This is a genomic window from Micromonospora sp. L31 (assembly GCF_052068075.1).
Lineage (GTDB): Bacteria > Actinomycetota > Actinomycetes > Mycobacteriales > Micromonosporaceae > Micromonospora > Micromonospora purpureochromogenes.
In genome coordinates this window covers 1-57063 of sequence record NZ_JBQHDC010000016.1, presented here as the reverse complement: position 1 = coordinate 57063, position 57063 = coordinate 1, and the positions used below count along the sequence as shown (strand labels likewise).

The window sequence follows — 57063 nt, the reverse complement described above, 5'->3', positions numbered from 1 at the left end:
TTGCTCGGCATCGAGTCACGAGCAGTGCCACGGCGCGGCTTCCCGCCCACCGACGGCCCGGACACCTACACGGCGGGAACGCTGTTCCCACGGTCGTCGAAGAAGGCGGCGCGGGCGATCAACGCGGCCAGCGGCAACCGGCCGCTGGTGGTGCTGGCGAACCTGTCGGGCTTCGACGGCTCACCGGAGTCGATGCGCAAGCTGCAGTTGGAGTACGGTGCCGAGATCGGCCGGGCGATCGTAAACTTCCGCGGTCCCATCGTCTTCTGCGTGATCTCGCGGTACCACGGCGGCGCGTTCGTGGTGTTCTCGAAGGCGCTGAACCCGAACATGACCGTCCTCGCGCTGGAAGGCTCGTACGCCTCGGTCCTCGGCGGCGCCCCCGCCGCCGCAGTGGTGTTCTCCGCCGACGTCAACGCCCGCACGGCGGCCGATTCCCGGGTGCGGGACCTGGAGGCCCGCGCTGCGGCCGCGGCCGGCACCGCACGCGCCGCCCTGACCGCGGAACTCGACGAGCTGCGCTCCTCGGTGCGCGCGGAGAAGCTCGGCGAAGTTGCCACGGAGTTCGACCGCGTGCACAACATCCAGCGCGCCGTCGAGGTCGGCTCGGTGGACGCCGTCATCCGCGCCGCCGAGCTGCGTCCGCGCATCATCGACGCCATCGAGTCGCGCCTGCTTTGATCCCTGCCCGGCCGGGGACTTCCACCAGGGAGTCCCCGGTCTCCCGCCGGGGTGACGCCTCCGCCGCCCGCGGTTGACCGCCTGCAGCAGGGAGGTGGAGGACGATCTCTGCCACGGCAGCAAGTTCTCCATCGTCGACGGCTCGGTCAACACGCCCCCGGCCACGCGGCCGCTCCCGCCTAGGGAGATCAAGCTCACCGGCGACCAGATCTCCCTGGCCTGACCCGCGCTGCACGTCTCGGCCCCGGACTTCCTGGCACTGTAGTGGCCCGCCGTGACGGGGCGCGATACCTCGAGTCGGGGGCGCCCGTTGCCCCCTTCGCAGCGGTGTCCACTTTGCGCTGGAAGTGGCTGACTGCGCGGTCTAGGCTGTCAGGCGGCCACCCCGGAGTCCAGGATTTGCGTTTTCGCCACCAGGCGGGCCTGCTACCGGCGCCCTCCCGGCCGTCGATTGGGAGGGCGGCCCCGGTCAGCCCTGTGTACGCCGGCGTAGCTCTTGGGCCCGCTTCGTGAGCGCGGCGAGCACGCGTTGGGCCGTGGCGAGGTCGTCATCGTCGAAGCCGGTGTAGAGGTCCGCGGTCACGGGGGCCAGCCTGGCCGTCAGCCGGGCGTGTGTGTTGGCTCCGGCGGCGGTGAGCGCCACCGTCTGGTCAGTGGTGATCAGGCCGTGTTCCCGGAGTCCGTCGACGAGCCGTGCGGCCGCGGTGGCGCTGAGGTTGAGCTGGGGTTGGTCGGCGAGGAAGGCGGCCAGCGCGTCCGGGCCGTCCCACGGTCCACGCAGCGCCACGGCACGCATCGTCACGTATTCGGTGGGGCTGATTCCGGATCCGTCGAGGACCGCGGCCATCAGCGCGGCGAGGGCGCCCTGCGCTTCGGCGACGGCTTGGCCGGTCAGCGGCGGCGGGGCGGTCGAGGGCTGGACCATCGTGGTACTCCCTTCAGCGGTGCCGAGCGGCGCCGAGCAGGGTGGTGAGGGTGGCGACGAGTTCTCGGTTGCGGGCGCTGTGCGGCCCGCCGATGGGTGCGGTGAGTTCGGCCTGTAGCGCATGCACGATGCCGATGGCCTGCTGAACAACGGCTTGGCCGTGCTCGGTGAGCGATAGCTGGAAGGCGCGTGGGTCGTCGGCATGGTCGGTGCGAGCGATGAGGCCGGCGGCGCTGAGCGCCTTGGCGAGTTTGGACACGAAGACGGGGTCGAGTCCCGCGTAGTCGGCTAGCTCGCGCTGGCTGGGCTGCCGCCCCTGGCGGTTGAGGCCGTAGAGGGAGCCGAGCAGGGAGTATTGCGCGTGGGTCAGGCCCAGCGGGCCGACGGCCCGGTCCACGGCCGCCCGCCAGAGGGTGGTTACCTGCCACAGTAGACGGCCTGTCGCAACGTCCGGTGAGCTCACGTCTCTCAATGTCCATGGAAGGTATGTCATTCGCGTTCCATTGCCCGGCTGTGCAGTCGCGTGAGTCGGCGAAATTCGCCGTGGCCGTCACGGGAGGTGCCGCGCTGTGGAGTGCGATTGCGGCTCCGTCCATCGCCACGTGGAGAGCCTTCGCAACGCTGGTCGGTGCCACGGCCGGAAGGCTGAACCAGAACTTTCGGCGTGCTCGCCCGCGGCTCGCCGGTATGTGCCGAGATATATCGATCTGTTCCTCAATCTCAGGTACCGCTTCGGTCAAACTTGCGGAGTTGGCGGGTGAGACCTCTTGACGATCCAACACGATCGGGCGTAAACACAGAGGAAGTCACATCGAAACGGCGGTGAAACCAAGCGATGTACGCCGAGGAACGGCAGCAGGAGATCCTCCGCAGAGCCCGGGCCCAGGGCCGGGTCGACGTCATGGTGCTGGCCGAGGAACTGGCGGTGACCAGCGAGACCATCCGGCGGGACCTGACCGCGTTGGAGCGTGCGGGGGTGCTGCGCCGCGTACACGGCGGCGCGATCCCGGTCGAACGCCTCGGTTTCGAGCCCGCGCTCGCCGCCCGGGACGCGGTGCTGACCGCCGAGAAGGAGCGCATCGCCAAGGCCGCGCTCGCCGAGGTCCCGGAGGACGGGGCGATCATCATCGACGCCGGCTCGACCACCGGGCGGCTGGCCCAGGTGCTGAACACGGAGCGCGAGCTGACCGTGATCGTCAACGCCCCGCCACTGGCCACCCTGCTGGCCGCCCGACCGAACCTCAACGTGATCATGCTCGGCGGCCGGGTCCGGAGCCGAACCATGGCGACGGTCGACGACTGGGCCATGCAGGCGCTCTCCCAGATCTACGTCGACGTGGCCTTCATGGCGACCAACGGCTGCTCGGTCGAGCGCGGGCTCACCACGCCGGATCCGGCCGAGGCCGCCGTCAAGCGGGCGATGATCGCCTCGGCCCGGCGTACGGTTCTGCTCGCCGACCACACCAAGTTCGGCGACGACTACCTCGCGCGCTTCGGCCAACTCGCGGACGTCGACCTCATCATCACCGACACCGGGCTGAGCGCCGCCGCCGCAGGCGAGCTGCAGCACGCCGGTCCGGAGGTGATCCGGGCATGATCCTCACCGTCACCCTCAACCCGAGCCTGGACCGGGCCGTCGCCATCGAGTCCCTGGTGCGGGGCGAGGTGCTGCGCGCCGCACCCGCACACCTCGACCCGGGCGGTAAGGGAGTCAACGTCTCCCGGGCCCTGCTCGCCAACGGCGTGCCGTCGCGGGCGGTCATCCCGTGCGGCGGCCCCGAGGGGGAGCAGCTGGTGCGGCTGCTGGCGGCGGAGGGCGTACCCATGATCGCCGTACCGATTGCCGGCCGGACCAGGTCCAACATCACGCTGGCCGAGCCGGACGGCACGATCACGAAGATCAACGAGCCCGGTCCAGCGCTCTCCGGCGCCGAGCTGAAGGCGGTCGTCGAGGTGGTGCTCTCCGCCGCCGGCTCGGCCGACTGGGCGGTGGTCTGCGGGAGCATCCCGCCGTCCCTGCCGGTGGAGGAGTTCAGCGAGCTCTGCTCCCGACTGATCGAAGCAGGCGTCCGGCTCGCAGTCGACACCAGCGGCCCGGCGTTGGTCGCCGCCGCGGCCGCGGGAGCGGCGCTGATCAAGCCCAACCGGGAGGAACTCGCCCAGGCCACCGGGCGGGCCGTCAACTCGACCGAAGACGTCGTCGCCGCCGCCCAGCAGTTGCGCGCCCTGGGTGCCCAGGCGGTGCTGGCCAGCCTCGGCGCCGAGGGCGCCGTGCTGGTCGACGAGGACGGCGTCATCACCGGAATCTCACCTGTCGCCGAGCCCCGCAGCAACGTCGGGGCCGGGGATGCCCTGCTCGCCGGCTTCCTGGCCGGCGGTACCGCCGGGGCAGAGGCGCTCGCCGAGGGCCTCGCGTGGGCCGCGGCGGCGGTCAGCCTGCCGGGCAGCCGGATGCCCCGGCCCGACGACCTGCGTCGCGACCACGTCCACATCCACCACCGGCCGGACCTGGTCCGGCAACTGCTCGCCCGGGACTGACTGACCCAACCCCCAACCCCCCCACCACCGGCAATTCAGCCGGCAGTCGAACAGGAGGCCTCCCATGGCCACGGATTACACCCCCGCCGTCACGGGTACCGGCATCAAGGCCGGCATTCAGCGGGTCGGCGGCTACCTCGCCGGCATGGTCATGCCCAACATCGGCGCGTTCATCGCCTGGGGCCTGATCACCGCGCTCTTCATCCCCACCGGCTGGATACCCAACGCCCACCTCGCCCAGCTCGTCGGCCCGATGATCACCGTCCTGCTTCCGGTGCTGATCGGCTACACCGGTGGCCGGCTGGTGCACGGCCAGCGCGGCGCCGTCGTCGGTGCCGTCGCCACGATGGGCATCGTGGTCGGCAGCACCGTGCCGATGTTCCTCGGCGCCATGATGATCGGCCCGCTCGCCGCGTACCTGGTCAAGCTCTTCGACAACGCCTTCGAGCACCGCATCAAGGCCGGCTTCGAGATGCTGGTCAACAACTTCTCGGCGGGCATCATCGGCGGTGGCATGGCGCTGGTCGGGGTCTGGGTGATCGGCCCGGTCGTCCGTTCCATCACCACCCTCGCCGGTAACGGTGTCGACTGGCTCGTCGGGCACAACCTGCTGCCGGTCGCCTCGGTCCTGGTCGAGCCGGCGAAGGTGCTCTTCCTCAACAACGCCATCAACCACGGCGTTCTCGGCCCGCTGGGTGTCGCGCAGGCGACCGAGACGGGCAAGTCTATCCTCTTCATGATCGAGTCCAACCCCGGCCCGGGCCTGGGGCTGCTTCTGGCCTTCCTGTTCTTCGGGCCCCGCGCGCTGCGCCCCAGCGTCCCGGCCGCGATCATCATCCACTTCCTCGGCGGCATCCACGAGATCTACTTCCCGTACGTGCTGATGAAGCCGCGGCTCATCCTCGCGATGATCGCCGGTGGCGCCGCTGGGGTCGGCACCTTCATGATCACCGGTGCCGGCCTGGTCGCCACCCCGTCACCGGGAAGCGTCTTCGCCTACGCCGCCGTCACGCCTCGTGGCGGCTGGTTCGGAGTCGTCCTCGGCATCCTGATCGCGGCGGCGGTCACCTTCTTCGTGGCGGCGGCGTTGCTCGGCTTCGGTCGACTCAACGGCGACGCCCAGGCAGAACAGCCGGGCACCGGGGACGCCGAGGCCACGGTCCCGCCGGGCGGCGAGGCGCCGCGCCAGACCGCCGGGGCGGCCGCAACCGCAAACTCCACCGCAGCTTCGGAGGCGTGAACCAGATGAGCACAATTCAGGGAAGCGACATCCACAAGATCGTGGTGGCCTGCGACGCCGGGATGGGCAGCAGCGTGATGCTCGCCAGCCAGCTGCGCAAACAGCTCAGCAAGCACTCGGTGGCCGTGGAGCACACCCAGGTCGATCACATCCCCGCCGACGCCGATCTGGTCGTCGTGCACACCGGGCTGGCCGCACGTGCCCGGGCGAACGCGCCCGAGAAGGTCATCGTGCCGTTCCAGGTGTTCATCGGCGATCCGGCGGTGGCGAAGGTGGTCGCCGCGGTCAAGAACGGCGGCGCGGTCGATGGCTGAGGTGGCAAGCGGGGACCTTGCCGCGCTGCTCGACCACCGGGCGATCCGGCTCGACGAGACCGCCGCCAACCGGGAGGACGCGATCCAGCGCAGCGGTGCGGTGCTGGTCGAGATCGGGGCCGTCGACCCGTCCTACGTCGAGGCGATGCTGGCGCGGGAGCGGTCGGTCTCGACGTACATGGGGGAGGGGGTGGCGATCCCGCACGGCACGCTCGCCGGCAAGGACGCCGTACACCGTGACGCGCTCGCGGTGCTCCGCTTCCCCGCCGGCGTGGACTGGGGCGGCGAGCAGGCCGTGCTCTGCGTGGCGATCGCCGCCCGCGGCGACGGTCACGTCGCGATCCTGGCCCAGCTGGCCGAGGTCCTGCTGGATCCGGAGCGGGCCCAGGCGTTGCGCGAGGCCACCGAGGCCGACGAGATTCTCCGGCTGCTCACGCCGGTCGACGAGGAGACAGACTGATGAAGGTTGTTCGCTTCCACGCTCCGGGTGATGTGCGGATCGAGGACGCACCCGAACCGACCCCGGGACCGGGCGCGGTCAAGATCCGGGTACGCAACTGCTCCACCTGCGGCACGGACGTGAAGATCTGGCGATTCGGCCATCACCACATCGACCCGCCACGGGTGATGGGCCACGAGGTCGCGGGCGAGGTCATCGAGGTCGGCGCCGAGGTGACCGGCTGGCAACCCGGTGACCGAGTCCAGGTCATCGCCGCGATCCCGTGCGGGCGCTGCGACCAGTGCCGCCGCGGCCGGATGACCGTCTGCCCCAACCAGGAGTCGATCGGCTACCACTACGACGGCGGCTTCGCCCAGTGCATGGTAGTCCCGGCCAAGGTGCTCGCCGTCGACGGCCTGAACCGGATCCCGGACGGAGTCAGCTTCGCCGAGGCGTCGGTGACCGAGCCGCTGGCCTGCGTCCTCAACGGCCAGGAACTCGCCCGGGTCGGCGAGGGTGACGACGTCGTCGTCATCGGCTCCGGCCCGATCGGCTGCCTGCACGTACGGCTCGCCCGGGCCCGCGGTGCCGCCCGGGTCACCCTGGTCGACCTCAACCGGGACCGGCTGGACATGGCGGCGGCGCTCGTCTCGCCCGACGCCACGATCTGCGCTGCGGAGACCGACCCGGTCGACGCGGTCCTCAAGCTGACCGACGGCGCCGGAGCCGATGTCGTCATCACCGCGGCGGCCTCCGGGGCGGCGCAGGAGCAGGCACTGCAGATGGTCGGCCGTCAGGGCCGGATCAGCTTCTTCGGCGGCCTGCCCAAGGACAAGCCGGTCATCGCCCTCGACGCCAACCTGGTGCACTACCGCGAGGTCACCATCGTTGGCGCCAACGGGTCCAGCCCGGCGCACAACAAGGCGGCGCTGCAGCTGATCGCCAGCGGTGCGGTGCCGGTCGCGGATCTGATCACGGACCGGCTGCCGCTGGAGAACGCCCTCGAGGCATTCGACATCGTCTCCCGCGGCGCCGGCATCAAAGTCACTATCGAACCCTGATCGGCTCGGATCCACCCGGATCCATCCACCCCTAGGAGTCGTCATGCCCGAACGTACCGTCTCCGTCGGGTCGACCAGCGGGCTGCACGCCCGCCCCGCCGCCCTCTTCGTCGCGGCCGCCGCCGCCCAGCCGGTCGCGGTCAGCGTCCGGCGGCCGGGCGGCCGGCCGGTTCCCGCCCGCAGCATGCTCTCGGTGCTGTCACTCGGTGCCACCTTCGGCACCGAGCTGATCCTCGCCGCCGAGGGCGACGGGGCGGAGGCCGCCCTGGGCGCGCTCGCCGACCTGCTGCGCCGCAACCTCGACGAGGAGCCGGTCGATGCCTGAGCGGCTGACCGGCATCGGGGTCAGCCCCGGCGTGACCGCCGGTCCGCTGCTGCGGGTGGCCCCGGCGCCCCGGCTGCCGGAGCCGACCGCCGTCGCCGACGTCGAGGCGGAGCTGGCGCGGGCCGACTCGGCCCTCGCCGCGGTCGCCGCCGAGCTGCGCCGCCGCGCCGATGCGGCGGGGCGGCCGGAGGCGGCCGAGATCCTCCGGGCCCAGGCGATGATGGCCGAAGACCCGGTCCTGCGCGAGACGATCGCCGACGTGATCCGGGGCGGTCGGGACGCCGCGCACGCGATCACCGACGCCTTCGCCGAACACCGCCGGGCGTTCCAGGCGGCCGGCGGCTACCTCGCCGAGCGGGTCACCGACCTGGACGACGTCCGGGACCGCGCGGTCGCCGCGAGCCTCGGGCGGCCGATGCCCGGCGTCCCGGCCCCGGGTCACCCGTACGTGCTGGCCGCGCGCGATCTCGCGCCGGCCGACACTGCGGACCTCGACCCGGAGCAGGTGCTCGCACTGGTCACCGAGGCGGGCGGCCCGACCAGCCACACCGCCATCCTGGCCCGGTCACTCGGCCTGCCCGCGGTGGTCTCCTGCGCCGGCGCGCTGAGCGTGCCCGAGGGAACGGTGGTCCGGGTGGACGGCGGTTCCGGCGAGGTCCTCACCGATGTCGATGAGGCGCTCGTGGCGGCCACTCGCGCCGCCGTGGCCGCTCGGCGCGATCGAGCCACCCCGAGCCGGGGACCCGGCCGCACCGCCGACGGGCGCGCGGTGAAGCTGCTGGTGAACATCGGCTCGGCGGCCCAGTTGCGCGGCGACGAGGCCGCCGGGGCCGAGGGCGTCGGGCTTTTCCGTACCGAGCTGCTCTTCCTCGACCGCAGCACGCTGCCCGGCCTGGACGAGCAGGTTCGGGCGTACGCCGAGGTCTTCGCGGCGATGGCGGGCCGCCCGGTGGTGATCCGGACGCTGGACGCCGGCGCCGACAAGCCGCTGCCCTTCCTCGACCAGGCCGGCGAGCCCAACCCGGCCCTCGGCGTCCGTGGTCTGCGGGTCGCCCGACGCCGACCCGAGGTGCTCCGGGTCCAGCTCGAAGCGATCGACCTGGCCGCCCAGCGGACCGGCGCCGACGTCCGGGTGATGGCGCCGATGGTGGCCACCGCCGCCGAGGCCCGCCAGTTCGCCATGATCACGCGCACCGCCGGAATCAGCAACGTCGGCGTCATGGTGGAGGTGCCGGCGGCGGCGCTGCGCGCCCCGCAACTGCTCGACGAGGTCGACTTCCTCAGCATCGGCACCAATGACCTGAGCCAGTACGTCTTCGCCGCCGACCGGCAGTGCGGCGACCTGGCTGAGCTGCTCGATCCGTGGCAGCCGGCGCTGCTGCAGCTGATCGCCGCCTGCGCGACCGCCGGGGGCGCAGCCGGGAAGCCGATCGGCGTCTGCGGTGAGGCGGCCGCCGATCCGCTGCTCGCGGTGGTGCTCGCCGGCCTCGGCGTGACCAGCCTGTCGATGTCACCGCGGGCCCTGGCGCCCGTGCGGGCGGCGCTGGCCGCGCACACCCTTGCCGACTGCGCCCGACTGGCCAAGCTCGCGCTGGCCGCCGAGGATGCCGAGCAGGCACGGGCCACCGTCCGGAGCGAGGCCAGGCCAATGTCGGACTGATCCGGCAGCGCGCCGGAAGCCGTCGGAGATCTCCCGTGTGACACGATCTCCGACGGCTGTCTTGGCCGGCAAACCTGCAACGCCCGACCGCGCACCGGGCGCGCCCTGCCGGCGTTCGTCACTGTCCCCGACGCTGTCCGGGTGCCTCCTCGGCGGTGACATGGCTGGCGTCGAGGCGGACGGTGTTGGCGATGTTGGTCATCGTGGGGCTGCTATCCGAAGGGGTGGGCGGTCGTGTGAACGCATGGTCGCGGGGAGTCAGGCGGTGGCGTGGTCCGGCAGCGCGAAGCACCACGTCGAGGACGTGGTCGGGGTTGGCGGCGTAGCTTGTGCTGAACCAGGCCATGTTCGCCTCCACCACGGCCCAGTGTTCGTCGCCGCGGTCGGCGTTGCTGGCCAGACCGACGTCGACGACGACGGCGCTGGGCAGGCTGTCAGCGCAGGCGTCGAGCAGGTTGGCGGCGAATTCGAGCACGGCGGCGCGGTGTGGGCAGGCGTCGAGTGGGGCCGGGTCGAGCCGACCGTTGATGGCGTAACGGCTAGCGGCGTGCACTGTGGCGTCGAGGACGAACAGCCGGTACTCCACCAGGAACGTCACGATCTCGCTGACCAACACTGGAGTGTCGGCGGGGTAGCGCTCGGCACGGGGCAGGCGGGAGCCTTCGCCGTAGACGCCGGCCGTCAGGGTCTTGTCTCGGGGCGGCTTGACGAACATCGGCGTGCGGGACCAGCGTGCGTCGCCGAGGGTGGTGAGGGTGATGTCGCGGCGGGTGTACTCGTACGGCAGCTGCACCAGCCAGTCGTCGGCCGGTTCGAGCATCGCCAGGCCGAGGTCCGGGGCGACCGCAGCAGCGAAGGTCGGTCCGCCATAGAGGTGCCCACCCCGGGCCCGCCGCAGCTGGACTGGTACTGACGGGCTGGGCAGGTGCTCCACTGCCAGGCCTCGTCGCCGGGCGGACTCAGCAAGCAGCTCGGCGGTGCTGTCGAGGCGCGGCGGCAGCACCAGGAAGTCAGCGGCCGGGACGGCGGTGGTCATGACTGACGATTCTGAGGATCCGCTACGTTGCCGTCGCCTGATTATCCTCTCCGCACCCGATGGGAGGGGCGCGTTGCCACCCTCGCACCGCCCACCGAGCGAGCGTCTTGAGGCGTCGCGGCACACGACGCTCCTGGGCACCAGTTGCATCCTCATGCCGCTGACAAAACGCGGTGTCCGCGAGCGCGCTCGTCACCGTCCGTTCCCACTGTCGTCGGGTCGCTCGTCTCGTACCCCCGGGGGGGCCTGCGTTAGGCAGACTGTCCCGGCTGACCGAATGAGGCGGGAATCGGGGGAGCAGGTTGGGAGCAGCCGGGTGCACTGAACGGCGTTGAACTGCACTCAACGGCACCGAATGGCGCCCAACGGCGTACGCCGCGACCTGCGGTCTTCCGTTTTCGCAGGTCAGAGCGGGCGGAGCGTCCTGCTTCACACCGAAGAGGTCACTGGTTCGATCCCAGTATCGCCCACCATAGATGTATGCAGGTCAGAAGCCCGTCGCCGGAACCACCGGTAACGGGCTTCCGCCGTCTTGCCCCTTGGATTGGGAGCAGATTGGGAGCAATGGCGATTGGCTCGTGATCCTGACCTGGGGAAACGCGACGCTCCTCCATGGACTGCCGACCTGCCCGTCGATCCCGTCGCCGACGTCATGGGGGCGCAACCGGTCGAACACGAGCTCATCCAGACGGCCCGGTTCGCAACCTGGTGGGATTACTGGAAGATCACTTACCGCGGCCGGTGGTGGATGGGCTGGCGGCGGTGGTCGGTGCGGCAGCTCGTCGACGAGCACGAGTTCGAGGGACCGCGGTGGTGCGCCTTCAGCGTTGCTACTGGACGTACCCGCGTGCCGCGCTCCCCGTGCCGCAGCTCGGTGATGCGGTCCGGGTGACGCTGCACGAGCCGGCGGACGAGCGTAGCTCGATCACGGTGCCCGCTCGGCGGGCGCAGAGCCGGTCGCCGGGCAGGCCGGGCGGCCAGCCGACCTCCAACTCCGTGACGTGCCACTCCGACACGCCCTGACCTGATCGAAGCGAGGTCGGATCACGCTCGGTTGACGCCTGTACGCGGAGCATTACGCTCAGCGAGGTGAGCCTCGATGACGCGATCAATGCGATCCACCGGCAGAACGAGTACGAAGAGCGAGAGGCCGCGAGGAAGCGGCAGCAGCTGCGGGAGGAGGACGAGAAGGTCCGTGACCTGTGCCTGGAGGCAGCGGAACGGCTGGCCGAACTCGGCAACGAGGAGTTCGTGCGCGTCGAGCCGAAGCGCAGGATGCTCTGGCCGCCGTACCGTGATCCGCAGGGCGGCCGGTACGCCGTGGTGTCCCGCCGCCGCTGCTGGGTGATCGTGGACATGAGCGGCATCCGGGACTCGGACCGAGAGGCACGCGGCCCGGTCCGGAAGTCGCCGGTGCTGCTGCTCAGCGATGGCACGTTGGGCCGGTTCTGGCCGGAGCCGCTCGGCCTGCGGGCGACGTCGTGGGACGACGATCAGGCGTTCGAGTACGTGTCGTCCGTGGATCTGGATCCGGCCGGCCGGGACAACTTCTCACTCGGCAGCCACAACTCGGACTGGCTGTTACTGGCTAAAAACCGGCTCGCCCATGCCGTCGTCTCCTACGAGCGGCGGGCCCGCGGGTGAGCGGCAGCGGCTAGAAGGCGAGATCGGACCGCTGTTGGCGAGGCCCGCTACCTCCCCACGAACAGCCCAGACAGCGGAGACCAGGCCCGCCGGCTACTCACCGAAGGGGTCAACTGGACCGGCGACATCTACGAACCCGAAACCCACGCGTTCGGCGGCCACGACGCCATGACCACCGCGCACACGCTTTTCCACCACGACAGCCGCCACCTCCTCACCCACCTCCACCAGCACCCCACCACCCGGCGCGAACACTCACTCATCTTGTGCACCGCCCTGAATGCGCGCAGCAGCACTGGACCTCAACGAGCAAGGCGACGTATGGGCACAAGTCGTCGAGCAGCGCGCAGCACACCTCAACCAGGCACCCGCAACCGATGCCCCCACGTGGGAGAGCTTCACCGGAGACGTTCGGCGCCTGCTGCTCGGCGCGCCTCGCACCACCGGCGACTGGCACGCCGCATTCGAGACCGCCGGCGCAGCCCTACACCGCCAACGGGAAAGGGGCAACCTCACCCGTGGCCTACGGGCAGTAATCGCATTGCACGTGATCTTCCACTGGAACAGGCTCGGCCTACCCGCCACCACCCAAGCCACCCTCGCCCAAGCGGCCCGGGAAGCCATCTTCGGCCTGCCCGATCCGCACTGGTCAGGCCGAGCCGGTAGCGGACGGTTTTGCCGGATGAGGCGGGGATGGGTGCGGTGCCGGCGGGCATGGCGAAGGCGGCGTCGTTGCGGCAGCGTCCGGGGTGGGACCAGGCGGTGAGCACGGTGGCGGCGACGATCGGGCCGACCCCGGGTTCTGCCAGCATGGACATGCGTTCTCTCCTCACCGTGGGGACGCGAGGCCCGGTCCGGTGCGGAGATGGCAGGACTGTGATGAGACACGCCAGCCGCTAACTGGCGTCAAGCTCCTGATCAGGCCAAACGTCAAAAGCGGCGTGAGGTAGGACACGAAAGCCTCCTGGTTGGCGGAGTGGTTCTCGACAGCTCCACTCCACACCGGAGGCCTTCGTCATCGCGCAGATTCAAACCGTGTCGTCACACGGCCTCAACCAATCTCCCTAGGAGTACATCTAGGGCGAGGAGACCTTCGCCCACCCCAGATAGTTCGCATGCGAGTAGATGTCGTATCGGGCGACGGGCTTCCATTGGCCATCCAGCCCTTGGGTACCGACCGCCGTTGTGCCGCCGATGTAAATCGCGGTGTGGCCCCACTGGGTTTCATTCCACCAGACTGGGTCACCGTAGCGCGGGATTCCCGAGCGGGTGAGTCCGGCGTTGGCGTAGTAGTTCCACTGGTTGATGGCATTTGCCAGGTAGTAGTTCACGCCTGCATTGCGGTAGGCGATTGTGGGAAGCTTCGCGCAGTCGCCGGACCACTCACCAAGCTCGCCGGGCCTCCAATCGTATGGCGAGTACCAGTAAGCCTCTGATGCCCGGGTTTGACCGATCTGTGCGATCGCCCAGTCGGCGGCGCGGACTCGGGGCAGGTCGTTGCAGTTCGGTACGGCGGTTTGGCTTCCTACATACGAACTGTGCACGAACCCTTCGCGCGTGTCGCTCAGCTCTAGCAAGAACCAGCGATTGGAATAGTAGGCGCCGGTTGCCCAGGAACCGTCTCGCCAGCATTCCATCTTCGCGGTGGTGGAGCTTCCGGTCGTACCTACGGGGCTGCAGTTACCGTTGTTGGTGTCGACGCAAGGCCGCAGGTTCACGCCGGACACTACCGTGGATGAGTAGTAGGCGGCCTGCGCTGGTGCGGCGGAGGCCACCATGCCGATCATTGCTGCTGTCAGGCTAACCACCGCCGTTGCGAGGCGCCGGCCAAGTGTACTTCCGACGTTCATGTGACCCTCCCACATCCTGAATTTCTTTCTCGACGCCGTCTAGGTCGGCGACGAAACAGCTGGTCAGCTGTTCTCGCAGCCAATGATGGGGTGGCAACGTGGCATGAGATGGGTCAGTTGCACCGATCATCGCGCGTGCAACAAATCAACATCTGACGTCAGATGGTGAGCTGAGCCCGCCATGTGATGGACTCGAAGAAGCTGGGGATGCCCTGCTGGCCGACATGATGCGACACCATGCCGGCGTACGACCAACTTGCGTCTAGTGCTCTGACCACAAACGTTGGCGGTGTTGGTGACACGCCGGCCTGAGTGAAGGGCTGGGCCGGCGTGGGGCCGTCAGGCTGTCGGGGTGGCAGAGCCGGTTCGGGTACGTCGATTAAGTGATCAAGAGGGTCAGCGGCTGCAACGTCTGGTGCGTCGGGGCACCGGCTCCGTCGTGCGGCTGCGGCGGGCGATGGTCGTGCTCGCCTCAGCTGGCGGCAACAGTGTGCCGGTCATCGCCCGGCTCGTGCAGGCCGACGAAGACTCCGTTCGGCAGGTGATCCACCGGTTCAACGAGATGGGCATGGCCAGCCTGGACCCTCAGTGGGCGGGTGGCCGTCCCCGCCGGATCAGTAGCGACGACGAGGCGCTCATCGTCGCGACGGCCAACACCCGTCCCGTCAAGCTGGGACGGCCGTTCACCTGCTGGAGCGTGCGCAAGCTCGCCGAATACCTCGCTGACAACCCCGATCGGAGGGTGATCATCGGGCGGGAACGACTACGGCAGGTGCTGCGCCGCCACCAGATCACCTTCCAACGCATGAAGACGTGGAAGGAGTCCACGGACCCCCAGCGGGAGCAGAAGCTGGCCCGTATCGAGCACGTGATCGAGCACTTCCCGCACCGCACGTTCGCGTTCGATGAGTTCGGGCCGCTGACGATCCGCCCGCACGGCGGCGTCGGCTGGCAGCCCAAGAGCCGCCCACGCAGGCTCCCGGCGAACTACCACAAGCTGCACGGCGTGCGGCAGTTCCACGGCTGCTACTCGATCGGCGACGACACCCTCTGGGGTGTGGTCCGCACACAGAAATCGGCGGCGAACACCCTCGCCGCACTCAAGTCGATCCGGACCGCCCGCCCTGACGGCGCCCCGATCTACATCATCTTGGACAACCTGTCCGCGCATAAGGGCTTCGCGATCAGGCAGTGGGCGGCCCGGAACAAGGTCGAGTTGTGTTTCACCCCGACCTACGCCTCCTGGGCCAACCCGATCGAGGCGCACTTCGGGCCGCTACGCACCTTCGTCATCGCCGGCTCGGACCACCCCAACCACACCGTCCTGGCCCGCGGCCTGCACGCCTACCTGCGCTGGCGCAACGCCAACGCCCGCCACCCCGACGTCCTGGCCGCCCAACGCCGCCACCGCGCCCGCGTCCGCAGCGAACGACACCGCCGCTGGGGTCAACCCGCCAGCCGAGCCGCATGACCAACCCGGCCAACGTTTGTGGTCAAGGCACTAGCGGGCGAGGACGGCGACGGTTTCCCCGAGCAGCAGCGGCGCCCCGTCGGGGCCCTTGATGTATGAGTGGATCCAGATCCGGTACGCCTGGCCGTCGGCGCTGACCAGGCGCCGCCAGTGCCCGCGCACCACGAACCGCACCCGGTAGTGCCACTTCGCTTCCCCTGCTGTGGGTGCGGCGACGGGGTGGGTGCGTCGGAGCATGACCACGCGGGTGTCGTGGCGGAGGCTGGCGCGCAGGGCACGTCGGCGGGCGGGCCGGTCCAGGGGTGGGGCGGCGACGGTGGCGATGGGTTGTTCCTGGATGCGCCAGAAGGCGTAGAGCACCGCCGCGACTGCCCTCATCCGCAGCGTGGACTCGTCGATGCAGAACCGGCCGTCCGGCGCGGTCTCCCAGTCACCGTCGACCGGCGCAAGGTTTCCCTGCACGGCGGTGATGGGGGTGCCGATGGGGATCTCGGCGAAGGAGTTCAACACGTACGGGCCGAGCTGCGCGGCAAGCTGCGGTGCTTCGGCGAGCTGGTGGCGGCGGCGTGCGGCGGCGGGGTCGAGGGGGTCGTCGCGGTCGGCCCACCCGGTGATCCACCAGCCGGTGCGCCCGCTGTTCGGCGTGTGGAACTTGGCCCAGGTGATCGCGCCGATGGAGGTGACCTGCCCGTGGACGCCGCGTTCGTAGATGGGTTCGGGTAGGAACAGCACCCCTGCGTCGCTGGGGGCGACGTCATTGCTCACGACGTCGCCGGTCAGGTCGAGGGCTTGCGCGGCGGCGGCGATGATCGCGGTCATGGCCGGGACGAGGACGTAGGGTTCGCCGTCCTGCCACGGCTGATGCGCGACGCGGCTGAACACGCCGAGAACGTCGTCCTGCTGGTCGGGGTGATCGGCCTGCTGTTCGAGTTGGGGTTCGAGGAACGCCTTGAGGTACTGCTGGGCGAACCGGCCCCGGCAGTACTCGGCCATGCGCAGGCGCAGATCGACTGCCGCGCGGGCGTAGCCGGCGAGGGTTGACTCGATACGGAAACTCACGGTCCCTCCATGGGCGTGCGGAGGCCGGCGACTGGTACGCCGCCGGCCACGGGAAGCGGTGCCGCGACGGCGGCGATGCGCGGGCCGTCGTCAGGCGGCCCGCGCCAGCGGCGTCGGCTGTGCCGGGGTAGGCCGGAACCAGCCGGCGAACCGTGCGACGGATGCGGCGACTCGGGCCCGGCCCCGGGCGGGCAGGGTGGGTCGGGTCGAGGCCTGGCGGGCGCGGTGGGCGTCACGGGCCGGCGGGCAGGGGTACGCCTGGCCGGTGCAGCGCAGGTTGGCGCAGCGGCCGGGTGCGTCGGGCTGGGGTTGGTGGGCGGCGGCGACATCGGTGGCGAGCAGCCACAGCAGGACGTCGTGACGGTGCGCGGTATGGCGCGACGGTGCGGCTCGGTCAACGCGTGTTGCCCCTTCGGTCGGGTCGGGCCAGCTCGGGTGGCCGCCACCCCCCGGCCAGCGGTTGTGGGGATGCCGCTGTCGGGTCCGCCAGGGGTGGCGACCGGGTGCAGTGACGCTCGACTTTCCGCACCGATCAAGTCGTCGCCTCGCCTGCCCGGGATGCCGAGCGGGTTGCCGCTGGGTTAGTCGTCTTGCTGGATAGGAAGCAGTCCGACGCGGTGGGGTCGTCGTGGCGGTAGTCGGCGAGGCCGCGGTCGTAGTGGGCGGGCTGGCCGCAGTGCCGGCAGCGCACGGCAGCGTCTACAACAACCCCAAGAGCAGCTGAAAAAGGAGATCGACCGCGCGCACCGGCGTCGTCGGGCCCTCCCGGAACCGACCGGCGATCATCGGCATCGTCGGCGCCGTCCTAGCCGAGCAGACCGACGAGTGGACGGAAAGACGCCGCTACATGAGCCTGGAACTTCCGCCAAAGCCCGACTCGTCCTCGTTCAGTCACACCAAAACAACGCTGGCCAGGCCAACCGGACCCCGACCGCCGCATTACATCAAACCGGATCCCGCGATGGTCGTCTCCTACACCATCACCATCACCGTCAGTGCCGTGACCCGCTCCCGCGATGGGATTGCATCCCCCGATTTCGCTGCAACCAGTGCCCTACCCGCCCGCCCCAATCCTTAGCCTGTGTCAGTGATGAAGGCACGGGCGCCGCCGGCGAGATAGGAGGGGCCGTGACTGGCACCTCGGCAGACCGTACAAGCGCCTCCTGCTCACCACGGGCGCCTCCCGCATGCGAGAAGTTCCAAAAATGAGAACAACGCATGACTCTGGCCCTTTGCGCTAGCTTCCGTCAACCGATGATGGCAAGCGCCCCAAGCAAATCCCACATTGAAAGGATCCCACATGTTGAATTTCTCAATGCGGCGTGCTCTGAGCGTCCTGACGATCGCCGCCGCGACGACGGCCACCTCTGTACTCGGGCTCGGCTCGGCCGCGGAAGCGAAGGTGGTCTGCTCTGCGGGTACGTGGGGCGGCAACCACGGCTGGGGTGACTGCACGGAGAACTCGGTTCCCGGCCCCCGGAAGTGGCAGTTGAAGACCGCGTGCTCGTGGGGAAGCACCGCTTCCAGTGGGATCATCACCGGGCCGGGTCACGTCGACACGACCTGCCCCTGGCCGCAGTCCGCGAGCTACTCGTACATCGTGTACTACAACTGACAGGTCCGGCGGAGCCCAGGCGAATCCCTTACCGCTGAGCCGACGGCTGTTTCCACGGATTGGCGCAGCGCCAAGGGCTCAGAACGCCCTCGGACCTCCTTCGCGATCGCCGAACCCGCAGGGATAGCCGCTTTCCAACGAGCCAACCGGTGGGCTGTCACGAGGAAATGACAGCCCACCGGAGCAGCTCCGAACGGTCGGACCTGGAGATGATCGAAGCGCTCACCCAGCTCGATTTCGACCATCGGGTTAAGTGTCAGGATCGAAATGAGCGATGTCTCCTGTAGAGAAATAAGCAAAAGGTTGATTCGATCAATGCCATCGTGCACCGTGTGGGCGTGTCTCCCACCAACGGATCGCGCCACGTGGGCTGGTTGTTGCGGACCAACCGGCGGCTCGCTAGGAACTCCGACTTTCAGGTGGCACGAAACTTCGCTCGCGCTTTCCGCACGGATGCAGAGCCCGGACTTGCGCCGTCACAGATCACCCGGTGGGAGCAGGGCACCACGACAGCCAGCCGGGAAGTAGTCCGCCGATACGAGCAGCTCCTGGGAGCGTCCCCCCAGTCCCTCGTCGTTCTTGGTGACACGATACGCCGCAGCGAAGCAACCAGGCCCCTCGAAGTCACGCCCGGCCGGTCCGACGACCAGCGGTTGCTCTACCAATACCTCGACCGAGTCCTTGCTCCCGGTGAGATGGCGGGAGCCGACTGGGCGATGCTGACGGAGCTGATCGCCGGGCAACCGGCCCTGGTGCTCTATCCACCGCGGTTGTGGTGTGCGATCGCCGAGCAGGTGCTGAGCGAACTCGTGGTCTCGGAGAACAATGCATGGCTGCAACGGCAGGAGGCACTCAGCCGCCTGTTGGAGCACCCGATCGCTCGTCCCCACGTTGTAGCGGCATGCGTTGCCCTGGCTGAAGACCGCTCTTCGCCGGCTGTCATCGAGCCCGTTTCGCTCCTCGACGTGGTAGCGCACGGGGACGGAAACAGGTACGTCCTCCGACAGATCGAGAATCCGAGCAGCGATCGCGCTCGCTACGCCGGCCTGCTGGCCGCGGTGCGGAAGGTACGCCATGGCCACTTCACCGGCGACGAACAGGCCCGGCTCGCCCGCGTCGTCCAACAGGCAGTGTCCGACCCAATGCTCGATGCGGCGACAGCGCCGCTGCTCAGCCAGGTGGCGACGTTACTCGACCGCCGCATGGCTGGGCAGTCAGCGATTCCGCGACGCCGCTGGGTGCCGCAGTCAGACGCATTGACCGCCGCCGGGACGGCGGAATATCCGCCGGGTGCGTACTCGGTGAGTCAGCGCATCGCCGACCTGGCACAGTGCCGCCTGGACGACGATCGCCACGGTCGAGACGCCGTGCTGGCGGAACTCGTCGGGAAGGCGCTGTTCGACGCCAATCCAGATGTGCGTCTGATTGCCACCATGCTCATCGCCGCGACCCCATACCGTGACGCCGTGGCGGCCGCACTGCTGGCCCAGCTCCAAAGCGACCTGTCCCGCCGGGTCGAGGAGATGGCTGCGTCGGCGTTGGGCATGTTGACCACGTTCGGTGTCGACATCCACCGGCCGCTCATGCGGACGATACTGGTCCATGACGGTTCCAGCGCGGGCCTCCGCCATGCCGCAGCCTGGGCCACACCCCATTGCGCTGGAACGTATCCGCTCCGCGTCTGGCGTCAGATACTCGCCGAGCAACAGGGGGCGTGGTTGCGGAGGCCCTCGGCCATGGGCGAATCCATCCTGCACGGCATCGCCTACGGCATCGGCACAGACCGACATCACGAACTGCTGGCAGAACTACGGCAACGCGGCGACCTGCCCGATGCCGTCCGGCGGACCGCGCACTGGCTGTTGTCCTCACCGCCACACTCACCGGCCTGACGGGCCTGCCTGACCACACGCTCACGGTGACCGAAGCGTCCGAGCCAACCAGACCCGGGGCCGACCCGACGAAAAAAAAGCCTACGGCGGCTCCGGCTTGCTGGATCTGATCGTCGCCGTGGGCGCGGTGGGCCGTGGGCATGTCACAGGGATCTGTCCCGGGAGTTCATGCCGGCGGAAGCCAGTGGTTGTGGATGTCCTCGTAGCGCAGCGCGTCGACGGCGGCCGGGTCGTCCAGGAGGGTGACCAGCAGGGCGCCGTTGGGAAGTCGACGCGTGTGGGTGGCGACCTCGGGCAGCGGTGGTGGTGGCAGACGGTGGCCGGGACCGAGGTAGGTCCACCAGCCGAGTTCAGCCGGCCAACCACCGGCGGGGTGCACGGCGTCGTGGATGCCCCGGTGCCATATCTGATCACTGGACCATTCGTCGAGGACTCGGCCGACGTGGGCGTTGAGACGCTGCGCGACATCGAGCCACAAGCTGGTCAGGCGGCCGTGCAGGTCGCGGAAGGTGTCCGCCTCGGGTGTCGGGCGGCGGTAGGAGAAGCATGCGTCCAGTGCCCAGACGAGGCGCCCGTCTTCCCAGTTGACGAAGATGTCGGTGTCGCCGTTCGTCCAGAACTGACCGTGCTCGGTGCCCGTCGCCATCGCGGCAAGCGCCGTGTTGGGGTCCTCGACCGTGCGATGGTCGGCGTCGGGATTGGTGAACAGGTTGATGCGCCCATCAGGTCGCTGTGGGTACAGGTTCCGCTCGGCCGCGAGGGCATACAATTGAGGCAGAGCCGATTCGGCTGCCACGGGTACCCACAGTTCCCAGATCCAGTCCGACCCCACGACCGCACAGTGTGCCGATACGTCTCCAGCCCGAGCAAGCCGATCACAAGATCTGCTCGTGCCGGCACCAATTTGTCGCTCGGCCTATTCTCGCTTACTCATCCAGATGGCCGACCGCTGCGGACCCGGATGCGATCCGGACGGGTAGCCCCAACGTTGCAGCGCCTGAACTATCAGGCGGCGCTCGGCGCCGGAACACTCCGCCTGGTCGTGAGCGGGAAGGCGCGTGCCAGCAGCCCAGCGAGCCCTCGCGGATGGAAGACGGTCACCACAAGCACGGCACAGGCAAGCAGTCCAGGCAGCACGCCGAGGGTGCGCAGCGCGACCGTGGCGACGGCGGCCGTACCGAGTCCGAGGCTGAAGGGGACGACCAGCAGCAGTGCGCCCACCCGCGCCCGGGCGAGCCCGTCGCCGGCCCACCACCCCGCTTGCAGCCACAGCATCGTCGGGATCAGGACCACGCCCATCCCGTACAGGGTGAGCGCCACCGGGCTGGTGAGGAACCCGAGCGGATCGAACTCGCCGGCCCGCCATGCTGCCGTGGTGGGCGCGAAGAACCGCCGGTACCCGGTGCCGTCCCAGCCGTACGCCAGCACAAAGAACATCGCGAAGTAGCCCAACGGCATCTGCAGCCACGAGAGGTACCGGTGCCCGCTACGCCACAGGTGCCGGGCCACGCAGTACCCGACGATCCCCTGGGTCACGTTGGTCATCGCGAAGGTGGCGACCAACCAGGCTGGCAGGTCGGCGGTCGTCGGCGCGGCGTGCATGGTCTCCCAGCCGGTGAACTGCCACACCAGCCACAGCCCGCTCGGGGCGAAAACACACGACAGGAACAGCACTGTCGTGGTGAACCGGCGGTCGGACAACAGCGGGCGGACCGGTTCGGCGACGGCCGCGCGGGCGGCCGCCGTGCCGAACCCCGCGCCGATCGCGTACGACCAGAAGACGTCTACCTGGACCATGCCGCTCCTCCTAGGCTCTCCCTAACGGGCGATTCCGTCGAACATCAGCGCGACGACGGCACGAATCCACCGGTCGCGCAGCCGCTGCGGATCATCGGTATGCGTAACCTGGGCGGCACCCTCGAAGATCATGCCGTTGATCACTCGCGCGGTCGTGTCCACGTCCAGGTCGGGGCGCAGGAATCCCTTGGCCACCCCGTTTCGGAGGTACGACGCGGTGTACTCGGCGAACATCTCGTGGGCGGCGCGCAAGCGCTCCCGCAGTTCGTCGTCGACGGCGCCGAGGTCGTAGAAGACCAGCCGGCCGAGTGCCCGGTCGGCGACGAACAGCTCGTACAGCCGGTGGCCGAGGCGCTCCACCTGTGCCCGGTACTCGGCCAGGGACTCCGTGGCCGTCGCGTCCTCCGCCATGACCACCGCAGCGATTCGCTCGAGCGCCCGGTTCAGCACCGCAGCGGCGACGTCGCGCTTGTTCTCGAAGTACCGGTACACGGTGCCGTGCGCGATGCCCAACTCCCCGGCGACGTCGGCGATGCCGGCGGCGGCGTAGCCCTTGCGGGCAAAGATCGAGTGGGCCGCGTCGAGGATGGACTCCCGGCGGTTAGGGTCAGCGGTACGGGCCATAAATGAATGACACGTCATTCCCTTAACCCGCGCAACCCCCTGCGATGGTGCGTGGCAACGGATGTCGCGGGGTTGGCCTGGGTCGATGGATGCGAGAAGCCGCCACGGCTGACGCCATCCGCCAAAAGTCCCACCCAAGCCCGAGCGCGGCATCATCCATGTGCTCTCCAACGCGCCGGACGGCCCGCTCAACCCTGTCCCTGTGCCGGGCAGGATGAGCGGGCCGGATCCGGCTCAGGCGAAGTCGAACACGAGCGGGAGGGCGAGGAGAGTCCAGGCCCAGACGGCATACACGATCACGTAACGGGTCTGCCAGTGTTCCAGGCGGGCGAAGGGCAGGCGGCCACGCACGAACCCGAGGAACAGCCATGCCGACCACGCCAGGTTGGTGAGCAGGATGACGTTTCTCACCCAATGCCGCGGTCTTGTTGGGACGTTCAGCCGCACGTACCGGCTGCTCGCCGACACCGGGTGGTTGCTGACGTCGGCGGTGTTGCCCCGGGCCGGCACCACGGTCGTCCAGGTCGAACCGTCCGTCGACACCTGCAGGTCGAAGTCGCGGGTGTTTCCAGGCGCTGTCCTCGCCGCCGGCGCCGGCGTGGCGCAGGGTGAACGACTGGATGCTGTGGCTGGCGCCGAGATCGGCGCGGAGGAACTTGGTGCCGCCGAGCGAGCACCACTTGTCGGTGCGCCCCCCGGACGCGCTGCCGTTGACAGCCTTCTCCGGCCCTCCATCACGGCCCCGTGCTTGGGTAGCTGACCCAAGGGGCGGAGTTACTGGATAGTCACTTCTCTTGCTGGCTCAGCGCCGGTCTCGGCGGTGGTGCTCGTTGATGCGGGCGGAGGTCTCCTCGCCGAGCCGGACGTAGATACCGAGGGTGGTCAGGTGCCGGTGGCGGGATTTCGCCTGTAGTTCGGCGGCGCTGCGGCCCTTGGCGGCCAGATGGGTCAGCCCGCTGTGGCGCAGCTGGTGCAGGGTGTACCCGACACCGTGCGGGTCATGGAGCTTGGATGCCTGCTTGAACAGGTACTCGGCGCGCGGGTAGGACAGTCCGCCCCGGCCGGTGTCGGGGCAGATGTCACCCAGGGCCGGCGCGCGGCGGCCGGCGGCGGGAGCGCACCGGTCGGCGAGGAACACCGGTCCGGCGGTACGCCCGGTCAGCAGGCGGGGTAGGAGCCGTGCGGTCGGGGTTTCCCAGTGGACGTAGGCGCGGTCGCCGCCTTTCTCGGTGACCAGGGCGCGGCGGAACTCCATGTCGAGGTCGGGCACGTCGAGGCCGAGGATCTCCTCGGCGCGGGCGCAGGTCTCGTAGAGCATCCGCCACAGCACCCGCTCGCGCAGCGGGTTGCGGTCGTCGCTGAACAGCCGGTCGAGGCGGGTGATACCACTACTGGGCAGGGCCGAGCGGGCGTGGAAGGCCGCCAAACTTCTCGCCGACCTCGGCCTGCCCGACGAAGAGGTGATCGGTGCACTGACCGCAGCACTCAACCGGCTTGACGGACCAGACCAGCTGTGGACGGCTCGGGCACTAGCCCGGCTCGGCCGGCTGGATCTGATACTCGACCACGCAGACCGACTTCCCCAAGAAGCGGTGGTCACAGCTGTCGCCGCCCCTTACACGAGCTTCCGTGATCAGGGGCGGACCCCGCTCGCCTTGAACTACCGTCCCCTCGAAGACGTCCTCACGAGCCGACCAGAGTATGCAACAGCCCTGGCCGAGGAATTGAAACCAGGCACCCCGCCGTGCCGCATCAACACCGACGAGGTCGACGAAGCCCTTCGCGGCCTGCAGTCAGAACACGTCCTCGTCCGCCGACACGCCGTGGACGTCCTCGGCGAGCGCCAACTCGGCCGTGCAGTCGGCCGACGGATATTGCCCGCGCTCAGCAACGCGATGGTGCACGATCCGGATCCGACCGTGCGTCGGCTGGCGGTTCTGTCCCTGCGGTGGTGGCAACGCGACGCCCACCCCTACGTGGACGTCGTCCGGTCAGTACTGGACGACACCGTCGGCGAGGTGCGCGCCGCTGCCGCTGATTGGATCCGCGAACGCGATGACCTTCTCGAGACCGCACGTGACATCAGCCGCTGACGCACCTTCGCCGCTGGCCGCGGATCAACAAGGTCAGGTGTGCGCATCTGCCGCTGACAAAGCGCGGGGTCCGCGAGCGCGCTCGTCACCGTCCGTTCCCACTGTCGTCGGGTGGCTCGCCTCGTACCCGCGGGGCGGACCTGCGTTAGGCAGACTGTCCCGGCTGACCGAATGAGGCGGGAATCGGGGGAGCAGGTTGGGAGCAGCCGGGTGCACTGAACGGCGTTGAACTGCATTCAACGGCACCGAATGGCGCCCAACGGCGTACGCCGCGACCTGCGGTCTTGCGTTTTCGCAGGTCAGAGCGGGCGGAGCGTCCTGCTTCACACGGAGTGCTCCACGGTTTTGGGCAGCAATCGACCGCATTCTATGTTGCCTGGTGGGGGAGTGTGCGGAGGTCAAGGCGGTAAGGAGCTGCTGGATGCCTTGGCCTTGCGATTGGGAGCAGGTTGGGTGCAGGTCGGCGAAGTGGTCAGCGCCCCGAAGTGCTCACCGAGTTCGGACAGAGCAGAGGGCTCCAACCTGCGGTGATGCAGTCGAGCGGTCTGGCGTGACCTCCCAGAGAACACCGAGGAGGTCAGGCTTTGTGGCTCCCCGCTTGGCTGGTGTCGTTGTCGTCTGGATCCCGCTGACGCCGGCCACCAGGGTTTCGTTGCATCGACGTGTGACTCTGGGTGGCCCCGTACAGCCTAACCACCGCGCCGCTCCGCCCTCGGCCCGCAACAGCAAGACGACCCGCCGGAAGTGACGGCGCCACCTGCGGACCGCGCAGAATCAGCAGGATTCATCTGCCGACGAAGCGAAGATCTCGCAAGCCCTCAGCGATTGTCTCCAGCAGGGACAGTTCCCTTCCGGTGGAGGCATCGGGTCGTGGCGTGACCAACGGTCCCCGCAACCTCGCCGAGAACCGCGACGTCTGTGACCAACACCGGCGGCGGGCTGGAGGCGGCGGAGGATGGCATGAGGGAGTGGCAAAGATCGCACCAGCCATACATCGATTTCATTGTCATGCCGTCGTCGGCCACTACGATCGATACAGTGTCGCGTTACAGACTGTCACCCCGCGGATCGACGCCGCCGCGCCTCCGCACGGCCTTGAACGGCACCTCGCCTCTCGGCACGTCCACTGTGGGGCAGGTCCTCGAAGCTCCCGCCGAGCTGCCGCCGCTGCGGGGGCGTGACCACGAGCTCACCGCGGTGGCCGAATTCCTCGACGCCCTCTCGATGCGCCACGGTGCGGCCATGCTCGCCGAGGGCGAGGCCGGGATCGGGCGCAGCGCGCTGCTGGCACGTGCGGCGGAGCTGGCGACCTCGCGGGGATACGCCGTGGCACGGGTGGCGGCGGACGTGCTCGAACAGCGCATCCCGCTGGGTGCCGCGCGGCAGGTGTTCCAGACGCTCGATCGTGACCGGTCCGACTCGTGGCCCGGTGGCGGGTCGCTCGGAGTCGGCGGGCTGTACGAGTTCTTCGACCGGTGGTGGGCGGTGGTGGCCCGCACGACGTCCCACACGCCGCTGCTGATCGTGGTGGATGACCTGCACTGGTCCGACGATCTCTCGCTGCGGTGGCTGGCCTACCTGCTGCGCCGGTGCCAGTCGACGGCGGTCGGGGTGCTCGCGGCGGTGCCCGCCGGGGAACGCGCGGGGAGACCCCTGTTGGCCGAGGTGACCGGGCGGCTGCGTCGTCTCCCGCTGGCCGGTCTCGACCGCAGGGCCATCGCCCGGGTCGCGCGCGAGGCGTTGACCACCGAACCCGACGAGGAATTCGTGGCCGTCTGCCAGCACGGCACCGGGGGAAACCCCCGGCTGCTCCACGAACTCCTCACCGAGATCATGGCGCGTGGCGCCCCACCCACGGCGCTGACGGCCCGGCGGATCGGCGAGTTCGCCACACCGGCGATGGCGCACTCCCTGCTCGCCCCGGTGCACCGCGCGGATCCCGCGGCGACCGCGCTGGTGCGCGCCGTCGCCGCGCTGGACGGCTCAGCCGAGCCCGACCTGGCGGCGCGGCTGGCCCGGCTCGACCCGGGACGGGCGGCGCAGGTCGCGGACGGCCTCGTCCGCCGCCGGATCTTTCGCGACGGGCACCCGCTCACCTTCGTCCACCCGCTCCTCGCCACGGCGATCGCCCGGGAGATCGGGCCGGCGAACGCCCGGCGCGCCCACGCCCGCGCCGCGCGGCTGTTGCACCAGGCGGGTCGCGACGACACCGAGGTGGCCGCGCACCTCGTGCGCGCGTCACCGGCCGGTGAGCCCTGGGCCGTGCCGGTGCTGCGGCAGGCGGCGCGCGCCGCGCTCGCTCAGGGGGACGCCACGACGGCGGTCGGGTACCTGCAGCGGGCTGTCCGGGAGCCTCGGGTCGGACAACCCCACGCGGACCTGCTCGCCGAGCTCGGGGCCGCGGAGCTCCTCGTGGACATGCCCACCGGGATGAAGCGGCTCGCGACGGCGCTGGCCGCGGCCGACGACGAGGCCACCCGCGGGCGGGTGGTATCCGAGCTGGCGAACGGTCTCCTCGCCGGCAGGAGGGGCGCGGACACGCTGGAGTTGCTCGACGGGGCCGCCGAGCGGGTCGCCGGTCGCGACCCGGAACTCGCTCGGCGCCTACAGCTCCAGGCGCTCTGTGCCACAGTCTCGGATCTGACCCAGGCGCCGGAGCTGGACCGCCGCCTCGGGACACTGGCGCTCGGTGAAGACTCGGGACCAGCCGTGCGGCGGGCGGTCGCCGCGGCGCGTGCGGTGCAGGAAGGCCGTCTGGGCATCTCGGCCGCGCGTACGGTGGCGCTGGCGCGGCAGGCGCTCGCCGCCGGGCCGCCCGGCTGCTACGACGAGGTCATCCCCTATTGGGCCGCCGTCGTCTCGCTGACCCGGGCCGAGCACCTCGACGCCGCGCCGGCGTTCTGCGCGGACGCCGACCGAAAGGCGCGCGAGCTGGGCTGGCGGCTCAACGAGGCGCTTGCCGCCGCCGTGCGGGGCCGGGTCTGTCACCTGACGGGTTACCTGGTCGATGCCGAACAGTTCGGGCGACGCGCCTTCTCGCTGATGGCCGAGATCGGTGCCGACCCGGACAGGTCGTGGGTGCTGCACGGGTCGATGCTGGTGTACGTCCTCATCGAGCGCGGTCGGTTGGACGAGGCGGAGGCGCTGCTCGGCCGGGGCGGCTTCGCGCCCGGCGCGAGCGGCTCGACGTGGCCGCTGGAGCTGCTCGCCGCGCGCGGTCTTCTGCGGCTGACCCGTGACGATTTCCGCGGTGCGCTGGCCGATCTCCACGAGTACGGCAGGGGGCTGGAGAGCCTCGGGGTGCGCAGCGCCGGGTACGAGCCGTGGCGCGCCTGGGCCGCGCTCGCGCACTACCGCCTGGGCGAGGCGGCCGAGGCGCGGTGGCTCGCCGCCGAGCAGCTCGAGCTGAGCCGCCGATGGGGCAGCTCCCGGGCGCTCGGGATCGCCCTGGGGGCGAGCGGAGTGGTGACCGGCGGCGCCGAAGGGATACGCCTGCTGGGGGAGGCGGTGCTGACGCTGGAGGCGTCGCCGGCCCGACCGGAACTGGCCAAGGCGCTCCTGGACCATGGCATCGCGCTGCGCGACGCGGGGCGGAGATCCGACGCGCACGAGCAGTTCAGCCGTGCTCTCGCCCTCGCCACCAGGTGCGCGGCCGACTCGGCGGCCCGCCGAGCCCGCGCCGAGCTGCGATTCACGGTCCCCGTACCGGGCATCCGCCGCGCGGGTGGGGAGCCATCCTCACGCCCTGACCGGGCGCTGCTGGTGCGGTGCTTCGGCGGCTTCCACTTCGAGCTCTCCGACCGGCGGCTGGACTGGGCGGCGATCCGTCCCCGGGTGCGCACCCTGCTGCGGTTCCTGGGCGTACACGCGCAACGGCCGGTCCACCGGGAGCGCATCCTGGCGGCCCTGTGGCCGGAGTTGCCCACCAAGGCGGGTATCCGCAACCTGCACGTGGGCATCTCCACCCTGCGCACGTTTCTGGAGCCGGGAGTGGGCCGGGCAGCGTCGCGGTTCATCCGCCGCGACGGTGAGTCGTACCTGCTCGTCGTCCCCGACGGGGGCCTCTGTGACGTGCGGGTCTTCGAGGAGTCGGTGACGACGGCGCGTCGGGCCCTGGCCGCGGGCCGCGTGGAGGTGGCGGCGGACGGGCTGCGTGGCGCGCTCGCGCACTACTCGGGTGACCTGCTGCCCGAGGACGGTCCGGCGGAGTGGGTCGTCGTCGAACGCGACCGGTACCGGGTGATGGCCGCCGAGTCGGCGGCGGTGCTCGCCGGGATCGAGCTGGACGCCGGGCGGCACGACGCCGCCGTCGACGCGGCGCGCCGCAGCGTACAACTGGACCGGTTCCGCGACGAGGCCTGGCGTACGCTCGCGTCGGCGTACCGGGACAGCGGCGACGCGGCGGCGGCCGAGCGGACGTGGCGCGCGTACGAGGCCGTGCTGGAGTCGCTCGGCGTCACCGGGGAGGCGGGCAGGGACCCCGACGGCAGGTCGCGCGCTCCGAACCCCTTCCCCCGGACGCTGCACGCTCACGGGCGCTTGAAGAACTCGACCTCGCCGAGGGCCACCCGGCGGCCACGCGCGGCGCCGTAGTCCGCACCGATGGTGAGACGGACGCGGACCACATCGCCGACGACCCAGTGGAACTTCTGCTCCCCGGGCCGGTCCGCCAGGCGCAGCGTCCTGCGCACCTGACGCCCGTCCTGCGTCCAGGCGGTCAGCTCCAGTTGTGCCGGGCGTGCCTGCGTGAGGAACACCTCCTGCTCGGTGGCGGCGCCGGCATGCACGATCAGGTCGAGCAGCCGGAACGGTGCGGGGAACGTGAGCTCCACGTACTCGCCCGCGGCGGCACCGGTCGTCGCCGGTGCCCAGTACCGGTTGCTCAGCCCGTCGGCGACGGACGCGGCCGGGTGCCCGCGTGCCGAGCTTGAGGCCTGCACCGAGACCGGGTGCACCGGTTGGGGTTTGGCGATCCGGTCGCGTACCGCGTCGGTGGCCTTGCGACCGAGCACGACGGCTCCGTACCCGAGGCCGGCCAGGAGCGCGAGGACGAGCAGCCAGGTGAGCAGCCGGCCGAGCAGGCCCCACCGTCGGCGTTGTCTCGGCAGGCGCCAGCGCCGCCACCACGGCGGCCGGGCAGCCTGCTGCGCGGTGCTGACGAGGCTCGCGCCGCAGCGGCGGCAGAAGCTGCGTCCGCGTGCGTTGCCGGTGTCGCACACCGGGCACAGGAGATCGTCCGGGCCGGCGCCGTCGTCGGCGTGGGTGCGTACGGTCGGTCGGCGCGCCGCCGGGCGCGCCGGTTGCACCGCGCTCGGCTGGTCGGCCGTGGTCGGTTCGTGACCGTTCAGCGGGTCGGGCGGTCCGGCGCGATCCGGCGATCCCGGGGCTGGCGGCGGTGGCGCCGCTGCCTCGAGCGGCGGGACCGGCGGCGGCGTGGTCCCGGGTGGAGCGGTGACCGCCGGCGCCGTGGCGGGCGGCAGTGCGGAGGTCCCCGCACCGTTCTCCCACGCGAGGAACGTCCCGCAGACGCCACAGAACGCCTCACCGACCGTCACCGGGGAGCCGCATTCGTCGCAGATCCGGGCCGACACGTTCACCCCTCCGCGGGCGTGGAGGCGTCCGGTGCCCCGGCCCCCGCGACGTCGACCGTGTACCGCACGTGCGCCGGCCGGTTGGCGTCGACCAGCTCGCGCAGCCGCGTCAACGGCACCATGTGCTGGTCTTCCGGCCGTACCCGGACGGTCACCTCGGCCTGCGGCGAACCGGGCAGGTCGGCACCCGGCGTCGGCGACCATGCGGTGCCGCCGCTGTCGGTCACCTCGACGGTCACTCCGAACGCCACCCGCACCTGCTCGGTGAGGCCCCGCGGCGTGCCACGCATGCCGTGCAGCCGCACCGCGCGCGCCACCGCCTCGCGGCGGCGCTCGACCGGCCAGTCCTGGTCCACGGTCGCCGCCACCCACCCGGCGAGCCAGTCGACGAAGTCGGTCGGCCCGAGCCGCGGATCGACGTACGCGGCCAGGTTGTCCAGCGTCGCGTAGACCGGGGCGACCACGTCGTCCAGCGCGGCGAGCAGGCGTTGGGCGAACTCGTCGGCGGCGTACATCGCCGGCAGTTGGCGCGCCAGCGGATGCGGTGTGCCCAGTCCCTCGACGGCCCCGCGCATGTGAAACTCCCTTCCGTCAGCGCTCGTGCACGCGGACCTGGTGCTCGTACGAGAACACCAGGGCGTGCCGGTCGAGTTCGATGCGGGCCACCGGGTCGCCGCGGCGCCCGGTCAGCGGGTCGGCGGGGAAGAGCCGGACCTCCTCCACCAGTTCCGCGCCGGGCAGCCGGTGCAGCACCCCGAAGACCTCGCCGGAGTGCACCGGCCGCCCGAACGGCCATCCCGTCCCGTCCGGCCCGCCGCGCAGCGGACTGAGGTACGCGTACAGTGCCGCGAGCGCGTCGGCGTGCAGCCGCTCCGGGGGTGCGTCCGGGCGGGCGACGAGCCGGGCCACCACCGTGACGCCCTGGTAGTAGGGGGGCTCGACGACCAGCCGGGCACCGATCGCGCGGCGCTGGTCGAGATGCCCGGCGATGCCGGCGAGCATGTCGTCCGGCGGGATCAGCTGCTCGAAGCGGAGCCGTTCGTCCGCGTCTGCCGTCGCCTCGGGCACGACGAGCACGCGTACCCCGCCGGCCTCGGCGCCGTCACCGGCCGGCAGGCACCGGATGCGGGCGGCCGCGGGACACGCCTGGTGCGCGAGGGACTCGTAGTCGCGCGCGGTGACCGCGCGGTTCTGCGCCCGCAACTGCACCGGCCCTCGCAGCTTCGCGCTCTCGACCGTCTCGCCGTCGACTCCGCCGGCGGCCGCCTCCCGGTTCTCCACCTCCGTCACGTACGGCACGGAGGTGCGCAGCACCGACAGCGCTCCGCGCGCCACGTTGCCCTTGCGGCCGCCCCCCGTGCGGTAGCGCCGCACCCGCAGCCGGGCGCCCTTCGCCGGCACCGCCCCGTACCGCAGCAGCGAGCCGTCCGGCTGCCGGACCGCGGGGGCGAAGGAGACCTCGCCGGCCGTGCGGTCCACCACCACGTGGCGGTCGTGGGGACCGGACGGGCCGAACGCGTCGGTCTCGGACCACTCCTGCCAGCCGTCGCCGTCGGAGACCTCGACCACGAACGGCTCGTCGTGGGGGATGACCGGCGTTCGTGCCACGGTGAACCGCTGCCCCGGCACGCCCTCCGACTCGCCCAGCGCCTCGCCGAACACGGTCTCGGCGTGGACGGCGTCGACGGTGCCGCCGACGGTGAACGCGGTGGCCGCCCGCAGGGTGGGCGAGGTGGAGTAGAACGGCTGCCCCGGATCGGCCGGTACGACGCGGCAGCGCAGCCACGCCGCGTGCCGGCCGGCGACGACCGAGGTGGTGTGTGTGGCCGGCACGTGCAGCACCACGTCGCCGGGCTTGTTCAGCCCTCCGGTGTCGTCGCGGTCGACCTCGCAGGCCGTCCAGTCCGCGCCGTTCCACGCCTCCCACACCAGCGGCGGCTGCCGGGGGTCGACGCCGATCCCCTCGACGCGGCTGTCGAGGCTCAGCACCACCGCGCACGACGGCACCGCGGCGGACAGGCCCACGAGCATGGCGTCGCCGACCGCCGGCGTGGGGGAGAAGGCGGCGACGTCACGGCCGTCGAGCAGCTCGTCGGTGAGGTCGACCGGCCGGCCGTCCGCCGGATGCGTACGCAGCCGGGTGAGTTCGCACGGCACGATCGTCAGGTCGGCCGAGGTGGCGAAGACGATTGCCTCCTCGGTTTCGGTGCGCACGGTGCCGACCTCCGTGCCGGCCCTCAGCACGACCGGCTGCGTCTGCGGAGCGGACAGCCAGAACGTGACGTCCGCCCGGGCGGCGGTCGGTGGGAACAGGGTGACGCCGATCAGGTCGAGGAACGCCAGGTAGGCCTTGTCCGGTACCCGGTTGAGCCGGTAGAGCAGCTGGTCGACCATGTGGGCGAACGCCTCGATCAGCGTCACCCCCGGGTCGGAGACGTTGTGGTCGCTCCACTCGGGGCAGCGCTGCTGGACGAAGCGCTTGGCCTCGTCGACGAGCTGCTGGAACCGGCGGTCGTCGAGGTTCGGGGCGGGCAGCGGCATCAGGCAGTACTTTCCTCGGCGGGTTCGTCGTGGGTGGGGATGACGTAGAACGGGAAGACCAGGTTGCGCGGGTCGTTGGTGCCGCGGATGACGTAGCGGATGTCGATGTAGAGGGTCCCGGCCTCCTCGGCGTCGAAGTCCACCACCACGTCGCGTACCTCGATGCGCGGCTCCCACCGCTCCAGCGACGCCCGCACCTCGAAGGCGACCTGCCCGGCCGTGTTCTCGTCCGCCGGCGCGAAGACGTACTCGTGGATGCCGCACCCGAACTCCGGCCGCATCGGGCGCTCGCCCGGCGCGGTGCCCAGGATCAGGTGGATCGCCTCGACGATCTCGCGCTCGCGGGTCACGAGCGCGATGCCGCCGGTGGCGTCGGTGCGCAGCGGGAATCCCCAGCCCGCCCCGATGAACTGTTCGGCCACGGCTAGCCTCCGATGATCACGTTCGGGGCGCCGGTGCTGATCGTCGCCTGACAGGTGACGCGGTCGCCCCGACGGGCCGCGGGGAAGCCGCCGATGAGCACTTTGCCGCTGGTCGGGGGCGGCGTGGCGGGCAGGACGAGGTTGCCCTGCGCCAGGTACAGGTGCAGCTGGCAGACGCACAGGCTGCCGACCACCGCCGCCGGCTGGCCGGCGATGCGCACGCTCGGTACACCGAGCAGCGGCGAGCCGGCGTTCGCGGGCAGCCCCGGTACGGCCGCGCCGGCCGGTACCCCCAGCGTGCCGTTCGGCGGCCCGGGGGTCAGCGGGGTGCCGAGATGGCTGACGGGGTCGTTGATCCGGGCCGCCTGCGGCATGGCTCCTCCTCTCCTGGCGGACACGTCAGTTGATCCGCACGATCGGTGCCTTGATGTCGACGTCGGCGGTGCCCGACACGGACACCGAGCGTCCCGTCAGCGTCAGCGGGCCCCGGCCGGCGTCGAGCGTGATGCCCTGCCCGTTCACCACCACCTCCTGCTTCGCCTCGATCACGACGCTGCCGTCGCTGCGCACGACCACTGACGTGCCCGCCCGGTCGAGGTGGACGACCAGCTTGTCGGCGCCGCTCTGGGTGGTGAGCCGGATGCCCTGGGCCGCCTGCGCCGTGCTGCCGTCGAGCAGTTCCACCCAGTTGCCCCGCCGGGACCTGCGCCCGCGCGAGCCACCCTCGCGGGAGGCCAGCGAGCGCCGGTTGACCGACCCGTCGGCCGGGTTGACCAACGGCAGGTCGTGCGGGCTGGGCTTGTCGACGCCGTTGTAGAGGCCGCCGATCACGTACGGCCGGTCGAGCAGCCCCTGCTCGAAGCCGACCAGCACCTCGTCGCCGACCTCGGGACTGATCACCCCGCCGCCACCGACCCCGCCGAGCTGCACAGTGCGGACCCAGTCGGTGACGTACTGGTCGGAGAGCCACGGGAAGCGCAACTTCACCCAGCCCTGGTCCCGACGCTCCGGGTGCCGGCGGTCCAGTCCGGCCTTCGTGTCGGTCACGATCCCGATCGCCAGCCCGGGTACCCGGGTGACCCGCGCCGCCGCCGACGCGCCGGCGGCGAGGCCGTACGACGAGCGGTCCTGCCGCCCGCTGACGGTGAGCCAGGTTTCGTAGAAGCTGGCCGGGCCGAACACGTGCCGGCTGGCGGTCGTCGTGTACTTGCCGGCGAAGGGGGCGCCGACGTCCTGCAGGGTGAGCGGTGTGCCGGCCCGCAGTCGCGGGTTGCCGCGAATCCCCACCTCCAGCTCGGCGAAGGCCGACGTCACGTCGGAGGCGAGCGCGGTGGCGACGGCCTTCACCTCGGCGTCGGTGCGGTACGGCACGTCGGTGACCAGCAGTTCGGCCTCGCCGAACGGCCGCACGACGTCGCGTGGGGTGACCGAGAGCTGCAGCTCGTCACTGGTGGCGGTGACCCCCTGCCCGCGCAGCTCCTTGCGCTGCTGGACGTCCCAGCCGCGGACGGTGACCCGCGACAGCTGCCCGACCGAGGTGACCGTGGAGCGTACGGCCAGCAGGTTCTCGTTCATCTGGACCACGTACGGGCTCTGGCGCGCCGGCGTACCGGCGCCGGGCGCCGTGGCGGCCCGCACCGGCCGTCGGAACGCGAACGTCCCGTCGATCATGACCACCTCGGCGTCGTTGTCGACGGCCAGCATGCGCAGGAACTCCCAGTCCGTCATGTTCGGCTGGGTCACCATCTCGTAGACCGTGGTCGTCGGGTCGATGCGCCCGACTCGCAGTCCGGCCTTCCTGGCCAGCTGCGCCGCGATGTCCGACGCCTTGCTGTTGAAGTAGCTGGCGACCCGGCGGCCCCGCATCAGCCGGTGCGACAGGTCCAGCGCGCGGATCGTGGTGAACGTGCCGGTGCCGTCGAACTCGGTCTCGACCGTGACGACCTCCCCGGTGAACAGCTGCACCGGGGCGGGCTGGTCGCCGGTCCGCGCCGCGGCGGTGAGCTTCGTGCCGATGGTGATGCCGAGTTCCTGCAGCATCCGGCTCTTCTGGTCGCGGTAGCGCAGCGTCGCCGACGCCGGCAGGTTCGTGCTGTCCTCGATCGAGGCGTGCACGAGCCTCGTGTCCCACGCCGGCGGCAGCTCCCGCGGCGCCTTCACGACGAGGTAACTGGTGTAGTTGCCTTCGGACACAGAGCTCTCCTACCCGCGCGCCGGCAGCTCGTCGGTCGCCGGCAGCAGCAGCTCGGTGCCGGCCCGCAGCCGCATCGGGTCGTCGATGTCGTTGGCCTCCGCGATGACCCGCCAGACCGTCGGGTCCCCGTACTCGCGGTGGGCCAGCAGCGCGAGGGAGTCCCCGTCCACCGCCCGGTGCACCCGCCGCGCCGACCGGCTTCCCGACGTCGGGTTCTGGCCGGGCACGTTGCCGCTGATCTCGGTGAGGGTCAGCGAGCACGTCGCCCGCAGCGGCGTGCCGTTGGCGTCGAACAGGGTGTAGGAGGCGTTGACACTGCTGACGTACGCGTAGAAGGACACCGTCTGGAACTGGCCCCAGGCGAACTTCACCCACGGCGGCGACGGCGCCTTCGCCCGGATGCTCGGCGCGGTCGGCACCAGGCACGTCAACAGCTCGTCGACCCGTTGCTGCACGGTACGGGCGTGGGTGTCGGTCACGTCCAGGAACACCTCCAGGCTCAGCGTGCGGGGCCCGGAGCCGGTGAACTCCGGAATGCCGACCTCCTCCGCGCCGCGCACGATGTGCGTGATCCAGCTCGCCGACTTGGTGAGGGTCAGCTGGTTGGGGTTGAACATGAACGTGATCGGGCCGCCCAGCGCGCCGCCGGGCCGGCCGCGACCGTCGGTGGGCGGCTGGTAGCGCCGGAGGAACGCGGCGACCTTGCCGGATGCAGCGGTCACGCGCCAACCTCCAGGAAACCGTGGTACGCCAGCTCGATGGTCTCGGTCGCGACCTCGGAGCGGCTCGGGTCGAACGACGGCCCTTCCCAGCTCGCCAGCACCACGTCGGCCAACGCCCACTGCACCAGTACCGCCTTGTCCGGTCGCAGCGCGGCGATCTGGGCGGTGCCCCGTTTGACGCCGCGGGGCAGTTGGGACAGGAACCGCGCGACCTTGGCGGTGTCCGGGGTGAGCGGCCGGGCCAATCTGACGTTGGAGTACGAGATGCGCGAGGGAAGCTGCCACACGAAGCTGTTGTTGCCGCCCTCGGAGTGCTGCTCGACCTCCACCTGGCAGCCGAGCCCCTGACAACTGTTCCAGTCGCCCAGATCCATCCCGTCGATCCTCAGTCGGAAGTGGACGCTCGTACCGGGGTCGACCGTTGCCATGCTCGTCCTCTCCTTGTGCCACTGTCCTTTCGCGTCGCTCGTGCCGGCCGGATCGGGCCGGCACGAGCGTGCCGGCGGCCCTTCACCGACCACCGTCCAGGAGCCGGCCGGTCCGTTCCCGACCGAGCCGCAGCTCGGCGCGGAGCAGCCGGCCCAGCGGGCCGATCAGCCGGTGCGCCAGCTCGTCGAGGTGGCGGCGGTCGAGTGAGCCGATCAGTTCATCGGCGGCCCTGCCCCCGCCCCGGTGGGGCACGCCGGTGGCGGGCGGCGCGGAAACGCTTCGCTGTACGGGTACCCGGCCGCGCTGGGCGGTCCCGCCCGTGCCCCGCGAGGGGGGCCTCGATGGCGCGGGCGGCGCCGGCGGCGGTCCGCCGGCGCGGGGGGCGGGCGTGCCCGGCGCGGCTGCGGGCTGCCCCGCAGCGGCAGTCGACGCCGGATGGTGCACGGTGGGCAGCGGCCCGGTGGCCGCCGGCCGCTGCCACGTCGGTGCGGCAGCGCGCTGTACGGGTAGCGGTCGGACGGCCCCGACGGTCGGCACCTCGGCGCGTGGGCCGTCGGGGCGGTCCGCGGGCAGCGCCGGCGCGACCGGGGGCCGGCGGCGCGCCGGGGCCTCCGGAACCCGCGCCCCGCCACCACGGCGGCCCCGCGTCGGTGTGCTGCCTGCGCCTCCGTGCCTGCCGGTCGGGTGGAGTTCCGGTGGGAGACGGACCTGCCCGCTGCCGCCGACGGTGGCGGCGTGACCGCGCTCCCCGGACGTCGTCGCGCCCGGCCTGGTCCACCGGACCGGCACCGCGCCGGTCCCGGCCGCGGAAACCTCGGCGGGCGCAGTCGGCGCGGCGACCGCCGTGGGCGCCGGGTGCAGCGGCCGGGCGGCGAGCGTCTGTACGACGTGAACCGCCCGGCGGAAGGAGCCGGTGGGCGACCCACCCGGCGGGACCGGCCCGGCATCGCCGGTCGATAACGCGGGTACCGAGCCGGTGACCCATGGCAGGGCGGATCCGGTCGCGGGGGTCGATCGGGTGCCGGCGTGAGGGGCAGCCGCACCCACCGTCTGCCGCAGCGGTGCACGCGCGACGGGCACCGCGGCGGAGCCGGCGACGGGCGCGACGGGGGCCGAAGCGGCGGAGGCCACGGCAGGCCGTGGCGTGACGCGGGTGACCGGCGGGGCCGGGTCGGGCGGGAAGGGCAGCCGTTGCACGGCGGGCACGGATGGTGCGGAGGCGTGGAGAGGACCCGGCCCAGCACGGCCGGGCGCGCCCGACGGCGGAGACGGCGGGGCGGCAGCGGCCGGGGGCGCAACGCCGGCGGTCCCGGTGTCCGCGCGCGGGGTGTTGTCCGCGTCGGCGGCGGTGGCCGGGACCGTGGGTGCGATGCGGGCCACCGTGCCGACATGGGCCGATGGAGCGTGGAAGCTGTCACGAGCGGCGTGCGGCTCGTCCGGTTGCGCGCGCCGCGGTTGGCCGGCCTGAATGACCGCGCGCTGTACGACAGGCGCACCGCTCGCGTCGGCGGTGGGTCCGGCTGCTCCGCCCGCAGCAGGCGCGACCGGTCCGAAGTGCGGCCCCGGCAGGAGGGGCGCGATGGCCGGCGTGGAGGGTACGTCCGGGCCGTCGTGGGCGGCTGGCCCGTCCGCCGTCCGGCGCGAGGTCGCGGCGCTGTCTGACATCCCGGCCCCCGGCGCTGCCCCGCCGGACCCGGCCGGTCTGCCGGCTGTCCCGGCCGGTGGGGACCCGGACTCCGGCGGTGTGCGGCCTGTCCCGGCCGGTCTGCGGACTGTCTCGGCCGGGCGCCCCGACTCGGCCGGTGTGCGGCCCGTCCCGGACGTTGGGGGGCCGGGCTGGGCCCTTGTGGGGCCCGTCCCCGACGTTGTGGGGCCCGTTCCGGGCGTTGTGGGGCCGGGCTGGGCCTTCGTGGGGCCCGTCCCGACCGCTGTGGGGCCCGTTCCGGACGTCGTGGGGCCGGGTTGGGCCGTTGTGGGGCCGGGTTGGGCTGGTGTGCGACCCGACCCGGACGGCGGGCGGGACGACCGCGCCCCCCACGATCCCGTCGCGCCGGTCCTGGGCGCCGGAGAAGCCGTTGCGGCGGTCGTTGTGGACGCGCGCTGGGCGGGCGTCGGGGGAGTGGCGGGGTGCAGGGGCGGCGCCGACACAACCCCTGGAACACCCGTCCGGGCGTTCCCGCGCGCGGTGGGGGGCAGGGCCGGCAAGGGGTCGCCGAGCCCGGTTCGGCCAGGGGCACGGGGCGACGGCTTCGCCGGTGCGGGCGTTCTGGCCGGCGCCGGCGTCGCTTGTCCCGAAAGGACCGGCCGGGGCGGCGGTGGTGCCGCCGGGGACGCGGGCTGCGCCGCTTGGGGCGCGGGCACCGGTCGGGGCGGCGCGGCCCCGGTGGAGGTGTCCTGCGCGGCGCTCGCGGCGGCGTCCTGCGACGCCACCGGGGCACGGTGCGCCAGGGTGGGTCGCTGCGGCCCATCGGAGGCGCCCGGCCCATCGGAGGCACCCGCCGGTGGCGCCGTCGACGGATGCCGCGCGGGCAGCGAGAAATCGGGACCGGAAGCGTTCCCGACCGGCGGAGCCGATTGGGCCGGTGACGGGGATGCCGCCGCCGGTGGCGATTGAGCCGGTGAGGGCGATGGAGTCGCCGGGGCCGGCGGGGGGACCGGGGCGCGCCGTGAGGTCGTTCCGCCCCCCGCCCGCTGGACCGCGGGCAGCCGCCGGGCGGACCGTACCGCCGGCGCCGTGGTCAGGGCGCGGTGACGCCCTGCGACCGGTGTCCGGGGGACGACCGCCGCGCGGGCCGGTGACGCCGGCTCCGTGGTGCCCGCGGCCACCGATGGCGCCGCCTCGGTGGCCGTCGTCGGCTCGGACAGCCACGCTGGCTGCACGCCGGCTTCCGGCGGCGGCGTCGGCGAGGCCAGTGGTAGGCGCTGCACGGTGCTGGCCGAACCCGGGGGCGGGACCGGCGCCGCGCGCAGCAGATCGTACGCCAGACCGGCCGGCGCGTCGGGGCTGACGAGGTGGCCGGGCGCGGTGTGCAGGGTCGGGTCCTGCCGGGTGGTCAGCCGGGCCTCGAAGTGGTGCGGATCGGTGAGCAGGCCCGGGTCGCTGTCGAAGGTCCGCCGCGGCGGTGCCAGGGACCGCCAGCCGACATCGGCGGGCCCGGCGTCGGGAGCCGGCGTACCCGTTGCCGGGCGCTCGGCCTCGGACGGCGTGTCCCGGCGGCGTCGGCGTAGGAGGTCGCGTAGGCCCACTTACTCGCCTTCGTTCATGCGGGTGTTGATGCGCGCGATCTGCTCGACGTAGCGCAGTCGCTCCTCGTGCGTGAGATCGAGGATCTCCTGCTGGGGCCAGTGGAAGTGGTAGGCGACGTACGCGACCTCCTCGTAGAGCCGGTCGGCCGCGTACGTCACGATTCCCCCGGGCGACCACCGGCGATGTCCACCTCGAAGCTCGCCTCGCACGCGGGGCAGGTCACGGCGGCGCGCGTGTGGCCCTCCGCGTTGATCCGCCGGTAGAAGTCCTGCAGGAAGGCCAGGTCCGAGGCGAACAGCTTCTCCACCAGTTCGGCGCGGATCTCGGTGATGCTGCCGATGCGGGTGATGACCAGGCTGAGGAGCACGACCGACAGGTACGCGGGGTTCTGCTTGACGCGCAGGTCGATCAGCGGTGCGAGTTCGTCGCGAGCCGTGGCCAGCCGCATGCTCCCGTGGCGGTGCACGGTGCCGGAGTCGTCGACGTACCCGCGCGGCAGTTCGAACTCGAACTCCGTCTGCAGCTTGGGCGGCTGCGCGGTCCGCGCCGGTGGCGTTCCCGGCTCGGCGCCGGGGTCGTGGTCGTCCGCGGCCAGCTCCGCGAGCGCCAGCGTGGATACGGTACGTCGTCTCATGAGGTGGTGATGTCCTCGAACACCACGGTGACCTTCTCCGTCGCCGCCGACGGCTCGCCCGCCTTGAGGCTCGGCCCTTCCCACTTGCTCACCCAGGCGTTCTTCATGTCGAAGCGACGCTGGTTGGAGTTCTCGGCGTCGACGAGGATGACGCTGATGTTCTTCCGGGCGGCGGCGACCGCCCCCTTCTCGAAGGTCTGCTTGATCCACTCGGTGAACGCGCCGCTCTTGTCGAGCCCGCGCGTGATGGTGACCTCGCCGCCCTTACGGGCGCCGGGCAGCTTCCGGATGATGTACTCCCCGGTGGGGGTCACCTGGTTCACCTCGATCGCGTCCAGCTCGACGGTCAGGCCGCTGACCTCCTGGACGGACTCCACCTGGATGCCGCCCAGCTCGACCTGGAACTTGTGGACAATGAGGGTGTCGCCGGTCTCGGCCATGTGTCGCTACCGCCTTTTTTCGGGTCTTATTCGCTGACGAGGCTGGTGCTGTCGGAGAACTGGGCGAGCCGGAAGATGACGAACTCCGCGGGCTTGACCGGGCAGATCCCGATCTCGCACACCACCTGGCCGCGGTCGATCACCTCCGGCGGGTTGGTCTCGCGGTCGCACTTGACGTAGAACGCCTCGGCGGGGGAGCTGCCGAACAGGGCGCCCCGCCGCCACTCCTCCAGCAGGAAGGCGGAGATGTTGCGGCGGATGGTGCCCCAGAGCCGTTCGTCGTTGGGCTCGAAGACCACCCACTGCGTGCCCAGCAGGATCGACTCCTCGAGGTAGTTGAACAGCCGGCGGACGTTGACGTACCGCCATGCCGGGTCGGAGGAGAGGGTGCGCGCCCCCCACACGCGGATGCCCCGCCCGGGGAAGGCCCGCAGGCAGTTGACGCCGGCCGGGTTGAGCAGATCCTGCTCGCCCTTCGTGACGTTGTTCTGGAGTTCGATCGCGCCGCGCACCACCTCGTTCGCGGGCGCCTTGTGCACCCCGCGCTCGGTGTCGGTGCGGGACCACAGGCCGGCGACGTGCCCGCTCGGCGGCATGAACCGGTTCTGCCCGGTCGCCGGATCGAAGACCTTGATCCAGGGGTAGTACAGAGCGGCGTACTTCGAGTCGTAGCCCGCCTCCTCCTGCCGCCAGGTGAGCACCTGCCGAGCCGTCATGTCCGGCAGCGGGTCGAGCAGCGCCATCCGGTCGCCCATCTGCTCACAGTGCGAGATGACCCCGAGCTGCACGGCCTTGACATCCTCGGCGGTGATGAGCCCCTGCTGGTACCCGCTCATCAGGTCGGGCACCGCGACCATCGTGATGTCGTCGATCGCCTCCAGGCCGCCGAAGCCGGTACGCGCGTCGGGGTCCCCGACGTACTCCTCGGTGGACAGTGCGGCCGGTACGACCTCGGCGGGCGCGGGCGGCGTCGCCAGCGTCACCGTCTGCTTGGCGGGGCGCGCCAGGGCATTCGCCGGGGCGGCCTCCTCGACGGTGATGAGCCGCGACCGCTCCTTGACCTGCGTCACCACGTACGCCTTGGTGTTCTTCTTGGACGAGACGTCGTACGTCTCCACCACCGTGCCGTTTTGGTGCACCAGCAGCCTGAACCGGTCCTCGCCGGCGCCGTCGGTGTCGGCATCGGTCACCTCGACGGTGATGTTCCCGCCGCTGGCGGGCAGCGCCGCCACCTTGAACGTGCCGAGCGCCACCGGCTCGCCGGCCGGCAGCGCGCGAGGCGCGTCCTTGCCGGCCCCGTCGCCGCGGTCGCGGCCCTGCCCGTTGCCGGGGCTCTGCTCGCCCACCCGGACGACGTAGCAGATCCCACCGCCGTTGGCGAAGTAGCCGTACACCGCGCGGCCCAGGTACGCGCCCTCGACGACGTCCCCGAAGACCTGGACGTACTGGCTCCACGTGGTGACCAGGGTGGGGGTGTGGAACGGTCCCTTCTCGGCGAGTCCCACGAAGGCCGCCACGGAGGTCCCCACGCCCTCGATGGGGCGGGAGCCGCTGGGGACCTCCTCGACATAGACACCGGGGGACAGGTACGACGGCATGAACGCTCCTTTTCCGGCGGTGGTCGGTCCTCCGTAGCCTTCCGGTCACGTGGCGCGTCGGGAAACGGCCGGGCGGGCGTGGACCGGGGCATGGTCCGGTTCCCGAAAGGGCAGGGATGCGGCACGCGTCGCCCCGTTGAGGCACGTCAGAGCGGGGTGAAGTCGCTCGCGCCCGGTCTGCGGCAGGCGGTGATGAAGGACCGGGGGATCTCCGCGAAGAAGTCCATCTCCTGGGTGGCGCCGATGGGTCCGATGACGGCGGCGGTCGCCGTCCCCAGGGAGGTGCTGTTGGCGTAGATGGCCGGCTTGGCCAGGATCCTGCTTCTCGCGGGCGGCTCCTGCTCGAACCTGTACCAGCCGCTGACCTCGATCTGGTAGAGGTGCCTGTCGTTGCTGGCGTAGCCGCCGCACTCCTGGTCCAGCGCGGTGGATACCAGGCGCGGGTTGTTGTTGCTGACATGGTCCTGGGCGTAGGCCCTGGGATCGCTGAGGAACGCGGCCAGCTCGGTCGTGACGGACGCGGAGCGGAAGGATCTCATCCCCTGCGAGAGGTCTTCGGGGGCGCGCCGGTCGGCGCGGAAGAAGCGCAGTGGCCCGGCGTCTCCCTTGAGCAGGTACCCGTGTTTGGGAACCGCGGGCTGCGGCGGTGGCGCCTCCTCGGCGGCAGCGGCCTCGCTGGTCTGACCGGCCCTCAGGTGGGCGGGTTTGACCGGCACCGGCGGCGGCATGGTCTGCACGGTGACGGGGCCGTCGGGGGCGGCGGCCGCGCTCCGCGCCTGCACGGGGCGTTGCGCGTCGAGCGGCGCCCGCATGACGTGCCGCGCGTTGGCCTCGGCGGCGCGTTCGTAGTGGTCGGAGGGGTCGGAGATGCTGACCCCGTTGCCGGCGTCGGTACCGGCCACGGGGCCGTGGCGCTGCTGGACGACGTGGGTCAGTTCGTGGGCGAGGGTGTGCTTGTCGCCGCCGCCGTCGCCGATGACGACATGCTCCCCGGAGGTGTAGGCGCGGGCGCCGATCTCGTCCGAGGACCGCCGGGCCGCGGCATCGTCGTGGACGCGTACCGACGAGAAGTCCGCGCCGAGGCGGGCCTCCATCTCGGTGCGCAGCGGCTCGGCCAGGGGCCGCCCGGCAGACCGCAGTACATCGTGCACCGCCGACCGTTGGACGGTGGCCGCTGCGGTGTCCTGGCCCTCGGGGCCGTGACCGCAGGAGGCGGTGTGCGTGTGCCGTTGGTGCAGCATCTGGACGACCGCGGCGTTGCCGACTGAGCGTTGGAGCGCCTGGATGCAGCGCTGGTCGAGGGCGGGGCTCCGACCGTCCGGTGCGGTGACCGGTGCACCGGCGGCCGGAGCCCGCCGAAGCGCGCTGCTCCGAGCGCTGCCGGGGTCCGGTCGTTGTTCGTGGTCGCGCATGATCGCTCCTGTCACCCGCTCCGGGCGGGAGCCGGGGGTTGAGAGGTACGTGTCGATCGCACCGTCGACGCTTCTCGGTCTCGCCCACGAGCCCGGTCAGGTCGCCTTCTTCTCGTACTTGGCGCCGGCCTTCTCCCACAGTTCCGGCCGTGGCGGTGACAGCAGCTGACCTCGGTGTGCCGTCCGGTGTTCCGCGTCGGCCGCTTCCAGAAGCTCGGCCAGCCGCTGCCAGTCGTAGCTGCCGGCAGTGATCATCCGATCGACCTCCACCAGGTGGCTCGAGCGTGGAGTCATCCGCCCGTCGACATGGTTGGGGTCGAACCCGCTGCCCGGGTCGGTCCTACGAATGTCGGAGGCGGGGCCCATCTCGAGGTTGGCCGGCATGTTGTAGAGGAGCTTCTCGTGGCCCGTCGAGCCGACCCGGTCCGTCAACTGCTCGAGGAACGTGAACAGGGGGTCCGAGGCAGGCCGGGCCGCCTCGGCCGCCGCCAGCAGTTCCTTGAGGTTGCTCCGCGAGATCTTGTGGTGCAGTGTCGTCTGGCTGCCCCACTGGTTGGCCGGTGTCTCCCGGAGCGCGGCGTGCTCGGCCGTGGTCCTGCTGGAAGCCCAGTCGCTCCGGCCGCCGCTCACCTGGTAGCCCGGCCGGTTCGCCCGCTGCGCGAACTCGTCCGCTACCTCTGCGGCGAGATCGTCCAATTGGGCGTCGACCTCGTCCCTCTCAAGCAAGATCGTCATGTCGTCAGGGTTCAACAGCCCCACGGCCGCCAGGAGGTCCTGTCGCGGGTTCTCCTCCAGTTCGGTGAATCCCTCGACCTGGTCGCCGATCTGCCGCATCACGTACTCGTAGTCGGATTCGGCCGGCGCGGCGGGCACCGCCTCCACAGCCGACGAGCCGCCCGCCGAGGACGACCCCGCGGTCTTCTTCCTGCCCTTGTCTTTCTTCGGCATACGCTGCACCGTCGCCGGACCGTCGGCTGCGCCGCCGGAGCCGGTGGTCGCCCGGTCAGGCCGGGCGGCCGACGCGGGCGTGGACAGCGGTCGGGCCATCGCGCGAGCGGCGTTCGCCTCGGCCGCGCGCTCGAAGGCGTCCGACGGATCCGACACCCGCAGGCCGTCGTCGGTCGCGTTGCGGTGCTCGTCGCGGCCGAGCAGCCGCGCCACCGCGGCGTTGCCCGCCGTGCGTTGCAGCCCCAGCACCGCCTCCGGATAAGGTGCCGGACCGGGTGCGGACTCCGACGGCGGCCGCCGGTGGGGCGTCCGGACCGATGGTGGGGCCGATTCCGGCCCGGATTGATGGGCATGCATGGCTCGTCCTCTTCGCCGCGGATCCAACCCTGTCCTCACGCTGTCCCCGCCGGCCGGGTCGTGCCAGGGACCGCCGGGCGTGGTCGAGGGCACTCGCCGCTGCCCGAACGGGCAGCGGCCCGCCGCCGTCACCTCGTCCAGCACCTAGCGCTCCTGCAGCGCTCCTCGCCCGACACGTAGGTGCGGACCGAACTCGCTGTCCAGCAGCAGCCGGCCGAGCTTGCCGTACTCGCGCCGCACGGCGGCCATCAGGTCGTCGGTCGTCACCGGCCGGTCCGCCCCGGCGGCGAGGTACGCGGCGGTGACCGCGCACGCCCGGATGCTGCCCCCCGCCAGCTCGAACGCCCGGCCGCAGAAATCCAGGTCGAGATCCTCGGCGCGGGGCAGCGCCGGGCCGAGGCAGCGGTCCCACAGGGCGCGCCGCTGTGCCTCGTCCGGCAGCGGGAAGTCAACGATCACGTCCAGCCGCCGGGTGAACGCCTCGTCGAGGTTGGCCCGCAGGTTGGTGGTGAGGATCGCGACCCCGTCGAAGGACTCCATGCGCTGGAGCAGATAGGCGCTCTCCAGGTTGGCGTACCGGTCGTGGGCGTCCCTGACCTCCGAGCGTTTGCCGAAGATGGCGTCGGCCTCGTCGAACAGCAGGACTCCGTTGACATTCGCGGCTTCGGTGAAGATGCGCTCCAGGTTCTTCTCGGTCTCGCCCACGTACTTGTCGATCACGGTGGACAGGTCCACCACGTACAGCTCGACGCCCAGGTCGGCGGCGACCACCTCGGCCGACATCGTCTTGCCGGTGCCGGAGTCGCCGGCGAACAGCGCCGTCACGCCGCGACCGCGCCCGCCGCCGGGGCGCATCCGCCACCCGCCGAGCACCCGGTCGCGGTGGCGTACCCGCATGGCCAGCTCGCGCAACTGCTCGAAGACCGGGTCGGGCAGGACGAGGTCGGCCCAGCCGACGGCGGGTTCGACCCGCCGGGCCAGCTTTTCCAGCCCCGCCCCGTTCTGCGACCGCACTCCGGCGCGCAGGTGCTCGGGCCCGACCTGCGCCGCACCCTCCAGCAGCGCCCGGTGGCCGGCCGTCTCGGCGGCGCGCCGGACCTGGTCCGGCGTCAGCAGGTACGGGGCGAGCTCGCGCTCGGCGTCCAGGTCCGCGCCGGCGGGCGCGCCCGGCCGCGCACCGAACCCGGCCCACCACAGCGCGCTGCGGTCCCGTACGGTCATCGGCTCGGCCGCCACCAGCAGCGGGGAGCGTTCGGCCCAGTACGGGTCCCACCCGGTGCGGCCGGTGAGCAGGACGGGTACGGCCAGCGCGGCGAGCCGGCGCAGCAGCCGGGAACGGCCCGGCTGCCCGGCGGGGTCCAGCGCGTCCACCGGGCCGGCGACCAGCCCTCCGCCGCGCAGCCGCGCCTCGCGTGCGGCGGCGGCCAGCGCCTCCTCCGGCGCGGGGTCGGCGGCCAGCGCGTCGAGGTCGAGGCGCAGCACCGGAGCGCCGGTCGCGGCCAGCGCCGCCGCGGCGAGCGCCTGCGCCGCCGCGCCGGGCCGCTCCCGCACGTACGCCAACCGAAGTCCGTCGCGGATGGCGGCGGCGAGCTGCTCCGCCGACGCGGGCCGCCAACCCGGGTCGGGCTCCTCGTAGCGGGCGAGGCCGGCCAGCCGGGTGTCGCCGGTGTCGTCGCCGAGCAGATGGGCGGTGACCCGGTCGGGCACCCGCAGCCCCCGGGAGAGGAAGGGCCGCTCGGCTGCCTCCTCGACCAGCAGGAGACCGCCCGCGACCAGCGGCGCGGACGCGGTGAAGCGGCCACGCGCGGTGGCCGAGGAGGGGGCGGCGCCGCACAGCTCGAGTGCCAGCCCGATCGACGCCCGCCGCCGGGTCACGTCGTCGTTGAGGTAGCCGTACAGCCGCTCGAACCGGGCGTCGACGTCGGGCAGGAGAGCCAGCAGCAGCAGTTCGACGTCCAGTGGCGCGAGCGCGAAGTCGCGGGCCAACCGGCGCAGTCGCGGTTCGCCCTGGTGCGCGTCGGTGTCCGCCTCGACGGCCAGCCCCTCGCCGTTGACGTCGTCGTGCCGGGGCGGCGGGGTGGCGGTGTCCAGCAGCCGGTCCGCCATCTCGTCCGACACGTACAGGCCCCGGAACGCGTCGTCCGGCGCCGGATCGGTGCGGCGGCGCTCGTCCACGGCGCGCCGGACCCGCCGCTCGATCAGGCGGAGTCGGGCGAGCAGGTGGGTCGCGGGCAGCGCGGGGGCGGTCACCGCTGTGAGCCGCGGATCGGGGGCCCGGACCCGTCGCGGTGTCGCGCGGCGCCTCGGGTGCGGCGTGCGCCGACCATCGACAGGGCAGATCCCTGCTCCGCGTCGCCGGGACCGGCGGGCGACGCGACCGGGTCGCTGTAGCGCAGGGCGGCGGTCTCGACCGGCCCGTCGGCGGGGTCCGCGGTGCGTAGCCGCAACCCGTCGACGACCGGCTGGGCGGCGAGCGTCCGCCGGGCCGACAGGGGCGCGACCACGACCAGGTCCAGCGACGGCTTCAACTCTCCACCGAGCGCCGACCACACGTCGGCGAAGGCGCGATCCTCCCCGGGTGGCCGGGCGACGGTCATCGGCACGGTCAGGCCGAGCGTCGCCAGGGACCCCGTCAGCCGTGCGGGCGGCAGCGCGTCGTGCCGGATCAGCGTGCCGAGCAGGGTCGCCAGCAGGCGGTGTTCGTCCTGGGCGCGGTTGGTCCATGCCGTCACCAGGTACGACAGGGCGAAGTACCGCGCGGGGTCGTGCAGCGCCACCGTGGCGCCCCGATCGTCGTACTCGGCGATGGCGCCCTGTCTGCGGCGCGCGAGGTCCTCCCGGATGTCGTAGAGGTACAGGTTGACCGTCGGGGCGTTGCGCCGCGCGGCCCACTCCCTCGTGGGCGCGTCGAACGTGACCTCGACCCCCGTGCCGGCCAGCGCGTCGTCGGTGACCAGTCCGCGCAGGGCCTCGTCGACCTCGTGGATCACCCGGTCACCACCGCCGGTTGACGTGGCCGGGCGGCTGCAGCGGCGGCAGCACCACCCGGAACGGGGTGGTCACCGGGGCGAAGCCGGTGCCGGACGCGAGGATCTCGCGGGGGCCGAGCCGGTCCTTCGGCAGCACCAGCAGCTGGGCGGCGAAGGTGCCGTCCGGCGCCGCCACGGCCGGTGCGGTCGCGGCGGTGATGCCCACGTTCCAGGCCAGTCGCACCCGGGCTCCGGGGGGAAAGTCGGTGCCGCGCACCGAGGTGACGAAACCGGGTGGCCCGATCGCCGGCACGGCGACGATGCGCGGCTGCAGCACCCGCAGCGGCGCGCTGGCGGTGTCGTTGGTCGGGTCGGCGTTGCCGCCGGTGGTCGTGACGGCGCCGGCGACGGTCGCGACCAGGGCCGCGTCGGGCGTCAGCACGAACGTCACCGTGGTCGCCCCGCCCGGGGCCAGATCGGGCAGCCGGCATCCCGCCTGCGGGTCACAGCCCGGCGGCGAGGCCGCGACGCGGACGCGGGGCGGCAGCGCCGGGGTCAGCCGCAGGCCCGTCGCCCGCTGCCCGCCCGCGTTGCGCACGGTGTAGGTGACGCCGGCGGAGCCCCCCACGTACGCGGGTGCGGGGGTGACCGAGACGGTCAGCGCCGGGTCCGCCGGCGCGGTCGGTGGCGGCTGCATGATCCGCACGTCCGTGCGAGCCCGGTTGTCCGCCGGCACGGCGTCGGTCACTCCCGGGTTCACCGACCACGAGAGCGGGAAGGAACCGGCGGCGATCCCGGTCAGCTCGACCCGTACGGTCAGCGTGCGGCCGACGCCGATGGCCTCAAGGTCGCAGCCCGCTGGGGTGAGCCGGCACGTCCCCCGCTCCGGCACCAGCGCGGTGAGCCGCACGCCGGACGGCACGGTGAGGTCGAGCCGCACGGCGGGCGCGGGGCTCGGCCCGCGGTCGGTGACCGACAGGGTGAAGGCGGTGCGGCCACCGACGGTGGTTGTCGGGGGTGTGGTCACGACGGCGGTCGCGACATCGACCGACCGCTGCCAGGTCGGCTCCTTCTGCCGACCGGGCAGCGCGCCGGTGATCGACGCGAGGCGGCCCGTCGTCATGTCGTAGACGTGCAGCGCCTCCGGCGAGTTCGGGTCGCGCTCGCGCCGGGCCGAGAAGACCAGCCGCTGTCCGTCCGGCGACCAGCTCACGTCGCGCGGTTGGAACGGGCCGTCCGGCTGCGGTGGAACCGGGGCGGCGCAGGAGGCCCCGGACGGCGGGAAGAGCAGCCGGCAGCGGGTGCCGTCGACGTCGGTGAGGACCAGCCCGTCCTCCCGGCGGTTGAACGCGATCTGGCGGCCGTCCGGGGCGAAGGCCGCGCTGTCGTCGACGACGTCGCAGTCCCGCCCGCAGACGGCGCGCGTCAGGTCCCGCTGGTCGAGGCCGTCGGTGGCGTTCGCCGTCCAGACGTGGGCGCGGCTGGCCTCCTCGTTGTAGCGGCCCCGGGTGAACGCCAGCAGGGCGCCGTCCGGGGACCAGGCGGGTTGGGTGTCGTCGAGCCCCGCGTACGGCGGGGGCGTCGGCACGGCCAGCAGTTGCTGCCCGGTGGAGGCGTCGACCACGATCACCCGCGCCGGGCGGCCCGGTCTGCTGCGCACCAGCGCGATCCGGCTGCCGTCGGGGGACCACTCCGGGTCGCGCTCGAGGTCGTCCGGACCGCGACCGGCCACCGGCAGCAGACGTGGCGAGGTCCCGTCGGCGTCGACGGTCCAGATGCGCTGGACGCGGCGCCCATCCACCGTCTCGAACCGGCTCACCGCGATGCGGCGCCCGTCCGGGGAGTACGTCTGGCGCTCCGTCCACGGGTCGCCCTCGGTCGGCTGCCACATGAACCGGGAGTCCCGAGCCGCTTTGGGATCCTCGCGCAGGATCGACAGGCGCAGGTCGCGTGGATCGACTCCGTCGGGGCGGATGTCCTGCAGGGTGGCGGTGAGTCGGTCGGGGGCGCTGTTGCGGATCACGATCAGCGCCGGGGACGACTCGCCGGGCGCGGTGTAGAAGGCCGGGAAGCTCAGCTGTCGGTCCTCGGCCAGGCGAAGCTGCGCGGTGCAGGTGCAGCCGTCGGCGGGCGTCGCGGTGTAGACGAGGTCGACCTGGCCGAGCGGACCGCCGTCCGGTGGGGTGCGGCTGACGAACGCGAGGGTGGAACCGTCCGGTGACCAGGCCGCCTCGCGGCTCTGCCACTCGACCGGCAGCAGCAGGTGGTCGCCGGCGCCCGACGGGGACACCAGATGGATCTTCTGGTTGGTGGAGCTGTCCGGATCGCAGGTGTAGGCGATGCGGTCGTGCGCCGGGTTCGGGTCCCAGGCCGGCTGGCCCGCGCCGGTGGGCTCGCTGGTCACCTGGGTGACCGCGCCACCGGCGACCGGCATCCGGTAGACCTGCGGCACCTCGCCGCCGCGCCGCCCCTCGAACGCCAACGACGTGCCGTCCGGCGACCAGCTCGGCCACCGGTTGTCGCCGACTCCGTCGGTGACCCGGCGCAGTCCGGTCCCGTCGACGCCGATCACGAAGATGTCGTGCCCGGCACCGCCCCGGCCGGCGCCCGAGTCGAACGCGACCCGGGTGCCGTCCGGCGAGATCGTCGGATGGGCCTCGCTGGAGGTGTTGACGGTCAGCCGCAGCACGGGGCCGTCGCCGCGGCGCAGGTAGACCTCCGTGGTGGTGGCGTCGCGCAGGCTCACCCAGGTGATCGTGTCGCCCCGCGCCGACACCTGGTCGTCGAAGTGGTCCGGGCCGATCGGGAAGAACGGCAGCGAAACGGCGCTCCCGCCCTCTCCGCGCACCACGCCGATGCTGCGGTGCTTCGTGCCGGCGTACGCGATGCGCTCCTCGGCCACCGGTGGCGTGGCCGGTGCGGGCCGGGGCGGCGCGGCCGGCGGTGCCGACGCGGCCAGTCCGGGCAGCATGACGGCGGCCGCTGTCGTTGCGGCCACGATGGTGGGCGTTCGGCGCTGACCTGGCAACGGGACCTCGACAGGCGGTGCGGTTAACGGCAGGGGCAGGCGCGGCTCCCGATCCGTCCGCACGACGCTCGGCGGAGGCCGCACCACGTCCGTCCATATTCGACCCGGTGGCGTCGGGCGGCGGGGGCCCGACGGGCACGCCCCCGGGCAGGAGCCGTGACCCCTTCGGGCACCCACCGGACGTCAGGGTGCTGCCAGCCGGTCAGATGAGCCCCTGCCGCAGCGCGTACGCGACCGCGTGCGTGCGATTGCGCAGGCACAACCGGCTCGTGATGTCGTGCAGCACGTTCTTCACCGTCCGCTCCGAGTACGACAGCTTCTCCGCGACCTCGCGGGTGTCGAACCCGTCGGCGAGCAGGCGGAGCACGTCGATCTCGCGCGTGGTCAGCCCGAGCAGCGTCAGGCCACGCGGGTCGAGCACCTGGCGTTGCAGCCGTCCCATCTGTGCCAGCAGTCGGCCCAGCAGGTCTGCGGGGATCGCCCCTTCGCCGCGCACCGCCGAGCTGACCGCGTGGACCAGGTTCTCCGCGCTGGCCTCCCCGCGGCGTACGACGCCCACCACCCCGCACTCGACCGCCGTGGCCAGCCCGGCATCGTCGATCCGCGCCGGCACCAGCACGAGCTTCGCGGTGCCGGTACGGCCCAGCCGGCGCAGCTCACGGGCCGCCGCCTCGTCGAGACTGTCCACGACCACGAGCGCGACCGCCGCGGCCTGCGCCTCACCGGGCGCGAGCATCCGCAGCTCCGGACGCGACCGGAGCTGGCTCTCCACCCCCTGCCGCGAGATCGGATCATCGGCGTGGACCCAGACCGGCACACGGTTCATAAATACCTCCCCATCCCTTGGCGCCCACTCGGCAGCCCGCGGCGCAAGGGTGGGGGGAGCCGCTTTGCGTGCACCTAACGCCGGCCCGGATGGGCACCCGGCCTGCCCGTGACTGTTCCCGTAAGGCGGGTTTCCCCGTTCCCGCATGGGCCTACAGTCGGCCGACATGAGCGCATCCGCCAACCTGGCTCTCACCGAGGTCACCGTCACGCCGGGCGGCGAGGCACGGGTCACGATCAGCGTCCGCAACACGGTCGACATCGTCGAGGCCTACCGGTTCGAGATGGTCGGCGTACCCGCGGAGTGGGTGACCATCGACCCGCCGGTCCTGTCGCTCTTCCCGGGCACGGCGGAGAGCGTGACCGTCACGTTCCGGCCGCCGCGCTCGTCGCAGGTGCCCGCCGGCGGCATGCCGTTCGGGGTGCGCGTGCTGCCGTCGGAACATCCCGAGGCCGCCGTGGTCGAGGAGGGGACGCTCGTCGTCCTGCCGTTCGCCGATGTCGCCGCGGAGTTGCGGCCGCAGGTGCGCGACGGGCGCTGGCGCGCCCGCTACCGGCTGGAGACGGAGAACCGCGGCAACCTCACGGAGCAGCTTGCCTTCGCTGCCACCGACACGGCCGAACAGCTCACGCTCGCCCTCCGGCCCGCGCGGGCGACTCTGGCGGCCGGCGAGCGGCTCGAGGCCGTCCTCGTGGTGCGGGCGAAGAGCCTGCTGTGGCGGGGCGAGCCGACGCATCTCCCGTTCCGCACGCAGGTGCTGCGGGAGGACGGGGTGGCCTGCACGGTCGACGGCACCTTCGTGCAACGGCCGATTCTCTCCGCGTGGCTGCTCAAGCTGCTGGCGCTGCTGCTCGCTCTGCTGTTGCTGCTGCTCGCGCTCTGGTTCGGTCTGTTGCGACCGGTGGTGCGTTCGGCGGCGCGGGAAGCCGTCGACGGGACGGTCGAACAGGCCGCGGTGCAGGCCGCGGACCGCGCTGCGGACCAGGCGGTCGACAAGCAACGGCGGCAGACACCCGAGGCGCCGAAACCGCCGGCGGGGGGCGGCACGGAGGACGGTGGTGGCCGCAACGGTGGTGGCCGCAACGGCGATGGCGAGACGCAGTTCTCCACGGCGATCTCGTTCCGCACGAATCCGGGCGGCTCGGCGGAGCGGAGTTACACGGTTCCTGCCAGGAAGATCTTCCTGCTCACCGATTTTCTCGTGGACAACCCGCAGGGCGACGAGGGCACGCTGAGCGTGAGCGCCAACGGCGTGAAGATCGTGACGTACGGGCTGGAGAACTTCCGCGAGCAGGACTACCACTCCGTGACGCCGATCCGGGTGCCGGCCCGAGCCCAGGTGACGCTGACGGTGGCCTGCCGCAGGCCGGGCACCCCGGTCAACGCCAGAACGCCCAGCACGTGCTCCGAGTCGCTGTACGTCAACGGGATCATGGCGGACGCCACCGGCTGACTGCATGCTGCCGCCCAGGCGTCGCTCACCGCTCACGTCGTTGGAGTCGCCATGTGCACTCTCAACAGCGAGCCTGGGGGGTGCGGCAACGACCTGGCGGTTCAGAGACTCACCTGCGGGGCGACATCAGCGCGAGTGCACTGACAGCGAGTCCTTGCACGGCCCGAAACAACCCGAGAAGCAGGGTAGGGCTGTCGCGGGCGCTGTCGGCCGCTGGCCTGCTGCTGATCGAGTGTGAGCAGCCTGCCCGCAGACAGCGCCGAGGCAAGAGTAAGCGGTCCTAACAAAATGATCTCTGGGTCTTTCATCCCTTGTGAGAGGGCCATCTACGACACCGGCAGCTCCGCTTCACAAGCCGGCGACGTCCGCTCATGCCGAAAGCAGTGCGCGTGCAGCGATCAACAGCATGGCCATCTCGTTATGCTGCTGTCCTGACTCGCTGCATTTGATGCGGTTCAGGAATGTTTACGCAACGGCTCAGTGGGCCTGATGCCGGCTCGATGGGTTTGCTGGGGCTGTGCCCGGCGCCCACCTCTGCTCGGCGCGCTGCCAACGGCGCAGCGACTCTGCGGCGATTCCCAGCCTCACGCTACGGCCTTGATCGCCTCGTACTTCGACTCGTCTCCCCGGGGCTCGTCTGGCAGCCGCACCGTGCGCTGGCGGAACTGCGGTGAGCTGACCAGGCGCTCGCCGCACCCCTGTCGTACGCGGAGGCAAGGGTGCGGCGAGTGAGCACGCGGCGTCGCCGTGGTCAGCCGTGCCGGTGTTGCGGTAGTAGCAGGCTGACTATCGCGATAGCTAGGCCGATCCCGGCTGCCATGAGGAAGACCAGGTCGTAGCCGGCGGCGAGGGCGGCAGGAGAGCCGGCGTCGGCGGCGTCTGTTCCGGCCTTGGCGCTGGCGGCTGTGGCGAGTACGGCTAGGGCTACCGAGCCGCCTATCTGGCTGGCGGTGTTGGCCAGGCCGCCGATGATGCCCGCGTCGCCTTCGGGTACGTCGGCGGTGGCTGCGGCCATGAGGGTGGGGAAGGTCAGGCCGATGCCGACGGCGATGAGCAGCGTGGGTCCGAGCACGCTGGTGACGTAGTCGCTGTCGGTGTGGGCCTGGGCGAGCCAGCCGAAGCCGGCTAGGAAGCAGGCGCTGCCGGCCAGTACCAGAGGGCGTACACCGGTTCGGGGCAGCAGGTTGGCGGCGAATCGCGCGATCACCACGAACATCACCGCCGCGGGTGTCTGCCCGAGCCCGGCTTCAAGTGCGCTGTAGCCGAGTGCGTTCTGCATGAACAGCGACGTGAAGTACCACATCGCGATGGCAATCCCGCCGAACAGCAGCAGCATGCCGTTGCTGACGGCCACGGTCCGGATCGTGAACAGCCGCAGGGGCACCATCGGCTGGGTGGCGAAACGCGCCTCCACCACGGTGAAGACGACGAGCAGGAGCAGGCCCGCCATGGCTGGCCCGAGAACCCGCACCGACGTCCAGCCATGGTCGGCGCTTTGCATGACCCCGTAGATCAACGCGGCCAGCCCCGCCGTGCCCGTGACCGCGCCAATGAGGTCGAGCGATTCCCGCCGGCTGGCTCGCGTGCCGACCAGCGACATCATGGCCAGTACGATCAGCGCGGCGCCGATCGGTACGTTGATGAGGAAGACCCACCGCCATGACAGGCCAGTGGTGATGGCGCCGCCGGCGAGCGCGCCGGCCATCCCGCCCACACCGCCCGAGGCGGACCACGCGCCGAACGCCCGGGCCCGCGCCTGCGGCTCGGTGAAGTAGGTGTTGATCACGGCCAACGTCGCCGGGGCCAGCATCGCGGCGCCCACGCCCTGCGCGACGCGGGCCCCCACCAGGATCTCCGGAGCGGTTGCCAGGCCGCCGACCAGACTCGAGGCGGAGAACAGGAACAGCCCGGCGACCAGCATCCGGCGCGGGCCGAACAGGTCAACGGCGCGGCCACCCAGCAGCATGAAGCCAGCGAAGGTAAGCACGTAGCCATTCACCACCCAGGCCAGGCCGGTGGCGGTAAAGCCGAGATCCCGCTGGACCGAGGGCAGCGCGACGTTAACGATGGACACGTCCAGGATCACCATGAACTGGCAGGCACACGCCAGCGCCAGGACCATCCAGGAGGATCCGGCCTGCAGCCTGGCCCGCTGAGTTGCGGGGCTGGTGCTTGTCATGACTTCTCTCCTTGCGAACCCGCCGCTCACGCGGTCCGGGAGGCTGCTCCGGCCAGGGCTCCGTGGCTGTTCCCGTTGCCCACGGCGGCATCGGCGACGACGTGGTCCCCCAGCAGCTGGAGCGTGATCTTGGCCAGCCGAAGTCCCTGGTACCTGGCCGCTTCCAGCGCCGCGGCATCGGGGCCGTCTCCGTTCGGGCTGGTCACATGCGACGTGCCGTAGGGGTTGCCGCCTGCGGCGTACACGACCGGATCGGTGAATCCGGGCGGGACGATCAGCGACCCCCAGTGGTAGAAGACGTTGCCCAGCGACAAGATTGTGGCCTCGCTGCCGCCGTGCCGGTTGAACGCTGAGGTGAAGGCCGTCACCGGCTTGTTGGCCAGCTTCCCCTCCTGCCACAGCCCGCCGGCCTGGTCGATGAACTGCTTGAGCTGCGCGGCCGGCGCGCCGAACCGGGTCGGCGTCCCGAACGCGTACGCGTCGGCCCACGCCAGGTCCTCAAGTGAGGCCTGGGCAATCGACGCGGTCGCGTCGGCGTGCCGCCGCCACTGCGGGTTCTGGTCGATCGCGCTGTCGGGTGCCAGCTCGGCGACCCGCCGCAGCCGCACGACGGCCCCGGCCGAGGCGGCCCCCTCGGCGACGGCCTGCGCGAGTGCGTGCACACTGCCTGTCGCGCTGTAGTAGATGACAGCGACCTTCACGGTCATGTCCGGCTCCTCGGTGTTGCTAGAATTAGTTACGCGCATAATGTTATGCGCATAACTAATCTGTCAAGGAGAGCCCGTGGACTTCGAGTACGCCGACGCCCTCAACCAGGCCATCCGCCTGCTGAGCCTGCGCCACCGGGCCAGGGCCGCCGCGTTGCTGGCCCCGCTCGGCCTGCACCCCGGCCAAGAGGCACTCCTGCTCGAACTCGACCGGACCGGCCCGAGAATCCAGGCCCAGCTCAGCGAGGCGCTCGGCTGCGAGCCGCCCAGCGTCACGCTCATGACCCGCAAGCTCGAAGCCTCCGGCCACATCCGCCGCGAACCCGCCCCCTCCGACAAGCGCGCCAGCATCGTCGAACTCACCGACAGCGGCAAGGCACTCGCCGACCAGGTCAAGCAGCTATGGCACGCTCTGGCGGAGGAAACCGTGACCGGCCTGCCCGCCCAGACCGTGGCCGAACTACCCGCCATCCTCAACACCATGACCGGCAACGTCGACACCAGGCGCCCGGCCACCCACACAGCCGCCGGCACGGTCTAGCTGTTCAATCGAGGAGGTTTGGCGGTTGCGCTACCCCGTCTACCAGCGCACCAGCCGGCATCCGGATCTGGCGCAACCGAGCCGTTGAGGTGCGTGGCTGGATTGCCGGGCGTCGCCGGCTCGTACGGCGTCTGGCCGCCACCGTGGATGGCGCTGGCGATTGTCAGAGGCCCGTGGTCGTGCACGACGCTCGCCGCAACCGGCACGTGCACGAGGAGTCGGACAGGCCGGCCCGACGTCGAGACCGTCCTGAGCATCGAGGTCCTGCCTCCGACGGTCCGCCGAGCGACCGGCGCGTCGGCAGCCCGGCGAGTCGGGCTGGCCCACAGGCAGAGGCTGCGGCAACGGCGCAGCGATAGCCTGCCGTCATGGCGAGCGCTGAACTGGATGAGTTGATCGTCGCGGACGCCGATGCGCTGCGCGCGTGGTTGTCGGCCAACCACGCCACGTCGCCCGGTGTCTGGCTCGCCCTGACCAAGAAGGACGGCACAGTCACGACGCTGACCTGGCAGCAGGCGGTCGACGAGGCCCTGTGCTTCGGCTGGATCGACGGGCAGGCCC

General features: G+C 71.6%; 50 protein-coding genes and 4 pseudogenes (1 of these 54 only partly in view). 22 read left to right on the top strand and 32 right to left on the bottom strand.

Annotated features, from left to right (window positions below; all coding sequences use genetic code 11):
- Together ACTMS9_RS28535 and ACTMS9_RS28530 are read left to right on the top strand one after the other, a co-directional pair.
- Window positions 1-681, top strand: the end of a protein-coding gene (locus tag ACTMS9_RS28535; RefSeq protein ID WP_441166450.1) for an ATP-binding protein. It extends 4776 nt beyond the left edge of the window; 681 of the gene's 5457 nt are visible here — the last part of the coding sequence; the start codon falls outside the window, past its left edge; the stop codon is at window positions 679-681.
- Between the two features lie 109 nt (window positions 682-790).
- A pseudogene (locus tag ACTMS9_RS28530) lies at window positions 791-904 on the top strand (Rieske (2Fe-2S) protein); the annotation flags it as partial.
- Between the two features lie 246 nt (window positions 905-1150).
- On the opposite strand, the gene ACTMS9_RS28525 reads toward ACTMS9_RS28530, so the two are convergent.
- Together ACTMS9_RS28525 and ACTMS9_RS28520 are read right to left on the bottom strand one after the other, a co-directional pair.
- A complete protein-coding gene (locus tag ACTMS9_RS28525; RefSeq protein WP_441166449.1) occupies window positions 1151-1606 on the bottom strand; it encodes a MarR family winged helix-turn-helix transcriptional regulator in 456 nt (151 codons plus the stop codon).
- A gap of 13 nt (window positions 1607-1619) precedes the next feature.
- Window positions 1620-2069, bottom strand: a complete 450-nt coding sequence (locus ACTMS9_RS28520) for a MarR family winged helix-turn-helix transcriptional regulator (RefSeq protein WP_441166448.1) — start codon at window positions 2067-2069, stop codon at window positions 1620-1622.
- A 372-nt stretch (window positions 2070-2441) separates the two neighbouring features.
- Here ACTMS9_RS28520 and ACTMS9_RS28515 point away from each other — a divergent pair, with 372 nt between their 5' ends.
- The 8 genes from ACTMS9_RS28515 to ptsP all read left to right on the top strand — a co-directional run bounded on the left by ACTMS9_RS28515 (window position 2442) and on the right by ptsP (window position 9183).
- Complete coding sequence (locus tag ACTMS9_RS28515; protein WP_210779001.1) at window positions 2442-3203, top strand: DeoR/GlpR family DNA-binding transcription regulator; 762 nt, start codon at window positions 2442-2444, stop codon at window positions 3201-3203.
- Window positions 3200-4144, top strand: a complete 945-nt coding sequence (gene pfkB, locus ACTMS9_RS28510) for a 1-phosphofructokinase (RefSeq protein ID WP_441166447.1) — start codon at window positions 3200-3202, stop codon at window positions 4142-4144. Before ACTMS9_RS28515 ends, pfkB begins: the two co-directional genes overlap by 4 nt.
- A gap of 64 nt (window positions 4145-4208) precedes the next feature.
- A complete protein-coding gene (gene mtlA, locus ACTMS9_RS28505) occupies window positions 4209-5384 on the top strand; it encodes a PTS mannitol transporter subunit IICB (protein ID WP_210778999.1) in 1176 nt (391 codons plus the stop codon).
- A gap of 5 nt (window positions 5385-5389) precedes the next feature.
- Window positions 5390-5698: a PTS lactose transporter subunit IIB gene (locus ACTMS9_RS28500; protein WP_109943748.1), complete on the top strand. Its 309-nt coding sequence runs from the start codon at window positions 5390-5392 to the stop codon at window positions 5696-5698.
- The gene (locus ACTMS9_RS28495) at window positions 5691-6158 is read left to right on the top strand and encodes a PTS sugar transporter subunit IIA (RefSeq protein WP_441166446.1); all 468 of its coding nucleotides are present in this window, start codon (window positions 5691-5693) and stop codon (window positions 6156-6158) included. The genes ACTMS9_RS28500 and ACTMS9_RS28495 overlap by 8 nt, the downstream gene beginning before the upstream one ends.
- A complete protein-coding gene (locus tag ACTMS9_RS28490; RefSeq protein WP_441166445.1) occupies window positions 6158-7198 on the top strand; it encodes a zinc-dependent dehydrogenase in 1041 nt (346 codons plus the stop codon). The genes ACTMS9_RS28495 and ACTMS9_RS28490 overlap by 1 nt, the downstream gene beginning before the upstream one ends.
- A 43-nt stretch (window positions 7199-7241) precedes the next feature.
- Window positions 7242-7523 (top strand): HPr family phosphocarrier protein, encoded by a 282-nt coding sequence (locus ACTMS9_RS28485; RefSeq protein ID WP_210778996.1) that lies wholly within the window; start codon window positions 7242-7244, stop codon window positions 7521-7523.
- The gene (gene ptsP / locus ACTMS9_RS28480) at window positions 7516-9183 is read left to right on the top strand and encodes a phosphoenolpyruvate--protein phosphotransferase (protein WP_441166444.1); all 1668 of its coding nucleotides are present in this window, start codon (window positions 7516-7518) and stop codon (window positions 9181-9183) included. Before ACTMS9_RS28485 ends, ptsP begins: the two co-directional genes overlap by 8 nt.
- 118 nt (window positions 9184-9301) lie before the next feature.
- Here ptsP and ACTMS9_RS28475 read toward each other — a convergent pair whose 3' ends face one another.
- Entirely contained in the window at window positions 9302-10219 is a 918-nt protein-coding gene (locus ACTMS9_RS28475; RefSeq protein ID WP_441166443.1) for an ATP-grasp domain-containing protein, read from the bottom strand.
- A gap of 1089 nt (window positions 10220-11308) precedes the next feature.
- Here ACTMS9_RS28475 and ACTMS9_RS28470 point away from each other — a divergent pair.
- The 3 genes and pseudogenes from ACTMS9_RS28470 to ACTMS9_RS28460 all read left to right on the top strand — a co-directional run.
- The gene (locus tag ACTMS9_RS28470) at window positions 11309-11863 is read left to right on the top strand and encodes a hypothetical protein (RefSeq protein WP_441166442.1); all 555 of its coding nucleotides are present in this window, start codon (window positions 11309-11311) and stop codon (window positions 11861-11863) included.
- A 126-nt stretch (window positions 11864-11989) separates the two neighbouring features.
- Window positions 11990-12274, top strand: a pseudogene (locus tag ACTMS9_RS28465) (thiopeptide-type bacteriocin biosynthesis protein); the annotation flags it as partial.
- Window positions 12159-12428, top strand: a pseudogene (locus ACTMS9_RS28460) (thiopeptide-type bacteriocin biosynthesis protein); the annotation flags it as partial. The pseudogenes ACTMS9_RS28465 and ACTMS9_RS28460, both read left to right, overlap by 116 nt.
- On the opposite strand, the gene ACTMS9_RS28455 reads toward ACTMS9_RS28460, so the two are convergent.
- Both ACTMS9_RS28455 and ACTMS9_RS28450 read right to left on the bottom strand, forming a co-directional pair.
- Window positions 12376-12675 (bottom strand): transposase, encoded by a 300-nt coding sequence (locus ACTMS9_RS28455; RefSeq protein ID WP_441166470.1) that lies wholly within the window; start codon window positions 12673-12675, stop codon window positions 12376-12378. The pseudogene ACTMS9_RS28460 and the gene ACTMS9_RS28455 overlap by 53 nt on opposite strands.
- 264 nt (window positions 12676-12939) lie before the next feature.
- Window positions 12940-13650 carry a hypothetical protein gene (locus ACTMS9_RS28450; protein WP_441149431.1) on the bottom strand — a complete coding sequence of 237 codons (711 nt, stop codon included), beginning with the start codon at window positions 13648-13650 and terminating at the stop codon, window positions 12940-12942.
- 415 nt (window positions 13651-14065) lie between these two features.
- Between ACTMS9_RS28450 and ACTMS9_RS28445 the strand changes: the two genes are divergently transcribed.
- On the top strand, window positions 14066-15184 hold the full coding sequence (locus tag ACTMS9_RS28445; RefSeq protein WP_441166441.1) for an IS630 family transposase: 1119 nt from the start codon (window positions 14066-14068) through the stop codon (window positions 15182-15184).
- Between the two features lie 30 nt (window positions 15185-15214).
- Here the strand turns inward: ACTMS9_RS28445 and ACTMS9_RS28440 are convergent, their stop codons facing one another.
- Entirely contained in the window at window positions 15215-16243 is a 1029-nt protein-coding gene (locus ACTMS9_RS28440) for a hypothetical protein (protein WP_441166440.1), read from the bottom strand.
- Between the two features lie 708 nt (window positions 16244-16951).
- Here ACTMS9_RS28440 and ACTMS9_RS28435 point away from each other — a divergent pair.
- The 3 genes and pseudogenes from ACTMS9_RS28435 to ACTMS9_RS28425 all read left to right on the top strand — a co-directional run.
- Window positions 16952-17105, top strand: a pseudogene (locus tag ACTMS9_RS28435) (IS256 family transposase); the annotation flags it as partial.
- Between the two features lie 453 nt (window positions 17106-17558).
- The gene (locus ACTMS9_RS28430) at window positions 17559-17858 is read left to right on the top strand and encodes a hypothetical protein (RefSeq protein ID WP_441149434.1); all 300 of its coding nucleotides are present in this window, start codon (window positions 17559-17561) and stop codon (window positions 17856-17858) included.
- 716 nt (window positions 17859-18574) lie between these two features.
- Complete coding sequence (locus tag ACTMS9_RS28425; protein WP_441149435.1) at window positions 18575-19750, top strand: hypothetical protein; 1176 nt, start codon at window positions 18575-18577, stop codon at window positions 19748-19750.
- A 166-nt stretch (window positions 19751-19916) separates the two neighbouring features.
- On the opposite strand, the gene ACTMS9_RS28420 is transcribed toward ACTMS9_RS28425, so the two are convergent.
- From ACTMS9_RS28420 to ACTMS9_RS28400, 5 genes are all read right to left on the bottom strand, one after another.
- Window positions 19917-20582, bottom strand: a complete 666-nt coding sequence (locus ACTMS9_RS28420) for a hypothetical protein (RefSeq protein ID WP_441149437.1) — start codon at window positions 20580-20582, stop codon at window positions 19917-19919.
- Window positions 20583-20755: 173 nt separating this feature from the next.
- Entirely contained in the window at window positions 20756-21547 is a 792-nt protein-coding gene (locus ACTMS9_RS28415) for a hypothetical protein (protein ID WP_441166439.1), read from the bottom strand.
- Window positions 21548-21568: 21 nt separating this feature from the next.
- The gene (locus tag ACTMS9_RS28410) at window positions 21569-22171 is read right to left on the bottom strand and encodes a TetR/AcrR family transcriptional regulator (protein WP_172894321.1); all 603 of its coding nucleotides are present in this window, start codon (window positions 22169-22171) and stop codon (window positions 21569-21571) included.
- Window positions 22172-22405: 234 nt separating this feature from the next.
- Window positions 22406-22714: a hypothetical protein gene (locus ACTMS9_RS28405; RefSeq protein WP_441166438.1), complete on the bottom strand. Its 309-nt coding sequence runs from the start codon at window positions 22712-22714 to the stop codon at window positions 22406-22408.
- A 259-nt stretch (window positions 22715-22973) separates the two neighbouring features.
- Window positions 22974-23597: a site-specific integrase gene (locus ACTMS9_RS28400; RefSeq protein WP_441166437.1), complete on the bottom strand. Its 624-nt coding sequence runs from the start codon at window positions 23595-23597 to the stop codon at window positions 22974-22976.
- A 34-nt stretch (window positions 23598-23631) separates the two neighbouring features.
- On the opposite strand from ACTMS9_RS28400, the gene ACTMS9_RS28395 reads away from it, so the two are divergent.
- Window positions 23632-24264 carry a HEAT repeat domain-containing protein gene (locus ACTMS9_RS28395; RefSeq protein ID WP_441166436.1) on the top strand — a complete coding sequence of 211 codons (633 nt, stop codon included), beginning with the start codon at window positions 23632-23634 and terminating at the stop codon, window positions 24262-24264.
- A 1128-nt stretch (window positions 24265-25392) separates the two neighbouring features.
- Entirely contained in the window at window positions 25393-28857 is a 3465-nt protein-coding gene (locus ACTMS9_RS28390; RefSeq protein ID WP_441166435.1) for a BTAD domain-containing putative transcriptional regulator, read from the top strand.
- Here the strand turns inward: ACTMS9_RS28390 and ACTMS9_RS28385 are convergent.
- From ACTMS9_RS28385 to ACTMS9_RS28295, 19 genes are all read right to left on the bottom strand, one after another.
- Window positions 28794-29570, bottom strand: coding sequence for an NADase-type glycan-binding domain-containing protein (locus tag ACTMS9_RS28385; protein WP_441166434.1), 777 nt, complete (start codon window positions 29568-29570; stop codon window positions 28794-28796). The genes ACTMS9_RS28390 and ACTMS9_RS28385 overlap by 64 nt on opposite strands.
- Before the next feature lie 287 nt (window positions 29571-29857).
- Complete coding sequence (locus tag ACTMS9_RS28380) at window positions 29858-30430, bottom strand: phage tail protein (RefSeq protein ID WP_441166433.1); 573 nt, start codon at window positions 30428-30430, stop codon at window positions 29858-29860.
- Window positions 30431-30446: 16 nt separating this feature from the next.
- Window positions 30447-32396 (bottom strand): putative baseplate assembly protein, encoded by a 1950-nt coding sequence (locus ACTMS9_RS28375; RefSeq protein WP_441149446.1) that lies wholly within the window; start codon window positions 32394-32396, stop codon window positions 30447-30449.
- Window positions 32396-32818, bottom strand: coding sequence for a GPW/gp25 family protein (locus tag ACTMS9_RS28370; protein WP_210777623.1), 423 nt, complete (start codon window positions 32816-32818; stop codon window positions 32396-32398). Before ACTMS9_RS28370 ends, ACTMS9_RS28375 begins: the two co-directional genes overlap by 1 nt.
- 2 nt (window positions 32819-32820) lie before the next feature.
- Complete coding sequence (locus ACTMS9_RS28365; RefSeq protein WP_441149447.1) at window positions 32821-33192, bottom strand: PAAR domain-containing protein; 372 nt, start codon at window positions 33190-33192, stop codon at window positions 32821-32823.
- A 25-nt stretch (window positions 33193-33217) separates the two neighbouring features.
- A complete protein-coding gene (locus tag ACTMS9_RS28360; RefSeq protein WP_441166432.1) occupies window positions 33218-35011 on the bottom strand; it encodes a VgrG-related protein in 1794 nt (597 codons plus the stop codon).
- A 9-nt stretch (window positions 35012-35020) separates the two neighbouring features.
- Window positions 35021-35734: a CIS tube protein gene (locus tag ACTMS9_RS28355; protein WP_350796222.1), complete on the bottom strand. Its 714-nt coding sequence runs from the start codon at window positions 35732-35734 to the stop codon at window positions 35021-35023.
- Window positions 35731-36162: a phage tail protein gene (locus ACTMS9_RS28350; RefSeq protein ID WP_210777627.1), complete on the bottom strand. Its 432-nt coding sequence runs from the start codon at window positions 36160-36162 to the stop codon at window positions 35731-35733. Before ACTMS9_RS28350 ends, ACTMS9_RS28355 begins: the two co-directional genes overlap by 4 nt.
- Before the next feature lie 82 nt (window positions 36163-36244).
- Window positions 36245-36415, bottom strand: coding sequence for a hypothetical protein (locus ACTMS9_RS28345; protein ID WP_441149448.1), 171 nt, complete (start codon window positions 36413-36415; stop codon window positions 36245-36247).
- Window positions 36416-39409: 2994 nt separating this feature from the next.
- Window positions 39410-39568, bottom strand: coding sequence for a DUF6760 family protein (locus ACTMS9_RS28340; protein WP_280840961.1), 159 nt, complete (start codon window positions 39566-39568; stop codon window positions 39410-39412).
- Window positions 39565-40044, bottom strand: a complete 480-nt coding sequence (locus ACTMS9_RS28335; protein ID WP_441166431.1) for a hypothetical protein — start codon at window positions 40042-40044, stop codon at window positions 39565-39567. The genes ACTMS9_RS28340 and ACTMS9_RS28335 overlap by 4 nt, the downstream gene beginning before the upstream one ends.
- Entirely contained in the window at window positions 40041-40484 is a 444-nt protein-coding gene (locus ACTMS9_RS28330) for a phage tail protein (protein WP_441149450.1), read from the bottom strand. The genes ACTMS9_RS28335 and ACTMS9_RS28330 overlap by 4 nt, the downstream gene beginning before the upstream one ends.
- Window positions 40485-40510: 26 nt before the next feature.
- Window positions 40511-42082 (bottom strand): phage tail sheath family protein, encoded by a 1572-nt coding sequence (locus tag ACTMS9_RS28325; RefSeq protein WP_441166430.1) that lies wholly within the window; start codon window positions 42080-42082, stop codon window positions 40511-40513.
- 146 nt (window positions 42083-42228) lie between these two features.
- Window positions 42229-43494 (bottom strand): eCIS core domain-containing protein, encoded by a 1266-nt coding sequence (locus tag ACTMS9_RS28320; RefSeq protein WP_441149452.1) that lies wholly within the window; start codon window positions 43492-43494, stop codon window positions 42229-42231.
- Window positions 43495-43590: 96 nt separating this feature from the next.
- The gene (locus ACTMS9_RS28315; RefSeq protein WP_441149453.1) at window positions 43591-44691 is read right to left on the bottom strand and encodes a hypothetical protein; all 1101 of its coding nucleotides are present in this window, start codon (window positions 44689-44691) and stop codon (window positions 43591-43593) included.
- 252 nt (window positions 44692-44943) lie between these two features.
- Window positions 44944-47049 carry an ATP-binding protein gene (locus tag ACTMS9_RS28310; protein ID WP_441149454.1) on the bottom strand — a complete coding sequence of 702 codons (2106 nt, stop codon included), beginning with the start codon at window positions 47047-47049 and terminating at the stop codon, window positions 44944-44946.
- Window positions 47046-47789, bottom strand: coding sequence for a DUF4255 domain-containing protein (locus ACTMS9_RS28305; RefSeq protein ID WP_441166429.1), 744 nt, complete (start codon window positions 47787-47789; stop codon window positions 47046-47048). Before ACTMS9_RS28305 ends, ACTMS9_RS28310 begins: the two co-directional genes overlap by 4 nt.
- Window positions 47790-47793: 4 nt before the next feature.
- Window positions 47794-50766, bottom strand: a complete 2973-nt coding sequence (locus ACTMS9_RS28300) for a hypothetical protein (protein WP_441166428.1) — start codon at window positions 50764-50766, stop codon at window positions 47794-47796.
- A 232-nt stretch (window positions 50767-50998) separates the two neighbouring features.
- Window positions 50999-51622, bottom strand: a complete 624-nt coding sequence (locus ACTMS9_RS28295; RefSeq protein ID WP_441149457.1) for a LuxR C-terminal-related transcriptional regulator — start codon at window positions 51620-51622, stop codon at window positions 50999-51001.
- A 166-nt stretch (window positions 51623-51788) separates the two neighbouring features.
- Between ACTMS9_RS28295 and ACTMS9_RS28290 the strand changes: the two genes are divergently transcribed.
- Window positions 51789-53075, top strand: coding sequence for a COG1470 family protein (locus ACTMS9_RS28290; protein WP_441149458.1), 1287 nt, complete (start codon window positions 51789-51791; stop codon window positions 53073-53075).
- Window positions 53076-53826: 751 nt separating this feature from the next.
- On the opposite strand, the gene ACTMS9_RS28285 is transcribed toward ACTMS9_RS28290, so the two are convergent.
- Together ACTMS9_RS28285 and wrbA are read right to left on the bottom strand one after the other, a co-directional pair.
- Entirely contained in the window at window positions 53827-55254 is a 1428-nt protein-coding gene (locus tag ACTMS9_RS28285; protein ID WP_441166427.1) for an MFS transporter, read from the bottom strand.
- Window positions 55255-55280: 26 nt separating this feature from the next.
- Window positions 55281-55961 (bottom strand): NAD(P)H:quinone oxidoreductase, encoded by a 681-nt coding sequence (gene wrbA, locus ACTMS9_RS28280; protein WP_441149460.1) that lies wholly within the window; start codon window positions 55959-55961, stop codon window positions 55281-55283.
- A 76-nt stretch (window positions 55962-56037) separates the two neighbouring features.
- Between wrbA and ACTMS9_RS28275 the strand changes: the two genes are divergently transcribed.
- Window positions 56038-56502 carry a MarR family winged helix-turn-helix transcriptional regulator gene (locus tag ACTMS9_RS28275; RefSeq protein WP_357922860.1) on the top strand — a complete coding sequence of 155 codons (465 nt, stop codon included), beginning with the start codon at window positions 56038-56040 and terminating at the stop codon, window positions 56500-56502.
- 368 nt (window positions 56503-56870) lie between these two features.
- Window positions 56871-57063, top strand: a 193-nt coding sequence (locus ACTMS9_RS28270) for a YdeI/OmpD-associated family protein (RefSeq protein WP_441166426.1), incomplete at its 3' end; no start/stop codon positions are given.

Excerpts from the sequence above, each read along its gene's own strand:
- ACTMS9_RS28525 (WP_441166449.1), bottom strand. The coding sequence starts at position 1,606 with ATGGTCCAGCCCTCGACCGCCCCGCCGCCGCTGACCGGCCAAGCCGTC.
- ACTMS9_RS28515 (WP_210779001.1), top strand. The coding sequence starts at position 2,442 with ATGTACGCCGAGGAACGGCAGCAGGAGATCCTCCGCAGAGCCCGGGCC.
- pfkB (WP_441166447.1), top strand. The coding sequence starts at position 3,200 with ATGATCCTCACCGTCACCCTCAACCCGAGCCTGGACCGGGCCGTCGCC.
- mtlA (WP_210778999.1), top strand. The coding sequence starts at position 4,209 with ATGGCCACGGATTACACCCCCGCCGTCACGGGTACCGGCATCAAGGCC.
- ACTMS9_RS28500 (WP_109943748.1), top strand. The coding sequence starts at position 5,390 with ATGAGCACAATTCAGGGAAGCGACATCCACAAGATCGTGGTGGCCTGC.
- ACTMS9_RS28495 (WP_441166446.1), top strand. The coding sequence starts at position 5,691 with ATGGCTGAGGTGGCAAGCGGGGACCTTGCCGCGCTGCTCGACCACCGG.
- ACTMS9_RS28490 (WP_441166445.1), top strand. The coding sequence starts at position 6,158 with ATGAAGGTTGTTCGCTTCCACGCTCCGGGTGATGTGCGGATCGAGGAC.
- ACTMS9_RS28485 (WP_210778996.1), top strand. The coding sequence starts at position 7,242 with ATGCCCGAACGTACCGTCTCCGTCGGGTCGACCAGCGGGCTGCACGCC.
- ptsP (WP_441166444.1), top strand. The coding sequence starts at position 7,516 with ATGCCTGAGCGGCTGACCGGCATCGGGGTCAGCCCCGGCGTGACCGCC.
- ACTMS9_RS28475 (WP_441166443.1), bottom strand. The coding sequence starts at position 10,219 with ATGACCACCGCCGTCCCGGCCGCTGACTTCCTGGTGCTGCCGCCGCGC.
- ACTMS9_RS28455 (WP_441166470.1), bottom strand. The coding sequence starts at position 12,675 with ATGCTGGCAGAACCCGGGGTCGGCCCGATCGTCGCCGCCACCGTGCTC.
- ACTMS9_RS28450 (WP_441149431.1), bottom strand. The coding sequence starts at position 13,650 with ATGATCGGCATGGTGGCCTCCGCCGCACCAGCGCAGGCCGCCTACTAC.
- ACTMS9_RS28430 (WP_441149434.1), top strand. The coding sequence starts at position 17,559 with ATGCGGCGTGCTCTGAGCGTCCTGACGATCGCCGCCGCGACGACGGCC.
- ACTMS9_RS28425 (WP_441149435.1), top strand. The coding sequence starts at position 18,575 with ATGCTGACGGAGCTGATCGCCGGGCAACCGGCCCTGGTGCTCTATCCA.
- ACTMS9_RS28415 (WP_441166439.1), bottom strand. The coding sequence starts at position 21,547 with ATGGTCCAGGTAGACGTCTTCTGGTCGTACGCGATCGGCGCGGGGTTC.
- ACTMS9_RS28410 (WP_172894321.1), bottom strand. The coding sequence starts at position 22,171 with ATGGCCCGTACCGCTGACCCTAACCGCCGGGAGTCCATCCTCGACGCG.
- ACTMS9_RS28380 (WP_441166433.1), bottom strand. The coding sequence starts at position 30,430 with ATGCGCGGGGCCGTCGAGGGACTGGGCACACCGCATCCGCTGGCGCGC.
- ACTMS9_RS28375 (WP_441149446.1), bottom strand. The coding sequence starts at position 32,396 with ATGCCGCTGCCCGCCCCGAACCTCGACGACCGCCGGTTCCAGCAGCTC.
- ACTMS9_RS28365 (WP_441149447.1), bottom strand. The coding sequence starts at position 33,192 with ATGCCGCAGGCGGCCCGGATCAACGACCCCGTCAGCCATCTCGGCACC.
- ACTMS9_RS28350 (WP_210777627.1), bottom strand. The coding sequence starts at position 36,162 with ATGGCAACGGTCGACCCCGGTACGAGCGTCCACTTCCGACTGAGGATC.
- ACTMS9_RS28335 (WP_441166431.1), bottom strand. The coding sequence starts at position 40,044 with ATGAGACGACGTACCGTATCCACGCTGGCGCTCGCGGAGCTGGCCGCG.
- ACTMS9_RS28330 (WP_441149450.1), bottom strand. The coding sequence starts at position 40,484 with ATGGCCGAGACCGGCGACACCCTCATTGTCCACAAGTTCCAGGTCGAG.
- ACTMS9_RS28325 (WP_441166430.1), bottom strand. The coding sequence starts at position 42,082 with ATGCCGTCGTACCTGTCCCCCGGTGTCTATGTCGAGGAGGTCCCCAGC.
- ACTMS9_RS28320 (WP_441149452.1), bottom strand. The coding sequence starts at position 43,494 with ATGCGCGACCACGAACAACGACCGGACCCCGGCAGCGCTCGGAGCAGC.
- ACTMS9_RS28295 (WP_441149457.1), bottom strand. The coding sequence starts at position 51,622 with ATGAACCGTGTGCCGGTCTGGGTCCACGCCGATGATCCGATCTCGCGG.
- ACTMS9_RS28290 (WP_441149458.1), top strand. The coding sequence starts at position 51,789 with ATGAGCGCATCCGCCAACCTGGCTCTCACCGAGGTCACCGTCACGCCG.
- ACTMS9_RS28285 (WP_441166427.1), bottom strand. The coding sequence starts at position 55,254 with ATGACAAGCACCAGCCCCGCAACTCAGCGGGCCAGGCTGCAGGCCGGA.
- wrbA (WP_441149460.1), bottom strand. The coding sequence starts at position 55,961 with ATGACCGTGAAGGTCGCTGTCATCTACTACAGCGCGACAGGCAGTGTG.